The organism is Mesorhizobium shonense, assembly GCF_040545255.1.
Lineage (GTDB): Bacteria > Pseudomonadota > Alphaproteobacteria > Rhizobiales > Rhizobiaceae > Mesorhizobium > Mesorhizobium shonense.
Genome location: NZ_JBEPLM010000016.1, coordinates 1 through 57,017 on the forward strand (window position 1 = coordinate 1; position 57,017 = coordinate 57,017).

49 protein-coding genes and 1 tRNA gene (1 of these 50 running past the window's edge) are annotated in these 57,017 nt (G+C 64.6%); 21 read left to right on the forward strand and 29 right to left on the reverse strand.

What is annotated here, in order from left to right:
- Positions 1-606: 606 nt before the first annotated feature.
- Positions 607-682, reverse strand: a tRNA-Ala gene (locus tag ABID26_RS29480).
- Between the two features lie 141 nt (positions 683-823).
- On the opposite strand from ABID26_RS29480, the gene ABID26_RS29485 reads away from it, so the two are divergent.
- On the forward strand, positions 824-1,114 hold the full coding sequence (locus ABID26_RS29485; protein WP_126097239.1) for a YggT family protein: 291 nt from the start codon (positions 824-826) through the stop codon (positions 1,112-1,114).
- A gap of 15 nt (positions 1,115-1,129) precedes the next feature.
- A complete protein-coding gene (locus ABID26_RS29490; protein ID WP_126097240.1) occupies positions 1,130-1,444 on the forward strand; it encodes a DUF167 family protein in 315 nt (104 codons plus the stop codon).
- A gap of 270 nt (positions 1,445-1,714) precedes the next feature.
- On the opposite strand, the gene ABID26_RS29495 is transcribed toward ABID26_RS29490, so the two are convergent.
- The 3 genes from ABID26_RS29495 to ABID26_RS29505 are packed head-to-tail and all read right to left on the reverse strand — an operon-like array spanning position 1,715 to position 4,433.
- Complete coding sequence (locus tag ABID26_RS29495) at positions 1,715-2,596, reverse strand: MurR/RpiR family transcriptional regulator (RefSeq protein WP_126097241.1); 882 nt, start codon at positions 2,594-2,596, stop codon at positions 1,715-1,717.
- Positions 2,593-3,660, reverse strand: coding sequence for an ABC transporter ATP-binding protein (locus ABID26_RS29500; RefSeq protein ID WP_126097242.1), 1,068 nt, complete (start codon positions 3,658-3,660; stop codon positions 2,593-2,595). The genes ABID26_RS29495 and ABID26_RS29500 overlap by 4 nt, the downstream gene beginning before the upstream one ends.
- Before the next feature lie 2 nt (positions 3,661-3,662).
- Positions 3,663-4,433 carry an SDR family NAD(P)-dependent oxidoreductase gene (locus tag ABID26_RS29505; RefSeq protein ID WP_126097243.1) on the reverse strand — a complete coding sequence of 257 codons (771 nt, stop codon included), beginning with the start codon at positions 4,431-4,433 and terminating at the stop codon, positions 3,663-3,665.
- A gap of 173 nt (positions 4,434-4,606) precedes the next feature.
- Here ABID26_RS29505 and ABID26_RS29510 point away from each other — a divergent pair, with 173 nt between their 5' ends.
- From ABID26_RS29510 to ABID26_RS29525, 4 genes are all read left to right on the forward strand, one after another.
- The gene (locus ABID26_RS29510; protein WP_126097244.1) at positions 4,607-5,836 is read left to right on the forward strand and encodes an ABC transporter substrate-binding protein; all 1,230 of its coding nucleotides are present in this window, start codon (positions 4,607-4,609) and stop codon (positions 5,834-5,836) included.
- Between the two features lie 511 nt (positions 5,837-6,347).
- Positions 6,348-7,217: a carbohydrate ABC transporter permease gene (locus ABID26_RS29515; RefSeq protein WP_126097246.1), complete on the forward strand. Its 870-nt coding sequence runs from the start codon at positions 6,348-6,350 to the stop codon at positions 7,215-7,217.
- A complete protein-coding gene (locus tag ABID26_RS29520; RefSeq protein ID WP_126097247.1) occupies positions 7,214-8,041 on the forward strand; it encodes a carbohydrate ABC transporter permease in 828 nt (275 codons plus the stop codon). The genes ABID26_RS29515 and ABID26_RS29520 overlap by 4 nt, the downstream gene beginning before the upstream one ends.
- Before the next feature lie 78 nt (positions 8,042-8,119).
- A complete protein-coding gene (locus ABID26_RS29525; protein WP_126097248.1) occupies positions 8,120-9,595 on the forward strand; it encodes a M81 family metallopeptidase in 1,476 nt (491 codons plus the stop codon).
- A gap of 164 nt (positions 9,596-9,759) precedes the next feature.
- Here the strand turns inward: ABID26_RS29525 and ABID26_RS29530 are convergent, their stop codons facing one another.
- The 6 genes from ABID26_RS29530 to ABID26_RS29555 all read right to left on the reverse strand — a co-directional run bounded on the left by ABID26_RS29530 (position 9,760) and on the right by ABID26_RS29555 (position 15,371).
- Positions 9,760-11,814 carry a M3 family metallopeptidase gene (locus ABID26_RS29530; protein WP_126097249.1) on the reverse strand — a complete coding sequence of 685 codons (2,055 nt, stop codon included), beginning with the start codon at positions 11,812-11,814 and terminating at the stop codon, positions 9,760-9,762.
- A gap of 335 nt (positions 11,815-12,149) precedes the next feature.
- The gene (locus tag ABID26_RS29535) at positions 12,150-12,563 is read right to left on the reverse strand and encodes a nuclear transport factor 2 family protein (protein WP_126097250.1); all 414 of its coding nucleotides are present in this window, start codon (positions 12,561-12,563) and stop codon (positions 12,150-12,152) included.
- Between the two features lie 8 nt (positions 12,564-12,571).
- Positions 12,572-13,216 (reverse strand): carbonic anhydrase, encoded by a 645-nt coding sequence (locus tag ABID26_RS29540; RefSeq protein ID WP_126097251.1) that lies wholly within the window; start codon positions 13,214-13,216, stop codon positions 12,572-12,574.
- Between the two features lie 142 nt (positions 13,217-13,358).
- The gene (locus tag ABID26_RS29545; protein ID WP_126097252.1) at positions 13,359-14,135 is read right to left on the reverse strand and encodes a DUF429 domain-containing protein; all 777 of its coding nucleotides are present in this window, start codon (positions 14,133-14,135) and stop codon (positions 13,359-13,361) included.
- Between the two features lie 87 nt (positions 14,136-14,222).
- Complete coding sequence (gene pdxY / locus ABID26_RS29550; protein WP_292302968.1) at positions 14,223-15,107, reverse strand: pyridoxal kinase PdxY; 885 nt, start codon at positions 15,105-15,107, stop codon at positions 14,223-14,225.
- Positions 15,108-15,119: 12 nt separating this feature from the next.
- Positions 15,120-15,371, reverse strand: a complete 252-nt coding sequence (locus tag ABID26_RS29555) for a hypothetical protein (RefSeq protein WP_126097254.1) — start codon at positions 15,369-15,371, stop codon at positions 15,120-15,122.
- 154 nt (positions 15,372-15,525) lie between these two features.
- Here ABID26_RS29555 and ABID26_RS29560 point away from each other — a divergent pair, with 154 nt between their 5' ends.
- The 5 genes from ABID26_RS29560 (at position 15,526) to ppa (ending at position 19,152) form a co-directional block, all read left to right on the forward strand.
- Positions 15,526-16,170 carry a LemA family protein gene (locus tag ABID26_RS29560; protein WP_126097255.1) on the forward strand — a complete coding sequence of 215 codons (645 nt, stop codon included), beginning with the start codon at positions 15,526-15,528 and terminating at the stop codon, positions 16,168-16,170.
- A gap of 171 nt (positions 16,171-16,341) precedes the next feature.
- A complete protein-coding gene (locus tag ABID26_RS29565; RefSeq protein ID WP_126097257.1) occupies positions 16,342-17,190 on the forward strand; it encodes a TPM domain-containing protein in 849 nt (282 codons plus the stop codon).
- A gap of 5 nt (positions 17,191-17,195) precedes the next feature.
- Positions 17,196-17,834 (forward strand): TPM domain-containing protein, encoded by a 639-nt coding sequence (locus tag ABID26_RS29570; protein WP_126097258.1) that lies wholly within the window; start codon positions 17,196-17,198, stop codon positions 17,832-17,834.
- Between the two features lie 148 nt (positions 17,835-17,982).
- Positions 17,983-18,489, forward strand: coding sequence for a GNAT family N-acetyltransferase (locus tag ABID26_RS29575; RefSeq protein ID WP_126097259.1), 507 nt, complete (start codon positions 17,983-17,985; stop codon positions 18,487-18,489).
- 129 nt (positions 18,490-18,618) lie between these two features.
- Positions 18,619-19,152 (forward strand): inorganic diphosphatase, encoded by a 534-nt coding sequence (gene ppa / locus ABID26_RS29580; RefSeq protein ID WP_126097260.1) that lies wholly within the window; start codon positions 18,619-18,621, stop codon positions 19,150-19,152.
- Between the two features lie 266 nt (positions 19,153-19,418).
- On the opposite strand, the gene ABID26_RS29585 is transcribed toward ppa, so the two are convergent.
- Both ABID26_RS29585 and ABID26_RS29590 read right to left on the reverse strand, forming a co-directional pair.
- On the reverse strand, positions 19,419-20,009 hold the full coding sequence (locus ABID26_RS29585; protein WP_292302967.1) for a hypothetical protein: 591 nt from the start codon (positions 20,007-20,009) through the stop codon (positions 19,419-19,421).
- 325 nt (positions 20,010-20,334) lie between these two features.
- Positions 20,335-20,952, reverse strand: coding sequence for a TetR/AcrR family transcriptional regulator (locus ABID26_RS29590; protein WP_126097261.1), 618 nt, complete (start codon positions 20,950-20,952; stop codon positions 20,335-20,337).
- 78 nt (positions 20,953-21,030) lie between these two features.
- On the opposite strand from ABID26_RS29590, the gene ABID26_RS29595 reads away from it, so the two are divergent.
- Positions 21,031-22,314 carry an MFS transporter gene (locus tag ABID26_RS29595; RefSeq protein WP_126097262.1) on the forward strand — a complete coding sequence of 428 codons (1,284 nt, stop codon included), beginning with the start codon at positions 21,031-21,033 and terminating at the stop codon, positions 22,312-22,314.
- Between the two features lie 258 nt (positions 22,315-22,572).
- Positions 22,573-24,147 carry an alkaline phosphatase D family protein gene (locus ABID26_RS29600; protein WP_126097263.1) on the forward strand — a complete coding sequence of 525 codons (1,575 nt, stop codon included), beginning with the start codon at positions 22,573-22,575 and terminating at the stop codon, positions 24,145-24,147.
- Positions 24,148-24,365: 218 nt separating this feature from the next.
- Here the strand turns inward: ABID26_RS29600 and ABID26_RS29605 are convergent, their stop codons facing one another.
- Positions 24,366-24,653, reverse strand: coding sequence for a hypothetical protein (locus ABID26_RS29605; RefSeq protein ID WP_245460172.1), 288 nt, complete (start codon positions 24,651-24,653; stop codon positions 24,366-24,368).
- A 195-nt stretch (positions 24,654-24,848) separates the two neighbouring features.
- Between ABID26_RS29605 and typA the strand changes: the two genes are divergently transcribed.
- Entirely contained in the window at positions 24,849-26,678 is a 1,830-nt protein-coding gene (gene typA / locus ABID26_RS29610) for a translational GTPase TypA (protein ID WP_126097264.1), read from the forward strand.
- Positions 26,679-26,735: 57 nt separating this feature from the next.
- Here the strand turns inward: typA and ABID26_RS29615 are convergent, their stop codons facing one another.
- The 3 genes from ABID26_RS29615 to ABID26_RS29625 all read right to left on the reverse strand — a co-directional run bounded on the left by ABID26_RS29615 (position 26,736) and on the right by ABID26_RS29625 (position 29,081).
- Positions 26,736-27,362, reverse strand: coding sequence for a DUF1062 domain-containing protein (locus ABID26_RS29615; RefSeq protein ID WP_292344960.1), 627 nt, complete (start codon positions 27,360-27,362; stop codon positions 26,736-26,738).
- A gap of 646 nt (positions 27,363-28,008) precedes the next feature.
- A complete protein-coding gene (locus ABID26_RS29620; RefSeq protein WP_126097266.1) occupies positions 28,009-28,332 on the reverse strand; it encodes a YciI family protein in 324 nt (107 codons plus the stop codon).
- Between the two features lie 185 nt (positions 28,333-28,517).
- Entirely contained in the window at positions 28,518-29,081 is a 564-nt protein-coding gene (locus ABID26_RS29625; RefSeq protein ID WP_292304899.1) for a peroxidase-related enzyme, read from the reverse strand.
- A 133-nt stretch (positions 29,082-29,214) separates the two neighbouring features.
- Between ABID26_RS29625 and ABID26_RS29630 the strand changes: the two genes are divergently transcribed.
- The gene (locus ABID26_RS29630) at positions 29,215-33,987 is read left to right on the forward strand and encodes an NAD-glutamate dehydrogenase (protein ID WP_126097267.1); all 4,773 of its coding nucleotides are present in this window, start codon (positions 29,215-29,217) and stop codon (positions 33,985-33,987) included.
- A gap of 278 nt (positions 33,988-34,265) precedes the next feature.
- Entirely contained in the window at positions 34,266-35,642 is a 1,377-nt protein-coding gene (locus ABID26_RS29635; RefSeq protein WP_126097268.1) for an MFS transporter, read from the forward strand.
- 131 nt (positions 35,643-35,773) lie between these two features.
- Here ABID26_RS29635 and purH read toward each other — a convergent pair whose 3' ends face one another.
- From purH to htpX, 4 genes are all read right to left on the reverse strand, one after another.
- Entirely contained in the window at positions 35,774-37,390 is a 1,617-nt protein-coding gene (purH, locus tag ABID26_RS29640) for a bifunctional phosphoribosylaminoimidazolecarboxamide formyltransferase/IMP cyclohydrolase (protein WP_126097269.1), read from the reverse strand.
- Between the two features lie 385 nt (positions 37,391-37,775).
- A complete protein-coding gene (locus tag ABID26_RS29645; protein ID WP_126097270.1) occupies positions 37,776-39,500 on the reverse strand; it encodes a heparinase II/III family protein in 1,725 nt (574 codons plus the stop codon).
- 147 nt (positions 39,501-39,647) lie between these two features.
- The gene (locus ABID26_RS29650; RefSeq protein WP_189521422.1) at positions 39,648-41,033 is read right to left on the reverse strand and encodes an RsmB/NOP family class I SAM-dependent RNA methyltransferase; all 1,386 of its coding nucleotides are present in this window, start codon (positions 41,031-41,033) and stop codon (positions 39,648-39,650) included.
- Entirely contained in the window at positions 41,024-42,055 is a 1,032-nt protein-coding gene (gene htpX / locus ABID26_RS29655) for a zinc metalloprotease HtpX (protein ID WP_126097272.1), read from the reverse strand. The genes ABID26_RS29650 and htpX overlap by 10 nt, the downstream gene beginning before the upstream one ends.
- Before the next feature lie 133 nt (positions 42,056-42,188).
- Here htpX and ABID26_RS29660 point away from each other — a divergent pair, with 133 nt between their 5' ends.
- Complete coding sequence (locus tag ABID26_RS29660; protein WP_126097273.1) at positions 42,189-42,410, forward strand: DUF1674 domain-containing protein; 222 nt, start codon at positions 42,189-42,191, stop codon at positions 42,408-42,410.
- Positions 42,411-42,417: 7 nt separating this feature from the next.
- Here ABID26_RS29660 and ABID26_RS29665 read toward each other — a convergent pair whose 3' ends face one another.
- Positions 42,418-43,083 carry an HAD-IA family hydrolase gene (locus tag ABID26_RS29665; protein ID WP_126097274.1) on the reverse strand — a complete coding sequence of 222 codons (666 nt, stop codon included), beginning with the start codon at positions 43,081-43,083 and terminating at the stop codon, positions 42,418-42,420.
- Positions 43,084-43,497: 414 nt separating this feature from the next.
- On the opposite strand from ABID26_RS29665, the gene ABID26_RS29670 reads away from it, so the two are divergent.
- Both ABID26_RS29670 and ABID26_RS29675 read left to right on the forward strand, forming a co-directional pair.
- Entirely contained in the window at positions 43,498-44,991 is a 1,494-nt protein-coding gene (locus tag ABID26_RS29670) for a TadE/TadG family type IV pilus assembly protein (RefSeq protein ID WP_292373971.1), read from the forward strand.
- A gap of 400 nt (positions 44,992-45,391) precedes the next feature.
- Positions 45,392-46,660 (forward strand): SAM-dependent methyltransferase, encoded by a 1,269-nt coding sequence (locus ABID26_RS29675; protein ID WP_292373969.1) that lies wholly within the window; start codon positions 45,392-45,394, stop codon positions 46,658-46,660.
- A gap of 27 nt (positions 46,661-46,687) precedes the next feature.
- Here the strand turns inward: ABID26_RS29675 and ABID26_RS29680 are convergent, their stop codons facing one another.
- The 3 genes from ABID26_RS29680 to acs form a co-directional block, all read right to left on the reverse strand.
- Complete coding sequence (locus ABID26_RS29680) at positions 46,688-47,506, reverse strand: sugar phosphate isomerase/epimerase family protein (protein ID WP_126097276.1); 819 nt, start codon at positions 47,504-47,506, stop codon at positions 46,688-46,690.
- A 182-nt stretch (positions 47,507-47,688) separates the two neighbouring features.
- On the reverse strand, positions 47,689-48,438 hold the full coding sequence (locus tag ABID26_RS29685; protein ID WP_126097277.1) for an MOSC domain-containing protein: 750 nt from the start codon (positions 48,436-48,438) through the stop codon (positions 47,689-47,691).
- Entirely contained in the window at positions 48,438-50,393 is a 1,956-nt protein-coding gene (acs, locus tag ABID26_RS29690) for an acetate--CoA ligase (protein ID WP_126097278.1), read from the reverse strand. Before acs ends, ABID26_RS29685 begins: the two co-directional genes overlap by 1 nt.
- Before the next feature lie 305 nt (positions 50,394-50,698).
- On the opposite strand from acs, the gene ABID26_RS29695 reads away from it, so the two are divergent.
- Positions 50,699-50,971, forward strand: a complete 273-nt coding sequence (locus ABID26_RS29695) for an usg protein (RefSeq protein WP_126097279.1) — start codon at positions 50,699-50,701, stop codon at positions 50,969-50,971.
- Between the two features lie 290 nt (positions 50,972-51,261).
- Here ABID26_RS29695 and ABID26_RS29700 read toward each other — a convergent pair whose 3' ends face one another.
- Entirely contained in the window at positions 51,262-52,296 is a 1,035-nt protein-coding gene (locus tag ABID26_RS29700) for an aldo/keto reductase (protein WP_126097280.1), read from the reverse strand.
- 40 nt (positions 52,297-52,336) lie between these two features.
- Entirely contained in the window at positions 52,337-53,518 is a 1,182-nt protein-coding gene (locus tag ABID26_RS29705; protein WP_292373967.1) for an MFS transporter, read from the reverse strand.
- Positions 53,519-53,742: 224 nt separating this feature from the next.
- Here ABID26_RS29705 and ABID26_RS29710 point away from each other — a divergent pair, with 224 nt between their 5' ends.
- A complete protein-coding gene (locus tag ABID26_RS29710) occupies positions 53,743-54,648 on the forward strand; it encodes a LysR family transcriptional regulator (protein WP_292373965.1) in 906 nt (301 codons plus the stop codon).
- 55 nt (positions 54,649-54,703) lie between these two features.
- Here ABID26_RS29710 and ABID26_RS29715 read toward each other — a convergent pair whose 3' ends face one another.
- The 3 genes from ABID26_RS29715 to ABID26_RS29725 all read right to left on the reverse strand — a co-directional run.
- A complete protein-coding gene (locus ABID26_RS29715) occupies positions 54,704-55,753 on the reverse strand; it encodes an aldo/keto reductase (protein WP_292373962.1) in 1,050 nt (349 codons plus the stop codon).
- A 238-nt stretch (positions 55,754-55,991) separates the two neighbouring features.
- Positions 55,992-56,390, reverse strand: coding sequence for a hypothetical protein (locus ABID26_RS29720; RefSeq protein ID WP_126097284.1), 399 nt, complete (start codon positions 56,388-56,390; stop codon positions 55,992-55,994).
- Between the two features lie 120 nt (positions 56,391-56,510).
- On the reverse strand, positions 56,511-57,017 hold the 3' portion of the coding sequence (locus ABID26_RS29725) for a YggS family pyridoxal phosphate-dependent enzyme (protein WP_292368567.1). It continues 159 nt past the right edge of the window; 507 of the gene's 666 nt are visible here — the last part of the coding sequence; its start codon lies beyond the right edge, outside the window; its stop codon occupies positions 56,511-56,513.

Consider the following 57,017-nt stretch of genomic DNA (forward strand, 5'->3'; position numbering starts at 1 on the left):
CGATGCTGGCCTCCGATCCAGCCAGCATCTTGAATCACAAAATCAGCCTCTCCGGAATCCCTCTTCGATTCTGTCAAAAGCTGAACCGCTCTAGAAAACGGAAATGGCCGCTAGGATGATTCTGGATCGGAACATCGCCAGCAATGCGCCCGGAGCTATCACTATCACCGGTCCGGCTAGGCACATGCAGCCAATTGCAATGCTTCTCTTCGGTTCAGTGGTCGGCACCCATTCCATTCTAATGAAACCGTACAGCAGGTAGGCTAGGTAGGAATGCGCAGTAACGGCAATGCAGGCCGGGACAATGGTCAGCCACGGGCTATCTGACAACGGGACAATAGCGACGAGCCGGTTGAGCACTTCGTACATAAGACCAAGAACGACGCCCAGTAGTATGACGGACCACCATCGGCGAATGGGGTAGGCTCCCAACAGTGCTCGCTTGATCACTCAGTCAAGTGGCAAGCCTTCGCGCCAGGGGGTATCGAAAAAATAGAAAAGACGGTGACGGGAGACGGACAAATAGGCCGGAATGCGCATAGCAATGTCTCACTTCGTTGTCCCACCAACGAGAACCCATTGCCAAAGCCTTGATTTTAAATCCGCTGGTGGAGCTGAGGGGGATCGAACCCCTGACCTCATCATTGCGAACGATGCGCTCTCCCAGCTGAGCTACAGCCCCGTTCCAGCGGATGGGCTTGTATCGGTCGCGGCCGTTCGATGTCAAGGCGAAACGGCTCGATGGCGTCGATGCGCCGGGGCCGGCGGGCCTTGCCGGTTCCGCCAGCAATGGCTACATGTCGGCGACAATTTGGAGACCGGCATGATCGCCCTCATTCAAACCATCGTCATGGCGCTCGACCTCTATTGGTGGGTCATCATCGCCTCGGCGATCTTTTCCTGGCTTTATGCCTTCAACGTCGTCAACTCGCGCAACCAGTTCGTCGGCACCATCGGCAACATGCTGTATCGGCTGACCGAGCCGGCGCTGCGGCCGATCCGCCGTTTCATGCCCGATCTCGGCGGCATCGACATTTCGCCGATCATCCTGCTTTTGATCATCTTCTTCGTCCGGCAGTTCCTGCTCACGACCGTGCTGTCGCTGGTCGTCTGAGGGCTGGTCCGGTCGATGAGCGCGCCGTTTCGCCTGCACGGGGATGGCATCGACCTTTACGTGCGGCTGACGCCGAAGGCGGCGCTGGACCGGATCGAAGGTGTCGAGACGGCTGCCGACGGACGCAGCCATCTCAAGGCCCGGGTGCGCGCCGTACCGGAGAACGGGGCGGCCAACGCGGCGCTGGAGCGGATGGTGGCCAAGGCGGTCGGCGTGCCGGGGTCGACGGTTTCGGTGGTGGCCGGGGGCACTTCGCGGCTGAAGACGGTGCGCATACTGGGCGATACGGCTGCGTTGGTGAAAAGCGTCGGGGCACTGATCGGCACCTGAGACCGCATTACAAATATCGCCAGTTGGCGCTGCCCCTCATTGCCCTGCCGGGCATTTCTCCCCGTATAGTGACGGGGAGAAAGACGCTGTCGCGGATGCTTTCGCCAACCATCAACGTTGCAAAAAATAGCGCCGAGGTTGCGGCCAGCTTTCTTCTCCCCGTTCTACGGGGAGAAGGTGCCGGCAGGCGGATGAGGGGCAGCGCTACGGTTCGAGATTGAGCAGCTTATGGCCGGGCACTTTGCCCGCCGCAGACAAAGGAAGACGCGCTCAATCCCCCAGCGGCAGCTTTGGGTCGTCGACCTTCAGCGTGTTCACGCTCTGCTTGATGCGGCGCAGGTTCTCCAGCACTTTCGGCCCGCGCGATTCAGCCACCGCGGTGGCGATCATGTCGAGGATGGCAAGAAGCGCGTAACGCGACGAGGTCGGCTTGTAGATGTTGCCGTCCTCGAAAGGCTGCAGAAGGATCACCGTGTCGGCGACCTTGGCCAGTGACGAATCCGGCGCGGTGACGGCGACGGTGGCGGCGCCATATTGCTGGGCGACCTCGACGGCCTCGATCACCGAACGCGCGAAGCCGGAGACCGAGAAGGCGACCAGCGTCGTTTCCGGCGTCGCGACGGCGGCATACATGCGCTGGAGCTGGCCGTCGGTCTGGGCGAGCGCCGACAGGCCGAGCCGGAACAGCCGGTTCTGCATCTCGGTCGCCATCATCGAGGAAATGCCGCCGGAGCCGATGCAAAGCACATTGCCGGAGCCGGCGATGCGGGCGGCGACGTCCATCAACGTCGTCATATCGAGATTCTCGCTGGCGCGCTGGATGGCGGCGATCGCCGCTTCGGTGATGGCCGAAGCAATGCGCTGCTCGCGCGCGTCGCGGCTCAGCGGCTCCGGCGACAGATACTGACCGCCGATGGCGATCGCCTGCGCCAGATAGAACTTGAAGTCGCGCAGGCCCTCGCAGCCGAGATTGCGGCAGAAGCGGGTCACCGTCGGCTCGCTGACGCCGACCCTCGCGGCAATCTCCGAGATCGCCGCCTTGGAGGCGAAATCGAGATCGGAAAGCACGAGGCCGGCCAGCCGACGGTCCGACTTGGTGCCGTCCTGCGACATCAGTTGCAGGCGGGTGATGATGTCGGCCGGCGTCTTCATAGGGGGAGGCCGGTCGCCTTGTCGAAGAGATGGATGTTGCGCGGGTCGACGCTCACCGGCAGCCGGTCGCCCGGCTTCACCTGCAGCCGGTCGCGGAACACGGCGCGCACACTCTCACCGCCGACCGAGCCGTAGACATGGGTTTCGGAGCCGGTCGGTTCGACGACATCGACGTCGATCGCGATCGCGTCGTCGGCGGCGCCGATGACGAAATGCTCGGGGCGGATGCCGGCTTCGACCGTGTCGGCGCCTGACGCGGCCTTGGTCGTTAGCGCCAGGCGGCCGCCGCCGCTGGTCTCGAACCAGGACTTGGCCCCGACGGTCTTCAGCGCGCCGGAGACAAAACTCATCGACGGCGAGCCGATGAAGCCGGCGACGAATTTGTTGGCCGGCCGGTCATAGAGCTCCAGCGGCCGTCCAACCTGCTGGATGCGGCCGCGATCCATCACCACGATGCGGTCGGCCATGGTCATGGCCTCGATCTGGTCGTGGGTGACGTAGACGATGGTCGATCTCAGCCGCTGATGCAGGGCCTTGATCTCGGTGCGCATCTGCACGCGCAGCTGCGCGTCGAGGTTGGAGAGCGGCTCGTCGAACAGGAAGACGGAAGGCTCGCGCACGATGGCGCGGCCCATGGCGACGCGCTGGCGCTGGCCCCCTGACAATTGCCGTGGATAGCGGTCGAGGTAGGAGAAGAGGTTCAGCACGCCGGAAGCCTTCTTCACCTTGTCGTCGATCGCCGCGCGGCTTTCACCCCGGATTTTCGGACCGAAGCCGATATTGTCGGCGGCTTTCAGATGCGGGAACAGCGCGTAGGATTGGAAGACCATGGCGATGTTGCGCTTCTGCGGCGGCAGGTCGTTGGCTCTCAAGCCGCCGATCACGAGGTCGCCGGAGGTGATCGTCTCCAGCCCGGCCAGCATACGCAGCAAGGTCGACTTGCCGCAGCCGGACGGGCCGACCAGCACGACGAACTCGCCGCTCTTGATCTCGAGGTTGATGTCCTCGAGGATTTTGTGCTGGCCGAAGGATTTCGACAGGTTGCGAAACAGGACATCGGTCATGGTCACGCTCCCAAGATGTCGTCGATGAAAGGCAGGTAGCCGGCCGTCAGTCCGGCGTCCACCGGCACCACCGCGCCTGTTATGCCGGACGCCCGGTCGGAGGCAAGGAAGGCGACCGCTTCCGCCACTTCCGAAGCATTGACGATGCGTCCCAGTGGGTAGAGCCGCTTCAATCGGCCGAGGATTTCCGGGTCCTTGGCCAGGCGATGGTCCCAGGCGGCGGTGCGGATCGAGCCCGGACAGACGACATTGGCGCGCACGCCGCTGCGGCCGAGCTCGACGGCGATCGACTTGGCGTAGGCGTTGATGCCGGCCTTGGCGGCGGCATAGGCCGGGTTGCCGAAATGCGCGATGGCGTTGACCGAGGAGATGAAGACGACGCTGCCCGCGCCGCGCCCCGCCATCGCCTTGATCAGCGGGTCGGCGAAAGTCATCACCCCGGTGAGATTGAGGTCGAGCTCCTGCTCGATCCTGTCCGCCGTCAGCGCATCAAGCGTCTCCGCGCGCGTCCAGCCGGCATTGTTGATCAGAATGTCGGGGACGCCGTCCTTGTCGAGCAGGGCAGGGATCGCCGCTTCGATCGAAGCCCGGTCGAGCAGGTCGAAGACGTGGCGCGAGGCGATCAAGGGGCTCTCCAGCGCCTCGGCCGACTGGTCGCAGCCGACGATGCGCGCACCACGTTCGGCCATAAGCGCCACGATCGCCGAGCCGAGACCACCGCCGGCGCCGGTGACGACAATTGTCTTGCCCCCGAAATCGGCCTTTGACACCACGATGCGCGCTCCTCCGCCACGTCAGATAGCGACAGAACGCTACTCAACGAAATGTAATTAAGCAACATGATAAACTGCTTGCATCGCGGAAAACCCTCGATAATGTAGGAAAGTCACATAAATCCTGCGCCTACAAGGGCCAGGCGCGAATGCGCATCATGGGAGGAAATCAGATGAGCCTTGCGAAATGGACTGTCGGCCTGTTGGCCGGGATGAGCATGCTGGCGCTGGCAGCGCCCGCCGATGCGGGCGAGGTGCGCGTCACCGTCGCCGAGTACAGCGCCAAGACCGGCCCCTATTTCGAAGCGGTGAAGAAGGAATTCGAGGCGGCGAACCCAGGCATCACGATCAAGTACGAGGTCGTGCCTTGGGACGTGCTCTTGCAGAAGCTCACCACCGACATCACCGCCGGCACCAATGCGGACCTTTCGATTATCGGCACGCGCTGGCTGATCGACTTCGTGCAGCAGGACGTCGCCGAGCCGCTCGACAGCTACATCACGCCCGAATTCAAGGACCGCTTCATCGACACCTTCCTGCAGCCCTCGATCATGGGCGGCCACACCTACGGCCTGCCGATCGCCGCCTCGGCGCGCGCCATGTACTACAACAAGGAGCTGTTCGAGAAAGCCGGCATCGCCAAGCCGCCGGCCACCTGGACCGAGCTGCAGGAGGACGCGCGCAAGATCAAGGGGGTCGGCGCCTTCGGCTTCGGCCTGCAGGGCAAGGAGATCGAGACCGACGTCTATTACTACTATGCGATGTGGTCGCAGGGCACCGAGATCCTCAACAAGGACGGCACATCTGGCCTCAGCACGCCGGGCGCGCTCGAGGCGGCCAAGCTTTACAAGTCGATGATCGACGAGGGCCTGACGGAGCCGGGCGTGACCTCCAACAACCGCGAGGACGTGCAGAACCTGTTCAAGCAGGGCAAGGTCGGCATGATGATCACCGCGCCCTTCCTGTCCAACCAGATCAAGGAAGAAGCGCCGAAGCTGAAATACGGCGTCGCCGCGATTCCCGCCGGACCGACCGGCGCGCGCGGCACCTATGGCGTGACCGACTCCATCATCATGTTCAAGAACTCCAAGAACAAGGACGAGGCCTGGAAGCTGCTCGATTTCCTGTTCACCAAGGAGCAGCGCGCCAAGTTCACGCAGGGCGAAGGCTTCCTGCCGGTGAACAAGGAAGAGGCGAAGATGGACTATTACGTCAACAATGCCGACCTCGCCGCCTTCACCGCTCTGCTGCCTGACGCCCGCTTCGCGCCGGTCATCCCGGGCTGGGAGGAAATCGCCCAGATCACCTCGGACGCCATGCAGAAGATCTACCTCGGCAGCGCCGAGCCGGAAGCCGCCTTGAAGGAGGCGGCAGACAAGGCCAATGGCGTGCTGAAGAAATAGGGCGTATCTCCCTGCGCCCGTGGCGCGCCTCACCCGTCGGGGCGCGCCACATCTTTTCTCGGTCTTCAGCAGAAAGACAGAATCGTCGATGTCAGCGCCGCCCCAGTCAGCCTCCTTCCTCTCCCTCCGGAGGGGGGAGAGGTGGCTCGGCGAAGCCGAGACGGAGTGGGGGAACCACCTGGCAACCGCTGCGAACGGACGTACGAAGGGCACTAGGCGCAAGCATCGCCTCGCCTTGCGCCCAAGGGGTCGACCCCCACTCCGTCGAGCTTCGCTCGACACCTCTCCCCCGATCGACGGGGGAGAGAAAGGGCCCTCTTCCGCAGCTGCTGTGGAGGACGGGCAGGCAGGTGAGGGGCGGCGCAGACGCCAGTGAGGAATGCAAAAACCTGAAGCAATCGCCTAGGAAGAACGAGAGCCAAGCTAGCAAGCCAGCGAAATGCGGGGACGTGCCTTGAGCACCAATGCCACTGCCACTGCTATCTACCCGCAACACGGTGCAAGTCAGCCGATGCAAAGCCGTATCCTGCCCTATCTGCTGACTTTGCCCAGCCTGCTGCTCGCGGCGGTGGTGATCTTCTGGCCGGTCTGGGATCTCGTGCAGATCTCGACGCATGACGTCAATCGCTTTGGCCAGCTGCGCGACTTCAGCGGCCTGGCTAATTTCTGGGCGCTCGCCGCCGATCCTGACTTTGTCGCCGCGCTCTGGCGTACCGGCCTATGGACCGTGCTTGTGGTCGGCGGCGCGCTGCTCTTGTCGATCCCCGTGGCAATCATCCTCAATACCGACTTCCACGGCCGCGGCCTTGCCCGCGTCATCATCATGCTGCCCTGGGCGGTGTCGCTCACCATGACCGCGGTGGTCTGGCGCTGGGCGCTCAACGGCGAGAGCGGCATGCTGAACTCGGCGCTGATGAAGCTCGGGCTGATCAGCCAGAACATCCAGTGGCTGGCGAGCGCCGAGACCGCGTTCCCGATGCAGGTGCTGATCGGCATACTGGTGACGGTGCCGTTCACCACCACGATCTTCCTCGGCGGCCTGTCCTCGATCCCCGACGACCTCTACGAGGCGGCCGCGCTTGAGGGCGCAACGCCGTTCCAGCAGTTCCGCGAGATCACCTTTCCGTTGCTGAAACCCTTCATCAACATCGCGATCGTGCTCAACACCATCTATGTGTTCAACTCCTTCCCGATCATCTGGGTGATGACGCAAGGCGGGCCGGCGAACTCAACCGACATATTGGTGACGCATCTCTACAAGCTCGCCTTCCGCATCGGCAAACTCGGCGAGGCCTCGGCCGTGTCGCTGGTGATGTTCGTCATCCTGCTCGTCTTCACCATGATCTATGTGCGGCTCGCCATGCGGGAGCAGCGCGCATGAGGAACGGCAAGCTCAAACGCACGATCATCGCCTGGCTGCTGCTCGCGCCATTGATCGTGGTGACGATCTTCCCCTTCGCGGTGATGTTCCTGACAGCGGTCAAGCCGCGGCCGGAAGTGCTGACACCCACCTGGTGGCCGAGCGAGTTCCGCTGGTCGAATTTCGCCGACATGTGGGTGGCGACAGGCTTCGGCCAGGCGCTTCTCAACTCGCTCTACGTCTCGGCGCTGGCGACAATCGGCGCCATCCTGATCTCGGTGCCGGCGGCCTACGCGATGTCGCGCTTTCGTTTTGCCGGCTACGGCGCCTTCCGCCAATTCCTTTTGATCTCGCAGATGATCTCGCCGATCGTGCTGGTGCTCGGCCTGTTCAGGTTGATGGCCGCCTGGGGCCTGGTCGAGAGCACGACGGCGCTCGGCTTCATCTACATGGCCTTCAACGTCGCGTTCACCGTCTGGATGCTGCAGAGCTATTTCGACACCATCCCGCGCGATCTCGAGGAGGCGGCTTGGATGGAAGGCGCCGGCCGCTGGCTGACCTTGCGCAAGGTGTTCCTGCCGCTCTGTCTGCCGGCGATCGCGGTGACGGCGATCTTCACCTTCATCAATGCCTGGAACGAGTTCGTGGTGGCGCTGACCATGCTGCGCAGCCAGGAAAGCTACACGCTGCCGATCCAGGTTTTCTCGCTGGTCGCCGGCCGCTATACGATCGAATGGCACCATGTCATGGCGGCGACGCTGCTCGCTACCCTGCCGGTAGCCATCCTCTTCATCTGGCTGCAGCGCTATCTCGTCCGGGGCCTGGCGCTCGGGGCCGTCAAATAGCAATTCCAGCAATTCCAGGAAAAGTGTGCAGCGGTTTTCCGCCCGGAATTGCGAAAAACAGAAGTCCACGGAGTTTTGATGCGCATCTTCACCGCCTCGCTGGCGACGGAAACCAACACCTTCTCGCCGGTGCCGACCGACCGGGCTTCGTTCGAGATGGCCTTCTATGCCGGGCCGGGCAAGCATCCGGAGACGCCGACGCTGTGCTCTTCGCCGATCGTGGCGCTGCGCCGGCGCGCGGCAGAGGAGGGCCTGACCGTCATCGAAGGCACCGCGACCTGGGCGGAGCCCGGCGGCCTCGTTCAAAGGCAGACTTACGAGGCGCTGCGTGACGAGATCCTCGGCCAGCTGAAGGAGGCCTTGCCTGTCGATGCCGTCATCCTCGGCCTGCATGGCGCGATGGTGGCGCAAGGCTATGACGATTGCGAAGGCGATCTGCTGGAGCGTGTGCGCGCAATCGTCGGGCCGAAAGTGGTGATCGCCTCGGAGTTCGATCCGCACAGCCATCTGACGCCGAAGCGCGTGGCTGCATCCGACATCATGGCCTATTTCCTCGAATTCCCTCACACCGATTTCTACGAACGCGGCGAGCATGTGGTCGAGCTCGGCCTTGCCGCGGCGCGCGGCGAGATCAAGCCGGTCATCTCGACCTTCGACTGCCGCATGATCCAGGTGCTGCCGACCAGCCGCGAGCCGATGCGTTCCTTCGTCGACAAAATAAAGGCGCTGCACGGCAAGGACGGCGTGCTGTCGGTCTCGATCATCCACGGCTTCATGGCCGCCGACGTGCCGGAGATGGGCACGCGCATCCTGGTCATCACCGACAATGACAAGGAAAAGGGCGACAAGCTCGCCGAGACGCTGGGACGTGAGCTCTACGCCTTGCGCGAAAAGACGGCGATGACGATGCTTTCCGCCTCTGCCGGCATAGAGCGGGCGCTTGCCGTGCGCGCCGAGCACAAGGACAAGCCGGCGGTGATCGCCGACATCTGGGACAATCCGGGCGGCGGCGTGCCGGGCGACGGCACCATCGTGCTGCGCGAGCTTTTGGCGCGCGGCATCAAGAGCGTCGGCGTGGCGACGATCTGGGATCCGATCGCGGTGACGTTTTGTCAGGCTGCCGGCGAGGGCGCCGTCATCGACCTGCGCTTCGGCGGCAAGGCCGGGCCCCAGGCCGGCGAGCCGATCGACGCACGCGTCACCGTGCTGAAGGCGGTCAGCGAGGGCTGGCAAAGTTTCGGACCGAGCCGCGTGACGCTCGGGCCGTCGGCGGTGGTTCGCATCGAAGGCACGGAGGTCGACGTCATCTTGAACACCAACCGCACGCAGACCTTCGAGCCGGACATTTTTTCCAACATCGGCATCGATCCGCTGGCGAAGGACATCCTGCTGGTCAAATCGACCAACCATTTCTACGCCGGCTTCGCGCCGATCGCCGCCGAGATCGTCTATGTCGCGGCGCCGAGTTCTTATCCGAGCAATCCGGCGGTCACGGATTACAGGAAGTTGAAGCGGCCGATATGGCCGAGGGTGAAGGATCCGTGGCGCTTATAATCTCCCCCCTTGAGGGGGAGATGTCGCCGAAGGCGACAGAGGGGGTCGCCTCAACTGCCGCGACGCCCTAATGGTGGCGAAGGAGAACGTCGGCGCTTCACGCGCAACGACCCCCTCTGGCCGCTACGCGGCCATCTCCCCCTCGAGGGGGGAGATTACCGGCGCTACACCAACCCTCTTTTCACCATCATCGCCTCGGGCGAGGGCATCTTCCCGCGGAACGCCGTATAAAGCTCTTCCGGATCCTTCGAGCCGCCGGCGGCGTAGATGTTCTTCCGCAGCCGCTCCGCCAGTTCCGGATTGAAAGGGTCGCCGGTCTCCTCGAAAGCAGAGAAGGCGTCGGCGTCCAGCACCTCCGACCACATGTAGGAATAGTAGCCGGCCGAATAGCCGTCGCCGGCAAAGACATGGCCGAAATGCGGGGTCCGATGGCGCATTGCGATGGTGTCGGGCATTTGCAGCATTTCGAGCGTTTCGGTCTCGAAACGAAGCGGTTCGACCGGCGCGTCCGGACGCGCGTGGTAGGCCATGTCGATCAGAGCGGAGGCGGTGAACTCGACTGTGGCGAAGCCGGCGCCGAAGGTGCGGGCGGCGAGCATCTTGTCGAGCAGGTCTTTAGGCATCGGCTTGCCGGTCTTGACGTGCAGCGCATGCTTTTCAAGCACCGCCGGCACCGTTAGCCAGTGCTCGTAGAGCTGCGAGGGCAGTTCAACGAAGTCGCGGCTGACCGAGGTGCCGGAGACCGACGGCCAGGTGACGTCGGTCAGCATGCCGTGCAGCGCATGGCCGAATTCGTGGAACAGGGTCTTTGCTTCGTCGACCGACAGCAGCGCCGCCTCGCCGGCCGGCGGCTTGGCGAAGTTCATGATGTTGTAGATGACCGGCTTGGCGCCGTCGCCGAGTTTATAGCCGGACTTCAGCGCGCTCATCCAGGCGCCGGAGCGCTTTGACGGCCGCGCGAAATAGTCGGCAAGGAACAGGCCGCGCTCGCTGCCGTCGGCGTTCTTGATCACGAACGCGCGGGCGTCTGGATGCCAAACCGTGATGCCCTTCTTCTCCTCGAAGGTGATGCCGAACAGTTTTGTGGCGACGTCGAAGCAGGCCTCGATGACGCGTTCCAATTGCAGGTAAGGCTTCAGCTCCGCCTCGTCGAAGGCGAATTTCTCGGCGCGCAGCTTCTCCTGGTAGAAGCGCCAGTCCCAGGCTGCGAACGTCTCGTTGCTGCCGGCCTCGTTCGCCAGTCGTTCCAGGTCCTTCCGGTCGGCGGCCGCCTTCTCAAGCGCCTTTTCCCAGACCGGGTCGAGCAAATCATGCACGGCCTTTGGCGTCTTCGCCATGGTGTCGTCGAGCTTCAGCGCCGCGAAGGATGCGTAGCCGAGCAGCTTCGCCTTCTCGGCGCGCAGTTTCAGCATGTCGCGCACGACATCGGTGTTGTCGCTGGCGCCGCCGTTCTGGCCACGCATGATGAAGGCGCGGAAAGCGGTCTCGCGCAGGTCGCGGCGCTCGGAGAAGGTCGAGAACGGCTCGTAGATCGAGCGCGACAGCGTCACGGCATAGCGGCCCTTCTGGCCACGCATCTCGGCGGCTTCGGCCATCGCGCTCTTCAAAAAGTCCGGCAGGCCGGCAAGGTCGGCCCCGTCGAGGAACAGAGCCCAATCGCGCTCGTCGGCGAGAACGTTCTGGCCGAATTTGGTGCCGAGCGAGGAGAGTTCCTCATTGATGGCCGCGAGCCGCTTCTTGCCGTCAGCGTCGAGCTTGGCGCCCGAACGCACAAAACCCTTCCAGGTCTTTTCCAGAACACGCAGCGTTTCGGGATCGAGATTCAGGCTGTCGCGGCGCTGGTAGAGGTCGTCGATGCGGGCAAACAGCTTCTCGTTCATCGAGATCGCCGAGAAATGCCGCGACATCTTTGGCGATATGTCGCGCTCCATCGCCTGGATGGTGTCGTTGGTGTGGGCGCCGGCGCGGCACCAGAAGATCGACGAGACATGGTCGAGCGGCTCGCCGGCAAGCTCGAGCGCGGCCAGCGTATTTTCAACGGTCGTCGCTTCGCTGTTGCCGGCGATGGCGTCGATCTCGGTCTGATGCGCCTCCAGCGCCGCGTCGAAGACCGGGCCGAAATCATTATCGCCGATGCGCGAGAAATCCGGCAAGCCGAGCGGGCCTTGCCAAAGGGTCAGCGGATGGGCGGCGAGGTCGACGGTTTTCGAAGATGACATGAGCGATTCCGGTGGGCTGGATGAGGTGGGGTGCCTCGGATGTAGGGCGATGCCGCGCACCGCGCAACACGGGTAGCCCCAGGATTCGCCTTAGAGCACTCAAGGGGTAAAGCGATTAGCTGTTTTCCGTGAAACGATGAAACGCGCTGGTTCATCGCAAACGCTGGAGATTGGCTGAAGCCTTCCGAACCTCGTCGTCCTCGGGTCTGCGCTGCGTCGCTTCGCTCCTTGCTCCGCCCGTGGATGACGAAGAGACGGGCGTTTCGGCCAATCTCCTGGGCATGCGACCCACCAACGCAAACATAGCCGACCGGCGAAAATCTCTGTGCTGGGAACTAATAACCGCTGCAGTCCTGCGCGATCGCGGTCTGGGTGCTTGCAGTGATGCGTCCGCCGACGACGGTGAAGGTCTCGCGCATCAGCGTGTCGTTTTCGGGGAAGTCGTAGCAGGCGAGCACCGTGGTCTCGCCGTGCTCGCTCTTCTCGATGCGGTGGCGGATCGCGGCGCCGGCGACGGCGTCTTGCCACTGGTCGATCGAGTCGATGAATTCCTGCTTGTTCTGGACGACGCCAAGGTCCTCGAGCGTCATGCGCGCGTCGTCGGCAAGCAAGGCCGATAATTCGGTGCGGTCGGCCGCCAGCAGCGCCGAATACCAGCGATCGATGATCACGCTGTCGTCGGCGCGAGCGGCAAGGAGCGAGAACAGCAGCGCGACGGCGGCAAGGACGGAGCGAAAATGACGATGCATCCCCCGCCTCACTCCATTTCCAGCCGCTCGAAATCGCCGGTTTCCTTATTCATCACCCAGAGCTCGCCGGTCGAGATGTCGAACCAGGCGCCGTGCAGGGTGAGCCTGCCCTTGCCTTCCAGGATCGAGACGCAGGGAAAGGTCCGGAGATTGGCCATCGAATAGCGGATCGAGATGCGCTCCAGCGCGGTCTGGCGCTCTGTCGCCGTCATGAAAGTGCTGGCCGCCACCGTCTCGGCGGCGGGCGCGATCAGGCTCATCCATTTGCCGATGAAGTCGCCGGGCGAGAGCGGCGCCGAATTGGTGTCGAGCGCGGCGCGGATGCCGCCGCAGCGGCCGTGGCCCATCACCACGATGTTCTTGACCTTCAGGCTCTGCACGGCAAATTCCAGTGCAGCCGAGGTCGAGTGGTACTCGCCGTCCGGCTCGTAAGGCGGCACCAGATTGCCGACATTGCGCAGCACGAAGAGCTCGCCGGGGCCGGCATCGAAGATCGCTTCCGGCGCCGAGCGCGAATCGCAGCAGGCGACGATCATCGTCTCGGGTGATTGGCCGTCGCGGGCCAGCGAGCGATAGCGTCCGCTTTCGGCGGGATAGCGGCCGCTCATGAAGTTGCGGTAGCCGGTCAGCAGATGCTCGGGGAGGTGAGGCATGGGCGGCGTCTTGACCCTTTCCGGGTTGGATGCGGCTGCACGTTCTATTGCGAGAAAGGCTCTAGCGGCAAAAGCCGGTCGCGAGCAATGCCGAATTGCGGATGGCTCCGTCGCATTCGCGATGCGTCAGGCCCCCGTTCGACTACGCCCAGATCGCAACCTGAATGCCGAAACGGTCGGCCATGGGCGGATCGGGTGATGGCCGCGCCTCGCCGCTGGCGATGCGCCCGGCAATCAGCATCATCGCGGCCGCGTCGAGGAAGTCGTCGCTGGCGGCGCCCCTCGGCGGCGGCTGGTCGAGGAAGAATTTCTCATAGCCATGCCGGCAGAGCAGCGCTTTGCGCTCCTCCATGCCGGCCGGATTGACGGCGCCCTTGATCTTCTTCGGCAGAGTCATCGCCACGCCGGCGTTCAGCCGGCAGAAGGCGACTTCCGGGTGCGATTCGAAGACGCGGCAGCGCGATTCGGGCCGCGCGATCAGAAGTGCGTCGATCTCGCGGATCTTGGCAAAGATGCCGAAGGCCTGGATGGAAACGCCGCGCGGCGGATCGGAGGTCGTCATCGCCACCTCGCTCGCCCGGCGATGCGCGGCATACCAGGCCTCGATCGTGGTGAAGTCGCTGGTGTCGGCATAAAGCGCCGCGCGCGAGGGGATGGCAAAGACGCTCGATTGTCTCGCCCCAAGCAACGGCCGCACCACCGCTTCCGGCCCGCGGCCGCCCCGGCTGGAAAAATCCGGCAGGCCGATCGGCATGTCGACGGCGATCGTGGCATCGGGCAGCGTGTCGAGCAGCGCCTGGAAGCTTGGGAAGACCGAGACCGATGGCGCGGCGCCGGTTTCGCGATGCACGGCGATCCAGCCGGCCTTGCAGCCGTCGACGCCCACCAGGGCGGAATGCAGGTTAGTGGAAGTCTGCATCCCGCTCTGTCTGTTTGTTTAGCCGCATTTCTGCGACGCCAAGTGATTCCACTTGGCTGCAAAATGCTTTAGCGCCGCCACCCGGCGTCACGCCCGCTTGTCCCGCCCGGGGTGAAGCAGATGACGAAGCTGAACCATCGCCATCGGATGCGACAGGCTTTGCGCATCGGTCTCGAGCTGCAGCTCGTCGCCGCCGCGTTTTGCCGTACGCGCCAGGATCTCGTAGACGGCGGTCGTGGTCGACTGCAGCGCCTTCGCCGGCGGCTGGCCGGACAGGATGCGGGCGAGGTAGACGGCGGCCGTCAGGTCGCCAAGCCCGTTCGGCGGCCTCTCGATCACCCGGTGCTCGGCAAGCAGCGCCTGGCTGCCGTCGAGCAGGAAATTGCCGGTGCCGCCCATCAGCATCGACGGCGCCGAGGTGACCAGCATGGTCGACGGGCCGGCGTGAAGGGCGGCCGCCGTCACCGCCTTGATGTCGGGCAGCGGCGCGCCGGCCATCCATTCGAGCTCATAGCGGTTGGGCGTGGCGATGTCGGCGATCGGCATCAGTCTGTCGCGCAGCGCCGCGGCCGTCGGCTCCGGCACGTAGAGCCCACCGGAATCGCCCATTACCGGGTCGCAGACATAAAGCGCATCCGGCGTCCTTGCCTTGACGGCGGCGACCAGCGAGGCGACGGCCTCGGCCTGGCCGGCCTCGCCGAGATAGCCCGAGAGCACCGCACGGACCTCGCCAAGCCACGGCGCGCGTTCGAGATCGGCCAACAGCGCCTTGAACTGGTCGAGCGCCGGCACGATGCGGGTGGCGCGGCTGTGGCCGGGGTGCCAGGGCAGGATGACGGTGGGCACCGCCCAGACCGGAAAGCCCAAAGTCTCCAGCGCGAATACCGCGGCGCGGTTGCCGACCGAGCCGCGGGCGACATGGCTGGAGATGACGATGACCGCGCGCGGCGCGTCGGTTTTTTCAGCATTCATGGAGTTTGATTCCTAGCCACCCCGCGTGGCGACATACACCAGCCAGGCCAACAGCCCAATGGCGACGATGAGGCCGAGCGTCCGGCCAATGCGGGTGCCCCAATATTCGATCGGATCGGAGCGGTCGGCGTCCGCGGCGATCACGCGGTCGCGCGTGTCCTTTGCAACACGGGCGATGAAGGAGGTGCCGCCCGGCGCCGTCTCGCGCGCCACGCGCTCGAGGATGCGGCGCGATTCGCTCTCGTCGTCCCGGCGCTCGGCCATGGCAAATGTCCTTTCCTGCCGGGAGCTTAGCCTGTTCGCGCAGGTATTCACAGAGGCGCCCGGCAGGCCCGGAGCGACATCATAGCGGGTTATTTTCTTGCGCGTGGATTGTGCTATTGCTTCGCATGCAACTTTGACCCGAGGGGAACCAATCATGTTTGCCGAGCGCCTTTCCCTGCCCTCCGCCTTCCGCAGTTTGCCGGCCTTGCTGATGATGGCTTTCGTGCTGCCGCTGCTTGCCGGCTGCGGCTACAACACCATCCCGACGGCCGAGGAAAACGCCCGGGCGGCCTGGAGCGAGGTGCTGAACCAGTACCAGCGCCGCTCGGACCTGATCCCGAACCTGGTCGAGACGGTCAAAGGCTATGCCTCGCATGAGAAGGACACGCTCGACGCCGTGGTCGAGGCGCGCGCCAAGGCGACGCAGATCACGGTCACGCCGGACACGTTGAAGGATCCGGAAGCTTTGAAGAAATTCCAGGATAGCCAGGCGGGGCTGACCAGCGCGCTGTCGCGGCTGATCGCGGTGTCGGAGAACTATCCCGACCTCAAGGCCAATCAGAATTTCCTGGCGCTGCAGGCGCAGCTCGAAGGCACCGAGAACCGCATCGCAGTGGCGCGTCGAGACTACATCCAGGCGGTCAGGGATTACAATCTGACGCTCAGGACCTTCCCGTCGGTGCTTTGGGCGACGCTCTGGTTCCGCGGCAATGAGCCGTTTGCGAACTTCACCGTCGAGGAAGACAAGATGCACGTGCCGAAGGTGGATTTCGGGACGAGCACGAAGCAGGGCGGGTGATCCCGTCGTCGGAATAATCCCGCGAGAAGACGGACCGCTGGCGTGTTGATACCCCCCTCTGTCCTGCCGGACATCTCCCCCTCAAGGGGGGAGATCAGCAGCTTTGCCGGTTTCGCCAATCTCCAACCTAGCAGAAGATTCACGGCGGGCGACGACAGCCAATCTCCCCCCTTGAGGGGGAGATGTCCGGCAGGACAGAGGGGGGCGCGACGGAACGCCAAGCTTAACATCCTTGGCGTTCTTCTCTGCCTCCTCCTCCCCCTCGCCGCTATCGCCGCCGACCTCCCGGCCCTCACCGGCCGCGTGGTCGACAATGCCGGCATCATCGATGCCGGCACACGCGCGGCGCTGACGCAGAAACTTGCCGACTTCGAGACGAAAGGCTCCGACCAGATCGTCGTCGCCACCATCCCCAGTCTCGGCGGCGAGGAGATCGAGCCTTACGCCAACCGCCTGTTCCGGTTCTGGAAGCTCGGCCAGGCCAAGGAAAACAACGGCGTGCTGCTGCTGGTCGCGCCCAACGACCGCAAGATGCGCATCGAGGTCGGCTATGGGCTGGAAGGCACGCTGACCGACCTGCACACCAAGCTGATCATCGAAAACGACATGGTGCCGGCATTCCGCGCCGGCGACTTCTCCGGCGGCATTACCAAGGCCGTCGACGACATGATCATGGTGCTGGAGGGCAATCCGGAGGAGCTGGAAGCGCGCGGCAAGCGCAACGAGCAGGCGCCGTTCAACTCCGACGACCTGTTCTTCGCCATCTTCATCACCATCTGGGCGCTGATCTTCTTCGGCAGCATCGCGCTGACGGTGCTGCCGCCGATCTTCGGCCAGAAGATCGGCCCCGGCCGCTATCGCTGGCTCGGCATGACGTTCGAGCCCGGCCGGCGATCCTCCGGGGGCGGCGGCGGTTGGTCGTCGGGCGGCGGAGGCTGGTCCTCGGGCGGCGGCGGTGGCGGCGGGTTTTCCGGCGGTGGCGGCTCGTCGGGCGGCGGCGGTTCTTCGGGAAGCTGGTGAGGACCATGGCGACGCGACCGATCAGCCCTGAGGACCATGACCGCATCGCCGACGCGATCCGCGCCGCGGAGGCAAAGACCGATGGCGAAATCTACTGCGTCGTCGCCCGTGCCAGCGACGGCTATTTCTTCCCGGCCGCGTTCGCGGCGGCTCTCGCAACACTCATCGTCAGCCTGGCGGTGGCTTATGGGCTCGAAGCCTGGTGGCTGACCATCCGTCTGCCGCATTTCGTGCTCGCCCAGCTGCTGGCGCTGGGCTGCATGCTTGCGCTTCTGTGGGCGCTGCCGGGCTGGCGCATCCATCTGGTGCCGAGGCGGCTGCGTTACCAGGCGGCGCACGCCAATGCGATGAGGCAGTTTCTCGCCCGCAACGTCCACCGCACGAGCGCGCGCACCGGCGTGTTGATCTTCGTTTCCATCGCCGAGCGCTATGCCGAAATTGTCGCCGACAGCGGCATCGACGCCAAGGTCGGCCAGCATGTCTGGGACGGCGTGGTGCGGGAGCTGACCCGGCACGCCGGCGACGACCGGCTCGCCGACGGTTTTGTCCGCGCGATCGAATCAGTCGGCGCGGTGCTCGCCGAGCATTTCCCGGTCACCGAAGGCGATACCAACGAGCTCGACGATCACCTCGTCGAAATCTGACCGGACCTGTCCGCAAATCCGCGTCGCTGGGGTCGTTTCGAGCGGTTTCCGCGCTTCCGGCGCCGGCAAGTTCGCCTGTGCGAAAGCGGCGGGCGCGACAGTGCGGACTCTTTGCAAGCGGGCGAAGCGGGTCTATGGTTAACAAATCATGAACACGCTGACGATCGACATCCGCAAAGCCGACCCTCGCGATGCAATCGCCATCGCCGAAGTGCATCAGGAAGCATGGCGCGGCGCCTATTCCGGCATCATCCCGCATCGCACGCTGACGGCCATGATCAATCGTCGCGGCCCCGATTGGTGGGCGAACGCGATTCGCCGCGCGGCCACCGTGCTGGTGGTCGAGATCGGCGGCACGATCGCCGGCTATGCCACGATCGGCAAGAACCGCGCCAAGGAGCTGAGGCAGCAGGGCGAGATCTACGAGCTTTACCTACGCCCGGAATATCAGGGCATTGGGCTCGGCAGCCGGCTGTTCAAAGCCGCGAAGACGCGCCTTGCCGACCACGGCCTGAGAGGCCTGGTGGTGTGGGCGCTGGAAGATAATTACAACGCTTTAGCCTTCTATGCCGGCAATGGCGGCCGCGACATCGCCGAGGGCGTCGAGGTCTTCGAGCAGAAGGCGTTGAAGAAGGTCGCCTTCGTCTGGGAATGAGGCGCCGCCCGCCTAGGTTACAATCCATCACAAACTGTGCGCTTCCATCAGCGTTCGGCACCATTCGCCGCATTGCACCATGACGCGTGTCCCGCTATCGGTCACACAAGATTGAGAGGGATTTGAGCCATGCGTATCGAAGCCGTGCCTACCGGGAAGAACCCGCCTGAGGACGTCAACGTCATCATCGAGGTGCCGATCGGCGGCGAACCGATCAAGTACGAGATGGACAAGGAGGCCGGCACGCTGTTCGTCGACCGCTTCCTGCACACCTCGATGCGCTATCCCGGCAATTACGGCTTCGTGCCGCATACGCTGTCGGGCGACGGCGACCCGATCGACGTTCTGGTCTGCAACACGCGCGCGCTGGTGCCGGGCTGCGTCATCAACGTGCGGCCGATCGGCGTGCTGATCATGGAAGACAATGCCGGCCAGGACGAGAAGGTGATCGCGGTTCCCTCGCCCAAGCTCACGCTGCGCTACGAGAACGTCACCGAATACACCCACCTGCCCGACATCACCCGCCAGCAGGTGCAGCATTTCTTCGAGCACTACAAGGATCTCGAGCCCGGCAAATGGGTCAAGATCGAGGGCTGGCACGATTCCAAATACGCCAAGAAGATGATCGTCGAAGCGATCGAGCGGGCGAAGGCGGCCAAGTAGGGCGAAGCGGTAGCCAATGCCGCAGCTACGGGGGCTTGGGCGAAGCCTTCAACGTCGTCATCCTAGGGCGTAGCAGGAGCGCAGCTCCGTCGCGGAGACCCTAGGATCCATTCCGTGACCTTGGTCGAAGGTCGCGGCGGAACAGAATTCCTGCACCGTAGCAACGCCTTGATGTAACGGCATGGATCCTTGGGTCTGCGCCGCGTCGCTTCGCTCCTTGCTCCGCCAAGGATGACGAAGCTGCGGACGCCTCGGCGAATCAAGCTCTAGTTATCCACCCGGCCGAAGTCCGGCACGTTGCCGATCACCTCGCGCTTGTCCTTGCCGCAGGCAAAACCCTTCGCCTTTTCGTCGGCGAGCTTGCGCGCCTGGTCGTTGGCCTGAGCATTGCCGGTGGCCAGCACCAGGCCGACGGTGCAGCCTTCATGCTCCTCCGGCTGCGCGACCTTGGCGACGACCAGCACCTCGGTCGGCTTGTTCTCGTCTTCGGGGTTGCTGATCTCGCGGCGGTGAATGACCGCGAAGGGCACGGCCTTGTCGCCATTGGTTTCGATCCGCCACTCGACCTTCGGACCCGCGGTGTTGAGCCCGGAAAAGCTTTCCCAGACCGCGGTCATGTCGTCGGAAGGAAAGCCGTAATAGACGGACTCGCGGGCATCGTCATAGCCGATCAGCACCGGATAGCCGCGATAGCCCGCGCAGGCGAGGCTCGCCCAGTCACCGTCGCCTTCTTGCGCCTGGGCGTAGGTCACGCAGTCCTTCTTCCAGTCGAGATCGGTATAGGCGCTGGAAATATCGCCGGCATGGGCCGAGCCGCCGAGGACAGCAAGAATAGTAACAGCAAGCAGGACACGCATTTTGCCAGGACCTCCGTTTTGCGCGGCAGCGTAGCGTCAAAACTCGCGGGGGCCTAGGGATGCCAGGTCGGCGCGGAGGGGGCAAATTGTCGAGGCCAGCGCTGCCCCTCACCTGCCTGCCGGCATCCTCTCCCCGTATAGTGACGGGGAGAGGGGCGCTCTCCTGGATGGTTTCGCCAACAGCCGGCGTTGCAGGAAAAGTGCCGAGGCAGCGGCCAGTTCCCTTCTCCCCGTCACTATACGGGGAGAAGGTGCCGGCAGGCGGATGAGGGGCAGCGCGGGCGCTGAGAATTGGCCGCAGTCAAACGGTTCGTCGGCGGAACCGCTATTTCTTCAAGCTCGCTTCAATCAGCAGATCGGCGTTGCGGGCGACCGACGCCGCCGGTCCGCCGAGGCCGAACAACTGGCCGCTGATATAGGCGCCCTCGATGAGGAGCAGCAGTCCGTCGCCGAGCGTGTCGGAATCGCCGGCGCCCATTGCCGCCGCCATGGCGCGCAGACGCCGGCGCAGTTCGACTTTGTTGTTCTCGCTCACCACCCGCGCGGGATGCCCGTGCTCGGGATATTCGACCGCCGCGTTGGTCATGCCGCAGCCGCGATAGTCCGGTTTCTGCGTGCGCTTGCCGACGCGGGTCAGGAAGGCGACGATCTGCGCGCGCGGATTGCCCGGATGCGCGTCGACGGCTTCGTCGAAACGCTCCCAGAATTCGAGGTCATACTTGCGCAGATAAGAGGCGGCGAGCTCGTCCTTCGACGGGAAGGTACGGTAGAGGCTGGGCTTGGTGACGCCGGCGCGCCTGACGATCTCGTCGACGCCGATCGCCCGGATGCCTTCGCGATAGAACAGGTCACGCGCCACGTCGAGTATCTTGTCGGCGGCCTTCGGTGCCGGCGCGGCGGGAACCTCGTTCATCGACGCTTCAATTTTATTGTCCGATGACATCCAACAAACTCGCTTGACAATGTTACTGACCGGTACGTATGTATGGCGTCATTCCATTGCAACGTACCGGTCAGTAACATGATAGCTCAGTCCCGCCCGTTTGGCCAGCGCTACGCCTTCGTCGTCGTTGCCGTCATCTTCGTCTGCCTGCTGATCGCCGCCGGGCTCCGCTCCGCGCCCTCCGTCATGATGCTGCCGCTGGAAGAAAGCTTTGGATGGCGGCGCGACGTCATCTCGATGGCCGCCGGCGTCGGCATCCTGCTCTATGGTCTCACCGGTCCGTTCGCGGCGGCGCTGATGGAGCGGATCGGGCTGCGCCGCACGCTGCTTGCCGCGCTGCTGATCATGTCGGGCTCGACGGCGCTCAGCCTGCTGATGACCGAGCCCTGGCATCTCTTCATCACCTGGGGCGTGTTTTCCGGCATCGGCTCGGGCGCGGTGGCGAGCGTGCTCGGCGCGACGATCGTCAATCGCTGGTTCAAGACCAATCGCGGTCTGGTGATGGGGCTGATGTCGGCCTCCAGCGCCACCGGCATGCTGGTGTTCCTGCCTTTGATCGCCTCGCTGGCCCAGGCCGGCGGCTGGAAGCCGGTGGCGATCGCCGTGGCGCTGGCAACGGCCGCGCTGATCCCGCTCGTCCTCCTGCTGGTGCCGGAGCGTCCGGCCTCGATCGGCCAGGTGCGCTTCGGCGCCGACGCGGACGACGTGCCGCCGGTTTCGCCGGCCTCGCAAGGCAATTTCCTGGCGCATACGCTCAACACGCTGCGCCGCGCGGCAGGTACCAGGGTGTTCTGGTATCTCTTCGCCACATTCTTCGTCTGCGGCTTCACCACCAACGGTCTCGTCGGCACGCATCTCATCGCCTTTTGCGGCGACATGGGCATCGGCGAGGTGCAGGCGGCCGGGCTCTTATCGATGATGGGCATCTTCGACCTGATCGGCACGACGCTGTCCGGCTGGCTCACCGACCGCTTCGATCCGCGCAAGCTGCTCGGTGTCTATTATGCCGTGCGCGGCCTGTCGCTGATCTATCTGCCCTATTCGGGCTTCTCGGCGGTCAGCCTGATCATCTTCGCCGTGCTCTATGGGCTCGACTGGATCGCCACGGTGCCGCCGACGCTGCGGCTCGCCAACGAAGCCTTCGGCGACCGCAGCGGCCCGATCGTCTTCGGCTGGATCGTCGCCGGCCACCAGGTGGGTGCGGCCGCGGCTGCTGCCTTCGGCGGCACGATGCGGGAATTGCAGGGCAACTACGAGCTTGCGTTCATGATCGCGGGTATGACGGGTATCGCGGCGGCCTGTATCTCGCTGTTGATCAATACCACCAAGCCGGCTTTCGAACCGGAGCCGCAAGCGGCTTGAGGTGGCTTAATCTCCCCCCTCGGGGGAGATGGCCGCGGAGCGGCCAGAGGGGGTCGGGCCGACCGGGCTCGGCCTACTGCTGCGAAGGGGGGTTGGCACTCCACGCGAGGCGACCCCCTCTGTCGCCTTCGGCGACATCTCCCCCTCGAGGGGGGAGATCACCTGTTCACTGTTATCAAAACTTCATGGTTCCGATATGCGCCTGAAACATTGAGGCGAGAGCTTGGCGGTCCCGTTCAACGCCATCCGGAGACAGCCATGAACAAGCTCTCGTTGACCCGCCGCGCTTTCGTCACCTCAGCCAGCGCCTTTGGCCTTGTCGGCGCCTCCGGTCTCGCGCTGCCCTACTATTCGCGCGCCAGCCAGCGCCCGGCCTTCACCCACGGTGTCCAGTCCGGCGACGTCGACGCCACCTCCGGCATGGTCTGGACCCGCACCGACCGCCCGGCGCGCGTCATGTACGAAGTGTCGACGACTGAGAGCTTTTCCGATGCGACGAGGCTTGCGCCGATCGATACCTCGCCGGCCAGCGACTATACGGTAAAGCGGCTGCTCACCGACCTCGCCTCCGACCAGGACATTTTTTACCGCATGGTCGCCGCCGACCTTTCCGACATCAACGCCGTCTCCGAGCCGATCGTCGGCCGTTTCCGCACCGCGCCGGCCTCCAAGCGCGACGTGCGCTTCGCCTGGTCGGGCGATACCGCCGGTCAGGGCTGGGGCATCGACGACATCGGCATGAAGACCTACTCCACCATCGCCAAGCACACGCCCGACTTCTTCCTGCATTCCGGCGATACGATCTATGCCGACGGCGCCATGAAGGACGAGGTCGATCTGCCCGGCGGCGGCAAGTGGAAAAACGTCGTCATGGTCGACGGCAAGCGCAAGGTCGCCGAGACGCTGGACGAATACCGCGACCAGTGGAAGTACAACATGATGGACAAGCACGTGTTGGGTCTCTCCGCCATCTGCCCGACCTTCTACCAGTGGGACGACCACGAGGTGCTGAACAACTGGTCGGATTCGAAGGATCTCACCGCGGACAACCGCTACAGCGAAAAATCCATCCATGTGCTGGCGGCCCGCGCGGCGCGCGCTTTCCATGAGATGACGACGATCCGCTACGAGCCGTCGGAGCCCGGTCGCGTCTACCGCAAGATCGCCCACGGGCCGTTGCTCGACGTCTTCTTCCTCGACATGCGCTCCTATCGCGGTCCCAACGGCCCCGGCATGGAAGAGACGCTGACGCCGAAGTCGCGCATGCTCGGCGAGCAGCAGACGCAGTGGCTGAAGCGCGAGCTGGCGAATTCCAAGGCGACCTGGAAGATCATCGCCGCCGACATGCCGCTCGGCCTCGTCGTCTGGAACGATGCCGCCAAGAAGGCCGGTGCCGAGGCGGTCAGCAACGGCGACAATGGCGCGCCGAAGGGCCGCGAGCTCGAATTCGCCGATCTGCTGCGCTACATCAAGAACGCCGGCATCACCAACACGGTGTGGCTCACCGCTGACGTCCACTATACGGCGGCGCATTACTACAACCCCGACAAGGCCCAGTTCCAGGATTTCAACCCGTTCTGGGAGTTCGTCTCCGGCCCGATCCACGCTGGCACGTTCGGCCCCAACGACCTCGACATGACGTTTGGTCCGGAGCTGAAGTTCATCAAGGCGCCGACCGCCGAGCAGGGCCAGAACCTGCCGCCGTCGGCCGGGCTGCAATTCTTCGGGCTGGTCGATATTTCCGGCGCCACCGAGCAGCTCACCGTGCGGCTGATGGATCGCGACGACAACGAGCTCTACAAGGTGACGCTCGACCCGGTGCGGTCGGCGTAGGTTGGATAGGTAGGCGCGAGGCACCCCCCTCTGTCCTGCCGGACATCTCCCCCGCAAGGGGGGAGATTGGCAGCTCCGCCGGCAGCGCTTTTTCTGCGAAGTCGGCGATTGGCGAAAGCCGGGACGACATCTGATCTCCCCCCTTGCGGAGGAGATGCCTGGCAGGGCAGAGGGGGGTGTGCCGGAGTGCTAGCCTTGCCAGCAAGCCGTCGCGAAGATCAATCCGGATAGCAGGTCGCTGGAACGTTCGGCCAGACGGCGCTGTCGCAGTTGGCCGCCTTCTGCCGCTGCTTGAAGGCGGCGCTGACCGGGCCGGTGACGATCGGGTCGACACCGTCAGGGGCGTCGGCGAACATCTGCTGCGCGGTCTTGGCGTCGGGCGGCGAGATCGGGTCGGCTTCCCTCAGCGCCGCCGCCGACTGCGCGGCGCCGGCCGCGACCAGCACGCCAAGCGCTGCCCACGCGAAAACCGGACGCAATCTGGACATCTGATCGGTCATGAACATCGAACTGTCCGGCCCCTCAAAGGTTCCGCCTTGGTTAACAGAATCATTTCACACCAAGACGTTTAAGAATCAGTGACCATGTATTTGGGGTGGGGCCTCCCCTTTCGCAATTGCGAAAAACCTTGTATGAGCCGCGCAACCGAAAAAGGCGGCGCTTTTGGGCCTGCTGCCTGCAACGCTCCCGAGACCAGACAAATGAACCTCCGCAATATCGCGATCATCGCGCATGTCGACCATGGGAAAACCACGCTCGTCGACCAGCTCCTGAAACAGTCCGGCGCCTTCCGCGACAACCAGCGCGTCGCCGAGCGCGCCATGGATTCCAACGACCTCGAGAAGGAACGCGGCATCACCATCCTCGCCAAGGCGACCTCGGTCGACTGGAAGGGCACCCGCATCAACATCGTCGATACGCCCGGACACGCCGACTTCGGCGGCGAGGTCGAGCGCATCCTGTCGATGGTGGATTCGGCGATCGTGCTCGTCGACGCCGCCGAAGGGCCGATGCCGCAGACCAAGTTCGTCGTCGGCAAGGCGCTCAAGGTGGGCTTGCGGCCGATCGTCGTCATCAACAAGATCGACCGCCCGGACGCCCGCCACATCGAAGTGGTCAACGAGGTGTTCGACCTGTTCGCCGCGCTCGACGCCACCGACGAGCAGCTCGATTTCCCGATCCTCTACGGTTCGGGCCGCGACGGCTGGGTGTCGGAAAACCCCGAAGGCCCGAAGGACCAGGGACTGGCGCCGCTGTTCGACCTCGTCGTCAAGCATGTGCCGGCGCCGACGGTCCATCCCGGTCCCTTCCGCATGATCGGCACCATCCTCGAGGCCAACCCATTCCTCGGCCGCATCATCACCGGTCGCATCGAGTCCGGCACGCTGAAGCCCAACCAGGCGGTCAAGGTGCTGCATCATGACGGCACCCAGATCGAGACCGGCCGCATCTCGAAAATCCTCGCCTTCCGCGGCCTCGAGCGCCAGCCGATCGAGGAAGCGCAAGCGGGCGACATCGTGGCGATCGCCGGCCTGTCGAAGGGCACCGTCGCCGACACCTTCTGCGATCCGACGGTGAGCGAGCCGCTGCATGCGCAGCCGATCGACCCACCGACGGTGACGATGTCCTTCCTGGTCAACGACAGCCCGCTTGCCGGCACCGAGGGCGACAAGGTGACCAGCCGCGTCATCCGCGACCGCCTGCTGCGCGAGGCGGAAGGCAATGTGGCGCTGAAGATCGAGGAATCGGCGGAGAAGGATTCCTTCTTCGTTTCTGGCCGCGGCGAATTGCAGCTTGCGGTGCTGATCGAGACGATGCGCCGCGAAGGTTTCGAGATCGCCGTGTCGCGGCCGCGCGTCGTCATGCAGAAAGGCGAGAACGGCGAATTGCTGGAACCCGTCGAGGAAGTCGTCATCGACGTCGACGAGGAGCATGCCGGCGTGGTCGTGCAGAAGATGTCGGAGCGCAAGGCCGAGATGGTGGAGCTGCGCCCCTCCGGCGGCAACCGCCAGCGCCTCGTTTTCCACGCGCCGACGCGCGGCCTGATCGGCTACCAGTCGGAACTGTTGACCGACACGCGCGGCACCGCCGTGATGAACCGGCTGTTTTACGCCTACGAGCCGTATAAGGGCGAGCTGCCCGGCCGCACCAACGGCGTGCTGATCTCCAACGAGCAGGGCGAGTCGGTCGCCTATGCGATGTGGAACCTGGAAGACCGCGGCCCGATGATCATCGATCCGGGCGTCAAGGTCTATCAGGGCATGATCATCGGCATCCATTCGCGCGACAACGACCTCGAGGTCAATGTCTTGAAGGGCAAGAAGCTCACCAACATCCGCGCGGCCGGCAAGGACGAGGCGGTGAAGCTGACGCCGCCGGTCCGCATGACGCTGGAACGGGCGCTGGCCTGGATCCAGGACGACGAGCTGGTCGAGGTGACGCCGAAGACCATTCGCCTGCGCAAGCTCTATCTCGACCCGAACGAGCGCAAGCGCTTCGAGAAGTCGGCCAGGGTGATGGGCGCGGCGTAGGTTTTTTTCGTAAGCAGTCATAAAGGGAGCGAGTTGTTGCTCCCTCCCCCTTTCATTTCATCCGCTTGCGGCCGAGAGGATGGCGTCGCGGTCGGCCTCGCCGGTAAGGTCGATGCGGACCGCCGTGCTGTTGCGCGCCGGCTTGCGCAAAGCTTTGGTGTTGCCCGGTTCGATGACGAGCCGCTTTTGCTCTTCCCAGCCCTGCAGCCTCGACCGGGAGACGCCCAGTTCGCCTGCAAGCAAGCGGTCGAGCCGCAGGGGCGTTGCGGCGTCGAGCCTAAGCTCAAGTCGAAGCGCGGTCGCGCTTTCCGGACTGCCATCCAGCAGCTCTTTTCGGATCGCGACGTCAGCAAATTCCTCGATCCGGCCAATCCGATTTCTGAGCGCCACGGCATCGAAGGCGTGGTTGTGGATAAGCGCCGGATCGTTGCCTTCGAGCGCCGCCAGCAGTGCCGGCTCGATGTCGTACCGATTTCGCCGTTCCAGAATGGTGAAATTCCAGGAGTTGTCGCACTCCGCGCAGCGGTAGATCAGCCAGGCGTCGATGCGCTTGCCGTTGGCGTTGACACGGAATTTGCTGCTGCACCGATAAGGTCTGACGCCGCCGCAGTGGTTGCAGTTGATGAGAGGTCGAGGCGCGATTGCGGGCGCGATCGCCCAGCGAATACGCAGATATTGAGACATGCCGGTAGGCCCTTCCCGTCGGGAAGTCCGTCAGGCCGGCAATGTCCGAGATGCCCGCGCGGGCACGGTGTGGCGAAAAGCTGTTTTGTTAGAAGTCAGGCGTCCGCACGCGGGTCGCGAGCGACGGCGGTCAGCAATGCCAAACCGGTCTCGAAACCGCCGCCTGAAGAACACATGAAAAATGATGCGGGCGCCGCCAATGCTGCGCCTGCGGTGCTTTCGGGGAGTAGACGAGACCGGCGGTTACTGAGGCAAAGTCAGGCTCGAAATGGATGAAGGGTGAGCTCTTTTAGCGGTGAGGTGGCGGAGGGGCAAGGACCGACAGGGCGACGGATCGGCTCAACTCATTCTCGAACGCCGGCGCTGCCCCTCATCCGCCTGCCGGCACCTTCTCCCCGTATAGTGACGGGGAGAAGGGGAGGACGCGGCTTTTGCGCCCTTCCTCGCGGCGCTGACGGTTGGCGAAATCAATGATGAGAGCGTCCCTCTCCCCGTCATTATACGGGGAGAGGATGCCGGCAGGCAGGTGAGGGGCGGCGCCGACGCTATTTCAGAGGGACAAAACAACCGCTGGTCGCAGGTGCCTCTTCGTTGGCTGCGGCTCACCCGGCACGTCGGCCGCGGCGATCGCCGACGCTCCTGAGTGTCACATCATCTCGATGATCGGCGCGATCTCGACACTGAAGGCCGGGTTCGTCAGGATCGGGCAATCCCTGGCCTTGGCGACGGCATCGTCGATGTCCTTCGCCTCGACGATCGTATAGCCGGCGGTCGGGTTGCTGCCGCCATTGTTCTCGACCGTGCCGCCGGACAGCACCGTTTTCGACATGCCGACAGGATTGCCGCCGTCGACGACCGCGGAGCCGAGCTTGTCGTACCAGCCGGTCCAGGCGTCCATCGCCGCTTTCCGCTCGGCTTCCTCGGTCGGCATTTTGCCGGAGCCATGATAGACATAGAGATATTTCGCCATGCTCTCCTCCATTTTTGGCGGCGTCGAACCGGCATGCGGCCACGCCGCCCGTCGATATGCGGCCATGCGCAATCGTTGATATGCGGCTATGGCCCCAACATGCGGCTATGCCGCGATCGTTGATCATCGGACCAAACGGCGGGGCGGGCAATGAAAAATTCGAAGTAGCTAATGTAATATCGGCTTCACCGCGCCATGGCGTGATATTCGGGGTTCGGCCGCATGTCGACCGCGGCCGCCACTCGGTTCGACATGTTGAAGAAGGCGGCGGTCGAGGCGATGTCCCAGATGTCTCGATCGGAGAAGCCGGCCTGCCGCAGGGCGGCGCGGTCGGCCTCGACGATTTTTGCCGGCTCCTCCGTCAGCTTGACCGCGAATTCGAGCATCGCGCGCTGGCGAGGGGGCAGGTCGGCGGCGCGGAAGTTCATCACCATCATCTCGCCGAGCGCAGGCTCGCCCGACAGTTGCCGCACCGCCGCGCCATGCGCGGTCAGGCAGTAGAAGCACTGATTGATCGAGGAGACGGCGACCGCGATCATTTCGCGCTCCAGCTTCGACAGGCCGGAATCGCCCAGCATCAGGTCGTTGTACATGTCGGTGAAGGCGCGCAGCTTCTTCTCGTCGAAGGCGTAGGCCAGAAGCACGTTGGGCACGAGGCCGAGCTTCTCCTCGCATTTGGCGAAATAGGCTTTCGTGGCCTCGCTGAGCTCCGCCTGGACCAGGTCGAGCGCGGTAATCCTGTCGGTCATGATCGTTCTCCTCGCGGGGGGCGGCGATGGCATCGGTTCGATTTTTTTAAAGCGTCGTCAAACCTTTGTCGCCAAACAGCGGTCATCTGGCTACCATAGTCGCAAAAGCATGCCACGGGAGGGAATTGGCGTCATGGCCAGCGTGAAATCCAAGCCGAAGAAGAAAGCTGCAGCCGCCGCAAGAGCCGAGGAGAAGCCAGCGAGGCTTGCCGACTATCTGCTTGCCCGCGCACCGGCGGAGGATGTCGCGGCCTATGACGTGGCCGACCTGGAGCGCGCGGGCGAACTCGCCAGCCGGGCCGTCGCCGGTCACAAAAAGGGTGAGAGCGTCGTGGCGGTCGAAGCCGATTCAGGCGTTTCCTGCGGCGGCAGGCCGGTCACGGTCATCACCGTTGTCAACGACAACATGCCGTTCCTGTTCGATTCCATCCTTGGCGAGATCGCCGAGACCAGTGGCGAGCCGACGCTTGTCACCCATCCGATCGTCACCGTGCGGCATGGCAAGAGCGGCGTCGCCGAGGTTCTGGGCGACGCCGGCAAGGACGAGGACGACCGGCTGAGCGTCGTTCATGTCCACATCCCGCGGCTGACCGCGGAACAGGCAACCGCGCTCACCGAGCGGCTGCGCAAGATACTCGGCCAGGTCCGCGCCGCCGTCACCGACTGGAAGCGGATGCTCGCTCGCCTCGACCAGGCGATTTCCGAATTCCGCTATTCGGCCGTGCCGCTCGACAAGAAGAGCGTCGCCGAGGCGATCGCCTTCCTCGAATGGTTGCGCGACGACAATTTCACCTTCCTCGGCATGCGCGAGTTCAAATATATCGGCGAGCAGGAGAGCGGCACCCTGGAGCGCTCCGACAAGCCCGGCCTCGGCATCCTGTCCGATCCGGACGTGCTGGTGTTGCGGCGCGGCACCGAGGCGGTGACGACGACGCCGGAAATCCGCGCCTTCCTGCACGGACCGGAGCCGCTGATCGTCACCAAGGCGAACGGCAAATCCCTCGTGCACCGCCGCATCTATCTCGATTACATCGGCATCAAGACCTATACGGCCAAGGGAGCGCTTGCCGGTGAGCTGCGCATCGTCGGGCTGTTCACCTCGACCGCCTACACGCGCTCGGTGATGAAGATCCCCTATCTGCGCTCGAAGGCCGAGACCGTGATTTCGAAATCCGGTTTCGACCCGCACGATCATTCGGGCAAGGCGCTGATCAACACCCTGGAAAGCTATCCGCGCGACGAGCTTTTCCAGGTTCCGGTGCCTGTCCTCAGAAAACATGCCAACGCCATTCTCGGGCTGATCGAGCGGCCGCGGATCAGGGCGCTGGTCCGCATCGACCAGTTCGACCGTTTCGTCTCCATCATCGTCTTCGTGCCGCGCGACCGTTACGACAGCGTCGTGCGCGAAAAGATCGGTACCTATCTCAAGACCGTGTTCGAGGGACGGCTCTCGGCTTACTATCCGGCCTTTCCGGAAGGCGGGCTGGCGCGCGTTCATTTCATCATCGGCCGCTCCGGCGGCAAAACGCCGAAGATCGAGCAGGCGGCGATAGAGGCGGCGATCCGCGACATCGTCCGCACCTGGGAGGATGCGCTCTCCGATGCCGCGGAAGCGGCCGGCAGCGACCCGACGCTGAAGGCAATCGCTGCGCGCTTCCCGGAAAGCTACCGCGATACCTTCAGTGCTGCCGTGGCGCTCGCCGATGCCGGGCGCATCGCCAGGATCGGGCCCGACAATGCGATCGCCATCGACTATTACCGCCATGCCGACCAGAAGCCGCACCAGGCGGCGCTGAAGATCTATCATTATGGCAGCCCGGTGGCGCTGTCGCGCCGTGTCCCGGTGCTGGAAAACATCGGCTTCCGCGTCATCAGCGAGCGCACCTTCGAGGTCGGCGACGAGGGCTCCGGCAAGGTCTTCATCCACGATATGGAGCTGGAGAACAGCTACGGCAAGGCGATCGACCTAACCGACGGCGGCGCGCTGTTCGAGGACGCCTTCCTGTCGGTCTGGCGCGGCGATGTCGACAATGACGGCTATAACGGGCTGGCGCAGACCGCGGGTCTCTGGTCGGGCGAGATCACCATCTTGCGCGCCTATGGCCGCTATTTGCAGCAGGCCGGCATTCCGCAGAGCCAGGATTTCCTCGCCGCCGCGCTCAACCGCTATCCCGAAATCGCGCGCGGCCTGCATCAATTGTTCGTCGCCCGCCTCGGGCCGACGGCCGAAACCGAAGGCGTGGTCGCCGCCAAACACCTCAAAGCGAAGATCAAGGACGCGCTGGAAGAGGTGCCCAACATCGATGACGACACCATCATCCGCCGCTACCTCAACCTGATCGAAGCCTCGCTGCGCACCAATCATTTCGTAGCCGATACGAAAGCGAAGGGGCAGTCGCTGGCGATCAAGCTCGACTCGCAGGCGGTCGAGGGCCTGCCGGCGCCGCGGCCATGGCGCGAGATCTTCGTCTACGGCTCGGCAGTCGAAGGCGTGCATCTGCGCTTCGGCCCGGTCGCGCGCGGCGGCCTGCGCTGGTCGGACCGCGCCCAGGACTACCGCACCGAAGTGCTGGGCCTGGTCAAGGCGCAGCAGGTCAAGAACGCGGTCATCGTGCCGGTCGGCGCCAAGGGCGGCTTCTATCCGAAGAAGCTGCCGATGAGCGCCGGCCGAGACGCGATCTTCGAGGCCGGCACCTCGGCCTATAAGAACTTCGTCTCCAGCCTGCTTTCGATCACCGACAATATCGGCATCGACGGCGTCATCCCGCCGGCCGGCGTGGTGCGGCGCGACCAGGACGATCCCTATTTCGTCGTCGCCGCCGACAAGGGCACGGCGACCTTCTCCGACACCGCCAATGCCATTTCCGAGAAGCACGGCTTCTGGCTGGACGACGCCTTCGCCAGCGGTGGCTCGGCGGGCTACGACCACAAGAAGATGGGCATTACGGCGAAGGGCGCCTGGGAGGCGGTGAAGCGGCATTTCCGTGAGATGAACCGCGACATTCAGGCTTCGTCCTTCAGCGTCGTCGGCGTCGGCGATATGTCGGGCGACGTGTTCGGCAACGGCATGCTGTTGTCGCCGGCGACCAGGCTGATCGCCGCCTTCGATCACCGCGACATCTTCATCGACCCCGCCCCCGATATGGTCGCCTCGATGGCCGAGCGCCAGCGCATGTTCGCGCTGCCGCGCTCGTCCTGGCAGGACTACGACAAGTCGAAGCTGTCGGAAGGCGGCGTCATCGTCTCGCGCAGCCAGAAGTCGATCACGCTGCCGGCGGCGGCGGCGGCCGCGATCGGGCTTGTCAAAACCACCGCGACACCGGTCGAGATCATGAACGCCATCCTCAAGGCGCCCGTCGATCTTTTGTGGTTCGGCGGCATCGGCACTTACGTCCGGGCTTCCGGCGAGAGCAATGCCGATGTCGGCGACCGCGCCAACGACGCCATCCGCGTCACCGCGCTCGACGTGCGCGCCAAGGTCATCGGCGAGGGCGCCAATCTCGGCGTCACGCAGCGGGCGCGCATCGAATTCGGCTTGAATGGCGGCCGCTGCAATTCCGATGCCATCGACAATTCGGGCGGCGTCAACTGCTCCGACGTCGAGGTCAACATCAAGATCGCCTTGGCGTCGGCCATGCGCAAAGGCTCGCTGGCGCGGCCAGCGCGCAACAAGCTGCTCGCCGAGATGACCGACGAGGTGGGCGCGCTGGTGCTCTCCAACAATTACCAGCAGACGCTGGCGCTTTCGCTGGCGCGCAAGCGCGGGCTGGCCGACATCGCGCACCAGGCGCGCTTCATGACGGCGCTCGAGGCGCGCGGCCTGCTCGACCGCGCCGTCGAGACGCTGCCCTCGCCGGCCGCCCTTGCCGAGCGCGAGGCGCGCGGCGAGCCGCTGACCCGGGCCGAGCTCGGCGTGCTGCTTGCCTATGCCAAGATCGTGCTGTTTTCCGACATCGTCGCCAGCGACGTGCCGGACGATGCGCATTTCGACCGCGACCTGATGGGCTATTTCCCCGAGCGCATGGCGAAGAAATTCGCCGGCGAGATCCGCGATCACCGGCTGCGGCGCGAGATCATCGCGCGCGTCGTCGCCAACGACCTCGTCAACCGGGGCGGGCCGTCCTTCGTCAACCGGCTGCAGGAGGCGACGGGCCGCACCACGGCCGCTGTCGTGCGCACGTTCGCGGTGGTGCGCGACGGTTTCGCGCTGCCCGCGCTCTATCAGGAGATCGACGCGCTCGACAACCAGATCGACGGCCAGATGCAGCTCGATCTCTACCAGGCGGTCAGCCGGCTCATCTTCGTGACCAGCGGCTGGTACCTGAAGAACGATGCGGGTTCGGCACCGCTCAGCCAGCGCATCGCCGAGCTGCAGGAGGCGCGCAAGGCGCTGGAGCCGAAGCTCGTCTCGCTGCTGCCCGCCTTCTCGCGCGAGCGGATCGAGGAGCGGCGGCATGGCCTGTTCAAGGGCGGCGCGCCGGAGAAGCTGGCCGAGAAGCTGGCGCTGGCCGAGGTGGGCGAACTGATCCCGGACATCGCGCTCACCGCGCGCACGGCCAATGCCGACATCGTCAGCGCGGCGAAGGCGTTCTTCGCCGTCAGCGATGCCTTCCGCATTCCGCGCGTCGAGGAAGCCGCCCGCTCGATCATGCCGCCGGACTATTACGACCAGCTGGCGCTGTCGCGCGCGACCGACACCATCGGCGCCGCAAGGCGCGGCATCGCGGTGGCGGCGCTCACCGGCCATGGCAAGGCAGCCGATCCTGTCGCGGCCTGGCTCGAGGCCGGCGGCGAGCGCGTCGGGCGCATCCGCGAGCGGCTGCAGGCGCTGACCGAAGGCGGCGACATCACCGTGTCGCGGCTGTCGGTGGCCTCGGGCCTGATGAGCGACCTGACGGGGATGTGAAGCATCGCTGGCAACGCTGGCGCGGCCCCTCATCCGGCTGCCGCCACCTTCTCCCCGTATAGTGACGGGGAGAAGGGAGCTTGCCGCGACGCCGCGCCCTTCCTGCGAGGTTTGCGATTGGCGAAATCATTCGATGAGAGTGTCTTTCTCCCCGTCACTATACGGGGAGAAATCCCCGGCAGGGCAATGAGGGGCAGCACTGACGTTGTTCGTTTGCAAGGAAACGGGAAACGTGCAGACATGGCGCCCGCGCTAAGACCAATGATGCGGGAGGGGACATGGCCGAAGTAGCAGTGCAGCGGGCGACGGGGCGCGGCATCTGGGGCTGGATGCTCTTCGACTGGGCGGCGCAGCCTTTCTTCACCGTCGTCACCACCTTTATCTTCGGGCCCTATTTCGTCTCGCGCATGGCGAGCGATCCGACCACCGGGCAGGCTGCCTGGGGTTACGGCATCGCCGCGGCGGGCCTCGTCATCGCCGTGCTTTCGCCGGTGCTCGGCTCGATCGCTGACCAGACCGGGCCGCGCAAGCCGTGGATCGCCTTCTTCGCGGCGATCAAGATCATCAGCCTGACGCTGTTGTGGCTTGCAGCACCCGGCTCCAGCCTTTTCCTGATCGTGCTCTTGTTCTCGCTGGCATCGGTAGCGGCGGAATTTTCGACCGTCTTCAACGACTCGATGATGCCGCGGCTGGTGCCGAAGGAGGAGATCGGCAAGATCTCCAACATCGCCTGGGGGCTCGGCTATCTCGGCGGCATGATCGCCTTGATTTTCGTCGTGCTGTTCCTGGCCGGATCGCTGGAAACCGGCAAGACGATCATCGGCCTCGATCCGCTTTTCGGGCTCGATCCAAAGCTCGGCGAGGACGCGCGTTTCACCGGGCCGATGTCGGCCGGCTGGTATTTCCTTTTCATCCTGCCGATGTTCTTCTTTACCCCGGACGCCACCAAGGGGCTGCCGATCGGACCGGCGGTGCGCGAAGGCCTGTCGGAGTTGAAATCCACCCTGTTTGAAGTTCGCAAGCGTGTCGGCATCTTCCGTTTCCTCATCGCTCGCATGATCTACCAGGACGGCGTCAACGCGGTGCTGGCGCTGGGCGGCACGTTCGCGGCCGGCATGTTCCACTGGTCGATCACCGAGATCGGGATGTTCGGCATCATCCTCAACGTCGTCGCCATCTTCGGCTGCTGGATCGCCGCCCGCCTCGACACGGCACTCGGCTCCAAGGCGGTGGTGATCATCGCGCTCATCATGCTGTCCGTTGCCACGATCGGCATCGTGTCGACCGGGCCGGGTTTCACGCTGCTCGGCCTGATCCAGCTTTCGACCGCCGATTCCGGCGGCCTGTTCGGCACCGCCGCCGAAAAGGCCTACATCCTTTACGGCCTGCTCGTCGGCCTCGCCTTCGGGCCGGTGCAGGCCTCGTCGCGTTCCTACATGGCGCGCAGCGTCACCGCGGCCGAGTCCGGCCGCTATTTCGGCATCTATGCGTTGGCCGGACGGGCGACGAGCTTCCTGGCGCCGTTCCTGGTGTCGACGATCACGCTCGCCAGCGGCTCGGCACGGCTCGGCATGGCGGTGATCGTGCTGTTCCTCGGCATCGGCATGGCGATCCTGGTCAGGACGCCATACCCGGCGGACAAGCCTGTAGGGTGAACCTACCCTCCCCCTTGTGGGGAGGGTCGATCCGCGAAGCGGAGCGGGGTGGGGGTCAGCGCCATCACCCCGCCCCGGTGCGCTCGCAAGCGAGCGCACCGACCCTCCCCATCGAGGGGAGGGTAAAGGCGCTAATGCCTGAAGTGCCTGACTCCCGTGAACACCATGGCGATGCCGTGCTCGTCGGCCGCGGCGATGACTTCGTCGTCGCGCATCGAGCCGCCGGGCTGGATCACCGCCGTGGCGCCGGCTTCTATCGCCGACAGCAGGCCGTCGGCGAAGGGGAAGAAGGCATCTGAAGCGACGACGGAGCCCTTGGTTAGGGGTTCTGCCAGCCCGGCAGCTTCCGCCGCGTCGAGCGCCTTGCGGGCGGCGATGCGCGAGGAATCGACGCGGCTCATCTGGCCGGCGCCGATGCCGACGGTGGCACCGTCCTTCGCATAGACGATGGCGTTCGACTTGACGTGCTTGGCGACGCGGAAGGCGAATCTCAGGTCGGCCATCTCGGCCGGCGTCGGCGCGCGCTTCGTCACCACCTTGAGCTCGAGATCGTCGACCACCGCGTTGTCGCGGCTTTGCACCAGGAGCCCGCCGGCGACCGACTTCGCAACCGTGCCGGCGGCGCGCGGGTCGGGCAGGCCGCCGGTGGTGAGCAGGCGCAGGTTCTTCTTGGCGGCGACGATCGCGGCCGCCTCGTCGGTGGCGTCGGGCGCGATGATCACTTCGGTGAAGGTTTTCACGATCTCCTCGGCCGCTTCCGCATCGAGGATGCGGTTCATGGCGACGATGCCGCCATAGGCCGAGACCGGGTCGCAAGCGAGCGCCTTGGCGTAGGCCGCCTTCAGCGTAGCGCCCTCGGCGACGCCACACGGATTGGCGTGCTTAATGATGGCGATCGCCGCCGAGCGGGCCGGATCGAACTCGCCGACCAGCTCGAAGGCGGCGTCGGTGTCGTTGATGTTGTTGTAGGAGAGCTGCTTGCCCTGCAACTGCCTTGCCGTCGCCACGCCCGGCCGCTTGTCGCCGGACAGATAGAAGCCGGCGCCCTGGTGCGGGTTCTCGCCATAACGCATCACCTGGTCGAGACGGCCGCCGAAGGCGCGCCAGGTCGGGTGCTCGATCTCGAGCGCCTCGGCGAACCAGCCGGAGATTGCCGCGTCATAGGTTGCGGTGCGGGCAAAGGCCTTGGCCGCCAGCTTCTTGCGGAAATCGAGCGACAGCGAGCCGAGGTTCATCTCCAGCGCGTTGAGCACCGAGGCATAGTCGGTGGGGTCGGTGACGATGGCGACATAGGCATGGTTCTTGGCCGAGGCGCGGATCATCGCCGGGCCGCCGATGTCGATATTCTCGACGATCGAGGCGTAGCCGGCGCCGGAATGGCGGACTTCCTCGAACGGATAGAGGTTGGAGACGACGAGGTCGATCGGCTGGATGTGGTGGTCGTGCATCGCCTTCGCGTGCTCGGGATCGTCGCGCACGCCGAGCAGGGCGCCGTGCACCGACGGATGCAAGGTCTTGACCCGGCCGTCCATGATCTCGGGAAAACCGGTCAGGTCCGAAACGTCGCGGACCGCCATGCCGGCCTTGGCGATCTCCTTCGCCGTGCCGCCGGTGGAGACCAGCTCGATGCCGGCGGCGGCCAGCGCCTTGGCAAAGTCGATCAGGCCCGTCTTGTCGAAGACGGAAAGCAGCGCGCGGCGGACCGGAACGAGGTCGGGCGCGGGAATGTTCTTGGCGGGGACGGCCATGGGCTTGCGGCCTTTCAAGGCTGGTTGGGAAACGTTCGCGGGCCGTAGCATATGAGGCCCGGAAATCAAGCGCCGCGCACTTTTCGCTGGGCTGTTGCCTTGGGGTTTTGCATCCGTTTCAGGCGTCAGCGCTGCCCCTCACCTGCCTGCCGGCATCCTCTCCCCGTATAGTGACGGGGAGAGGGGCGCTCCCATCAGCGGTTTCGCCAATCTCCAGCACTGCAAGAATGGCGCCGGGGCTGCGGCCAGTTCCCTTCTCCCCGTCCTATACGGGGAGAAGGTGCCGGCAGGCGGATGAGGGGCAGCGTCGACCTCGACAATTGGCCCGCTCCAGCACGGTGGAAGCGATCCTCATCCGGGCCAATCGACCGGCACGCCGACCCGCTCAGTTGTTTTCGGGGTAGCCGGCGATGTGGTTGCGCGTCAGCTGCCAGTGCACCTCGGCAGTCTCCGAGGCCTTGAAGCCAAGCACGATCTGCCGGCTGCGGCGCGGCCCGCCGAGCCCGGCGAAATAGATCGATTCCTCGACCTCCGGCGCCACTTCCGTGCAGGTGAACACCCAGGTGTCGCCCTGGGAGGCCGTTAGGGTCAGGCGATCCTGCTCGTCCTGCAGCAGGCCGATGTCGGGATGGACGTGGAAGCGCACCGTGACGAAGTCGCGGCCATTGTTGCGGATCGCGCCTCCTCCGGGGCGCAGGAAACGGTCGCGGCCGGTCAGCACATTGCCGTTAGCCGCCAGCTTCAGCTCGCGCTCATGCAGGAAGCCGAAGCGTGCCGCATAGCCGTCGTGGCGGGCGACAAAACCGTGCACGCCCTTCTGGTCGATGCGCCTGCAGGGCACGTGCTGCGGCCCGCCGATCAGCGGCGAGCCGAGCAGGTCGCTGACCCGCAGCGAATGGCTGAAGCGCGCCGAGGACGTATCGTTGACGGTGGCGGTCGAGTGCGCGGCGGTGGCACGCGCCAGCGGCCGGAATTCGGCGGCGCCGTAGGTGTCGATGCCGGCATTGACGATAAAGTGCTGGCGTCCGGAAGAAAGCTCGAAGGCGAGGCACCCGGCATGCGCGGCGTTGGCGACGTCGATGGGTGGCGGCGTCCCGGTGTCGGCGATGACCGTCACGCCGCCCATCGACAGGCGCTCATAGCCGGAATGCGGCGCGTGCAGCAGCGGCGCGCCGACCGTGTCGTCGTGGCGCAGGATGGTGGCGATGCGATCGTGGATCGTGGCGCCCATGCCATTGAAGCGGGCAAGGCTGCCGTCCTGGTGGCGGAAGAAACGCAGCGCCGGCAACATGCGGTCGACGGCGTTGATCAAGGCCGACGGCGGCGCCTCGGCCTGGTTGGCATAGGTCTGGCGCAGCGGCAAAAGGTCGGCCAGCAATTCCAGCACCGTCATCGGGTTTCGCGAAATATGGCCGCCGTCAGGCAGGATCTGACGGTCGAGCTCCTCGGCCAGGTTGCGGGTCGCACCGCGCAGCGCCGAGGCCGGCGCCGGCAGCGACAGGGCGGCAAAGGCAAGCGCGATGCGGGCGCGCAGCCTGTCCTTGCCGTCCGGCATCTCGCGCGCCATCGACCGCAGATAACGGATCTGCATGGCGAGCGATTTGAGGAAGGCGCGGTAGAAGGCAAACTCGGCGCCCTGCAGCACGACGGAGGAATGCTGCAGCCAGGCGATCACCCGCTTGGCCGTCGTGCCCGGTTCCCAGGCGACGCCCGATATCTGGTTGCCGTGCATGGCGATCCAGTCCGAAACCAGGGCGCGAGCGTTGGCGGCAGCGAGCTCGGTGCCGGCGGCGCGCATGTGGCGCAGCCAGCGGAAGCCGTGCAGCGATTTTCGCCAGCCGCGGTTGGGGACGTTGATCTGGAAGGGCGATTTGCCGCCGGTCTCGACGAGATGGCCGGACAGCGGATAGCGGCCATAATAGATTTCAAGCGCGATCTGCGGATCGGCGAGCCTCAGATCCGGCGGCGCGATGAGGACGCGCTCCGGCGTGCGGCCGGAATAGCGCCAGCGATAGATGGGGCCGGCGCGAAGGCGCCGGCGCGTCTTGCGCCAGAACTCCCTCGCGACAAGCGTCCAAAGACGCGTCGTGCTGCCGGCAACAAGTGCCAAATCCCCTCCTGATCGTCCGCTACCCCAAGCACAAGCTTATATGATTCAAGAACTTATGCGAAGGCGGATTTCGCCGAAGTGAAAGAGTTCACGCGGCTCCGCCAGGGTCGTCCCTAAAAAAGTCGGCAAGTTTTATACAATAACGATCTAAGCCGCTCTTTGCATCCGCGCGGCAAAGAAGCCGTCCAGGCCGGAAATGCCGGGCGGTCCCAGCACCAAGTCGGCGGGCGTCGTGCGCAGGGTGCCCTCCGGCGTCAGGAACGGATCGAGGCCGGCGAATTCGCCCGGCTGGACCGGATCAGCGATCACGCCTGGGACCTCCGCGAGGAAAGCGCGATAAAGCTCCTCGCCTTCGATCGGGTCGAGCGAACAGTTGGAAAACACAATCCGCCCGCCGGGTTTGACGAGACCGACTGCATGAGCGAGCAGACGACGCTGGAGCGCGGCGAGCTTCTCGACATCGGCCATCGCCTTCGTCCACGGCACGTCGGGATGCCTGCGCACGGTGCCCGTCGACGAGCAGGGGGCGTCGAGCAGCACGGCGTCGAACAACTCGTCCGGCCGGTACTCGAGCAGGTCCGTCTGCGCCAGTTCGGCCGACAGGCCGAGGCGCTCGAGGTTCTGCGCCAGCCGCGCCAGCCGGTTCTTCGAGGTGTCGACGGCTGTGACGTTAGCGCCGGCAAGGATGAGCTGCGCCGTCTTGCCGCCGGGAGCGGCGCAAAGGTCGGCGACGCGTAGGCCCTTGATGTCGCCGAACAGGCGCGCGGGCAGGCTCGCGGCCGCATCCTGCACCCACCAGGCGCCCTCTGCGAAGCCGGGAAGGTCGGTGACCGAGGCCTGCAGCCTCTCGACACGTACGGTGCCGGTCGGCAGCACGATGCCGCCCAGCTTCTCTGCCCAGAGCACCGGGTCGGATTTGGCTGTGAAGTCGACCGGCGCCTCATGACGATGGGCGGCAAGGATGGCGCGTGCCTTATCGGCGCCGTAGGCGGCGATCAGCCGTTCGGAAAACCATTGCGGCGCTTCGTTCGTGGCGGCAAGCGCGGGCGCAAGCTCGGCCTCCTTGGCGCGCGCCAGCGAGCGCAGCACGCCGTTAACGAGTCCGGAGAAACGCAGCGTGCGCGGGTCGGACTTGGCGTGGGTGACGGCGAGGTCGACCGCGGCGCTGTCCGGGATGCCGAGGAACAGGATCTGCGCCGCGGCCACGTGCAGGATGTGGGAGAGCGCAGTGGCATTGGCCGGCAGCGGCCTCTCCAGCCGCTTGGCCAGCAGCCCGGCAATGGGCATGCGGTGGCGCAGCGCCGTGACCAGGATGGCGCGGACCAATGCGCGGTCTCGCGCATCGAGCGCCTTGTATTGCGGATGGCCGTGCTCGTTGTCGGTCAGGCCGTCGAGCGGGGTGCGGGCATCGATGACGGCGGCGAGCAGGCGCGCGGCGGCCTTGCGCACGACAAGGCCGGCGATCTGCTCGCCCGCATTGCCGTCACGCCTGCCTGGGTTCTGCGGTCGGCGCTTGGCTCCGCTCACGACCACGGACCCTTGGGCCCTGCGCCGCGAGGTCCGGTCGGGTTGCGGCCCCACGGATTGGGCTTGGCCCGCTTCGGCCCGGCCGGCGGCGCGGACTCGGGCGGCTTGCCCCACGGTCCGGCCTGCGCCTCGTCCGGGCGGCTTGGCGCCGGCGCCTCGCGCGGCGCGGCCGGCGCGGCGCCGCCCATCTGACGGGCCATCTGCTGCAGCGCGGTAATGCGGTTCTCGGTGCTCGGATGGGTCGAGAACAGATTGTCCATGCGCTCGCCGGAGAGCGGGTTGATGATGAAGAGATGGGCCATCGCCGGATTGCGCTCGGCGTCCGGGTTGGGGATGCGTTCGGCGCCGCGCGCGATCTTGTCGAGCGCGGAGGCCAGCCATAGCGGCTGGCCGCAGATCTCGGCGCCGCGGCGGTCGGCCTCGTATTCGCGGGTGCGGCTCACCGCCATCTGCACGATCATGGCGGCGAAGGGCGCGACCAGCATGGCGACAAGCACGCCGACGAAGCCGAACGGGTTGTTGTTGTCGCGGCTGCCGCCGAAGAAGAAGGCGAAATTGCCCAGCATCGAGATGGCGCCGGCAAGCGTCGCGACGATCGTCATGGTAAGCGTGTCGCGATGCTGCACATGGGCAAGCTCGTGCGCCATCACGGCCGCGACCTCCTCGTGGCTGAGCCGCTCCAAGAGCCCGGTCGAGGCGGCCACGGCCGCGTTCTCCGGATTGCGGCCGGTGGCGAATGCGTTGGGCTGCGGGCTATCGATCAGATAGGTCTTCGGCATCGGCAGGCCGGCCTGCTTGGCCAGCGCCTGGACGATCGCATAATATTCAGGCGCATTCTTCTCGTCGACCTCGACGGCGCGGTTCATCGACAGCACCATCTTGTCGGCATTCCAGTAGCTGAACAGGTTCATGCCGGCGGCGAAAAGCAGAGCAATGATCATGCCGCCCGAGCCGCCGATCAGAAAGCCGACGCCCATGAACAGCGCGGTCATCGCGGCAAGAAGCATGGCGGTGCGAAGCGTGTTCATCGTCTCTTCCGTTGGTGGCGAATAGGGGTCGATCCGTCTTGCATCATGGCTATATGATGGGAAAGACCGGCTCCCGTTTCAATCGACGCCCTGTTTTAATCGGCCGCCTGTTTCAATCCGCAAGGCATATCGCATGACCGAACAACGTAGCAGAACCGAAACCGCTCCCGCAGCCGACAAGCCGCAAAAGACGCTGACGCCGGCTGCCGAGCGGGCGCTGGCGGAGGCCGAGGCAAGGCGACAGGCATACCGCAAGACCGAGGCTCAACTGCCGAAGGAGATCGGCGGCCGCGGCGGCAAGGAACCGGGCCGCTACGGCGACTGGGAAGTGAAGGGGCTGGCGAGCGACTTTTAGCGGGGAACTAGGCCGCGTCGCGCTGCGGCTCGATGACGATCCAGCCATTGTCGTCCGTGGCGATACCGAGCGCGTCATAGGAAGCGATGCTGGCGTGCGATGTCTGCATCGCATGGACATGCGTGGCGCTGATCACCATCACCGCGGCGCCGGACGCTTCGCCCGCCGCGATTCCCGCCGGCGCATCCTCGAAGACCAGGCAATCGCGCGCTTCGACGCCGAGACGCTTCGCGGCCAAAAGGAAGCAGTCGGGCGCCGGCTTGCCGCGGGTGACGTCCTCGGCCGAGACCATCATGGCCGGAACCGGAATGCCTGCCGCTTGCAAGCGCAGCAGCGCCAGTTCGCGCGGCGCCGAGGTGACGATCGCCCAGCGCTCAAGCGGCAGCGACTTGAGAAAGGCAGCGGCGCCGGGGATCGGCACGATGCCCTCGAGGTCGGCGGCCTCGGCCTTGAGCAACGCTTCGGCCTCCACGATCGGATCGACGCCGGGGAGCTTCAGCGCGGCGATCGTCTCTCTTGCGCGCCTGCCATGGATCGTCGGCAGGAAGCTCGCGACGTCGAGGCCGTGGCGATAGGCCCACGTCGTCCACACCCGTTCCGCCGCGGCGATCGAGTTGAGGACCGTGCCGTCCATATCGAAAAGGAAGGCGGCGAACTTTCTGCCTGCGAACATTTGATTTCCTGGAGAATCGTTTTCGGGGAGGGCGAAACGCAACCATAGTCTAAACCGCCCAACGCCGCGTGAGAAGGCCGCTGGCGGTTCAACGCCGCCACATCGTAGCCCAGGCGGCTGTATCACTACGGCTTCAGCACCGCTGTTGACCAAGTTCGGCACAGGCCCCGCTGTGCCGAACCGGGATCGGCCGCAATCGCTCCGAAGATCATGGTAAGCGCTTCATGAACGGCGTTTTCGTGGCAGCTTTTTCGTTTACCGGCCATTCACCCTCTTGCCTGCCGAAATCAAGCAAAAACAATGAGTTAACCTGCGATTGAGCATCTTTCCGCCGGTCGGCGGCCGCGTCTGGCCGAAATCCTGCAACGCCTCCGCCGAGCGGCGTCGATGCCGCGGACAGGCGGGGGTGGAAAGATGCGGCAGTTCAAAGATCTCGTTCGCGGGGGTCTCGTTCGTGGGGTGGACGGCTTTGCCCGGGATCGCGGAGGCAATTTCGCGGTTCTGTTCGGGGCTGCCGCATCGGTCCTGGCGCTGGGGGTGGGATTCGCGGTCAATATCTCGCAGCTCTACAATGCGAGATCGAGCTTGCAGAGCGTCGTCGACGCCGCTGTGACATCGACGGCGCGCGATCTCACCCTCGGCGTCATCAAGGAAGCCGACGCCAATGCGTCGGTACAGGCATTTCTCGACGCCAACAGCAAGACCGGCATCCTGCAGGCGAACCAGATCGTGCTCGACAAGCTCACGATCAACAGAACGGAGAAGACCGTGCAGGCGGATGTGCATGCCGATATCGGCCTTTACTTTCCCCTGTTCAACATTGGCGACATGCAGCGCGTCGGCACCTCAACCACGGCGCTCTATTCCGACAAGAAGGTCGAGGTGGCGATGATGCTCGACATCACCGGCTCGATGGCGAAAAGGGGCAACGTCGATAAGATCGGCGATCTGAAAGCAGCGGCGAAAAACGCCGTCCGGACGATGCTTCAGAACCAGGATCCGAAGAACCCCCGCGTGCGCGTCGCGCTTGTACCCTATGCATCCGCCGTGAACGCCGGCAAGCTGGCGGAAAATGTCTATGCCGAGAAGCAGGGGAGCTCTGACCAGCCGCCCGTCGCCGGCAGCTCGCTTCTCGTCGCCAAGACGGGCAACAAGCTGCTGCCGTCCTTCGGCGACTACATCTCCATTGTCGGCGCGGCGACGCCTCGTTCCGATGATTGCGCCACGGAGCGCAAGGACAAGAACGGCGATCCGGATTTTAGCGCCGACGGCCCCGACACGGTTCGCACGGACAGCAACGGCAAGAAATATTACGCCCTGGTCAACCGGGATGACCATCTGGGCGGCGGAGGAATGAACAAGTGCCCTGATGCGGCAATGATCCCGCTGACCGCCGATTCCGGCGCATTGCTTGATTCGATCGACGACTTCGAGGCCGGTGGCTATACGGCCGGCGCGATCGCCATTCAGTGGACCTACTATATGCTGTCGCCGCAATGGCGCGCGGCGATCAAGAGTGCCGGTCTCGGCAGCGGCCCCTCGGATATCAATGCGAAGAAGATTGCCAAGGTCGCGATCCTGATGACCGATGGCCAGTTCAATACCGCCTTCGCCGGCGCCGGGGGCAGCTACAACAACCAGGGCAACCTTGCGCGCGGCAACGCCGAGACGCTATGCGGCAACATGAAAAGCGACGGCATCGAGATTTTCACCATCGGCTTCGATCTCAACGACAAGGACATGTCGGCAACCGAGCGGGACCAGGCGAAGGCGGTGCTGAAGGATTGTTCGTCGAAGGACGTCTCCGCCGCCAACAAACATTATTTCGAGGTGTCCACCGGAGTGGAATTGGACGACGCCTTTCAGGAAATCATCCGCAACACCGAAAAGGTTACGCTGACGCAGTAATCCGCAAACGGAAAAGGCCGCCGCTTCTTGACGAAGCAGGCGGCCTTCCGTGTTTCCGTCCATGACGCGGCTCATGGCGGCGACCCCTTCGGGTCACCTGCCGCGCGTCTCGCGCCTTAACGGGAAGACTGCTTCCCGGAAGTGCAATCCGCTGAGCTCACGTTCTGGAAAACGAAATCACTCGACATCGGATCACCTCCTTTCGGTTTGTTGAACACAGCCAAATGATGGGGTGCGTCGCGGCAAAAGACAAGATGACGCAACGGAATGGCCATTCCTCGGGCGGGAAATCCTTCTCCGCCGGTGTTTTTGCGCAACAGGTCGGGATTGCGATCCACAGGCTGGTGGACGACAGTGGCGCTCGGGGAATGGGGTGGGTGCGACGCATCGGGAGGTGGGAATGGATGCCGCCGACAGAGCCGCGCGGATCGTGCGCAGGGTCGTCGAGACACTGAAGCTGGGTTTTGCGGTCAGGCTGTGGACCGGCGAGCGGATCGGGCCCGCCGACGGTCCGGTGCTCGCCATCAACGACCAGGACATCGTCTGGCAACTGGTGCGCCGGCCGGCTTTCTCGACACTGGTCGAGATGTGGATTTCCAAGACCGTCGACATCGAAGACGGCACGCTGTTCGATTTCTACGCCCTGCCGTCGCAAGGCAAGCTCAAGACGAAGCTCAGATCACTGCCGAAGCTGGCGATCCTGCGCGACCTGCCGATGGTGTTGTTTTCGCGAAAACAGATGACGGCGCGCAGCGATCTTTCCGGCCGCAAGCCTTTCGTCAGCGGATCGAACAAGGAGGCGATCCAGCACCATTACGACATCTCGAATGCCTTCTACCGGCTCTTCCTTGACGAGCGCATGGTCTACAGCTGCGGCTATTTCAGGGATTTCGCCAACGGCATCGACCAGGCGCAGATCGACAAGCTCGACCACATCTGCCGCAAGCTCAGGCTGAGACCCGGCGACAGGCTGCTCGACATCGGCTGCGGCTGGGGCGCGATGCTCATCCATGCGGCGAAGCATTACGGCGTCGTCGGGCACGGCGTCTCGCTGTCGGAGGCGCAGACGGAGCTTGCCCGCGAACGCATCCGCGCCGAGGGGCTGGAGGATCGCATCACCATCGAGATAAAATCCTATGCCGAGCTCTCCGGCACCTTCGACAAGATCTCGTCGATCGGCATGTTCGAGCATCTCGGGCTTGCCAACCACGCTGCCTATTTCTCGGCCGTCCACCGCCTGCTGAAGCCAGGCGGCATCTATCTCCACCACGCCATCACCAGGCGCAGCAAGGGCGACATCAGGAAGACGCTGCGCAAGGGGCCGGAATACAAGGCGCTGATCAAATACATCTTCCCCGGCGGCGAGCTCGACACGATCGGCATGACGCTCGGCAATCTCGAAGCGCATGGCTTCCTGGTCCACGACGTCGAGAACTTGCGCGAGCACTACGCGCGTACCTGCCGCCTGTGGGCGGAGCGTCTGCATGCGCATTTCGACGAGGCGATCGCCGAGGTCGGCGAGGCGAAGGCGCGGCTCTGGCTGCTCTATCTCACCGGCTGCTCGATCGCCTTCGAGCGCGCCTCGGCGCAGATTTTCCAGACCGTCGCCACCAAGCGCGCGCGTGGCCCGAGCGGCCTGCCGCCGACGCGGGCGGATTTGTACCGGTAACGCGGCAGGCTCTCGTTTCCGCCATCCTCACTCCGCGATACCGAGCGAGGCAAGATAGGCCGCGGAAGCCGGTATCTTGGCCTTGTCCTTGATCTCGATGATCAGGCGCGGATTGCTTTCGAGTTTGGCAAGCGCGGCAAAGACCGCTCTCCACCGGATCGTGCCCTCACCCAGGCTCCAGTGGCGATCGGCGTAGCCGTCACCATCCTGCAAGTGGACGTGCTGCAGACGATTGCCCGCGGCGTGCACATAGTAATCAACCGGTGGAGCGCCGGTCGAGCCGTGGGCATAATAGGCATGGCCGGTGTCGATCGAGACGGCAACGGCAGCGGAACCGAAGCTGTCGGCCAGCCCCACGCGGATATACGGATCCTTGTCCTCGATATTCTCGATGACCATGGTGCAGCCGATGTCCTCGGCCCGCTTGACGGCATCGCGCAGCGTCAGATGGCAGCACTCGATTATTTTTTCGCGGTCGCTGGGGTTGTTGTCGAGATTGTTGTAGGACCAGGTCGTATAGGGGCTGTGGACAACCATCTGCGTCGCGCCGATGGCGGCGCAGACCTCGATTCCCTGTACGTGACGTCTGCTCACGACATCGCGGACATCAGGGTCCCTCGACGCAATGGTCAAGCCCCAGAAAGGTCCGTGAATCCCAAGCCGTCCACGGTGTCCGTCGAGAAGCTTTCTGGCGCGGGCGGCGAGCGGTGTCCAATCGCCATTGAGAACTCTCGCATCGACGAAGCTCTGCAGCTCCAGATCGCGCTGCCTTTCGAATAGCCAGTCGCGGTGGATTTCGACGTCGTCCAGTGTCATGGCGGCGCCAAGAACGGGCAAGGAAGTCATAGGGGCTCCGGTAGGTGAGATTTGAAACTATTGGACAACAAGGCAGACCGTGCGGTTATGTGACGCCGTTTTCTGTCATGCGTATTACACGCAGCGCCAAGCCCGCGGCGTCAAGATCACACCGTCACACGGCATAACGGGACGGGTATAAATCTGTTGACGCAATTCCGGCGGAAAACCGTTCAGGCAAAGCGCGTCGGCGCGCCGGTCTCGACGCGCGCCGGCCTGTCCACGGTGCAGTAGACGCCGATATTGTGGGCGTTGTAGCGGACCAGGTTGCGCAGGATGCCGGGATCGTTGTCGAAGCCATCCTGGGCGATGATGGTGAAGCCGCAGCGGCGGCAAGGCTCCGAGACGGTGAGCAGGAGATCGCCGACCGCGAGCTTGCGGCCGATCCATTCCGTCTCCGGGAAGGAGCCTTCGACGGGGTCCATGTCGACGACGATGTTGGGACGGAAGCGGCGCGGATCGGGCACGCCCTCCGGATGCAGCGCCTTCAACCGCGCCAGCGAGGCTGTGGTGAGCAGGTGGATCGGCGCCTTGCGGTAGCGCGCCTGTGTCAGCGGACCGACATAGGCCGGCGGTGCGTTCTCCTGGCCGAACGGCCGGATCGAGGCAGTAAAGCCGAGATAGGCAGACACGGCACGATCGCATTCGGCGCCAGGCGCGCTCAGCCAGTCGCCGCCGGGAACGGCCACCTCTAGGTCGCGATCGCTGCTCAGCCTGGTTCGGATGCGCGGCACCTTATGCCATTTCGCATCGCGATCGGGCCTTGCGATCTCATTGTCGCCGGCATCGACGAGGCCGAACATACGGTCACCGTCGATGGTTTCGCGGCCAACCGAGATCGCGTCCAGCCGCTCGCCGGCGAGCGAGCTCGCCGGATAGCGCCAGAGCTGGCTGACGGTGCCGAGTGCGGTCTGGACGGTCATCAGGCCCTTTTGTTCTGCCGGTTGGCGACAAGGTCGTCGACGACGGCCGGGTCTGCAAGCGTCGAGGTGTCGCCGAGCGCGCCGTAATCGTCCTCGGCGATCTTGCGCAGGATGCGGCGCATGATCTTTCCCGAGCGGGTCTTGGGCAGGCCCGGCGCGAACTGGATCTTGTCGGGCGTGGCGATGGCGCCGATCTCCTTGCGGACGTGGTCGATCAGCTCCTTGCGCAATCCATCGCCCGATGCCTCGCCGGCCATCAGGGTGACGTAGCAGTAGATTCCCTGGCCCTTGATGTCGTGCGGATAGCCTACGACGGCAGCCTCCGAGACCTTGTCGTGGCTGACCAGCGCCGACTCCACTTCCGCTGTGCCCATGCGATGACCGGAGACGTTGATGACGTCATCGACGCGACCGGTGATCCAGTAATAGCCGTCGGCGTCGCGGCGGCAGCCGTCGCCGGTGAAGTACTTGCCCTTGTAGGTGGAGAAATAGGTCTGCACGAAGCGGTCGTGATCGCCATAGACCGTGCGCATCATGCCGGGCCACGCATCGATGATGCAAAGATTGCCGTCGGCCGCCCCCTCCAGCACCTTGCCCTCGCCGTCGACCAGTTGCGGCTGGACGCCGAAGAAGGGCCGCGTCGCGGAGCCCGCCTTGAGGTCGGTGGCGCCGGGCAGCGGCGTGATCAGTATGCCGCCGGTCTCGGTCTGCCACCAGGTGTCGACGATCGGCACCTTGGCGTTGCCGACGACGTTGAAATACCACTCCCAGGCTTCCGGGTTGATGGGCTCGCCGACCGTGCCCAGCACGCGCAGCGACTTGCGTGAGGTCTTCTTCACATGGCTGTCGCCAGCGCCCATCAGCGCGCGCAACGCGGTCGGCGCGGTGTAGAAGATATTGACCTTGTGCTTGTCGATGACGTCCCAGAAGCGCGACTGCGACGGATAGTTCGGCACGCCCTCGAACATCAGCGTGGTGGCGCCGTTGGCCAAAGGCCCGTAGACGATGTAGCTGTGGCCCGTGACCCAGCCGACATCGGCGGTGCACCAGTAGATGTCGCCGTCATGATAGTCGAAGACATATTGGTGCGTCATCGAGACATAGACGAGATAGCCGGCGGTGGTGTGCAGCACGCCCTTCGGCTTGCCGGTCGAGCCCGAAGTGTAGAGGATGAACAGCGGGTCTTCCGCCTTCATCTTCTCCGGTTTGCAGTCGGCCTTAACGGTCGCGGCTTCGTCGTGGTACCAGACGTCGCGCCCCGGCACCCAGCCGGTCTTGCCGCCGGTGCGGCGCACGACCACCACCTTCTCGACCTTGGTGCCGGCCTTGGCCGCGATCTCGATCGCCTTGTCGGCATTGTCCTTCAGCGGGATCGGCTTGCCGCCGCGCAGGCCCTCGTCGGCGGTGACGACGATGGTCGACTTGCAGTCGTCGATGCGCCCGGCGAGCGCATCGGGCGAGAAGCCGCCGAAGACGACCGAATGGATGGCGCCGATGCGCGTGCAGGCCAGCATCGCATAGGCCGTCTCCGGGATCATCGGCATGTAGATGGTGACGCGGTCGCCCTTCTTGACGCCGTGCTTCTTCAGCACATTGGCGAAGCGGCAGACATGCGCGTAAAGCTGGTTATAGGTGATCTTCCTGTCATCGTAGGGGTTGTCGCCTTCCCAGATGATGGCGGTCTGGTCGCCGCGCTTCTTCAAGTGCCGGTCGATGCAGTTGTAGGAAACATTGGTCTGGCCGTCCTCGAACCATTTGATCGAGACCTTGCCGTCGAAGGAGGTGTTCTTGACTTTGGTGAAGGGCTTGAACCAGTCGATGCGCTTGCCGTGCTTGCCCCAGAACTTGTCCGGATTTTTCACGCTGTCGGCATACCATTTGAGATAGGTGTCGTTGTCGATCAGCGCGTTCTTCTTCCACGCCGGCTGGACGCGGTGGACATGGGCATCGGACATTTTTCAGCTTTCCTCCGGAACCGTTCCGCCAGCTTGAAGTGCCGGCGGCATCGCGGCAAGGCAGCCGCGAATTCGCGCGCATTATTAACAGTTCCGCCGTGACGGCAATATTAGACGTTGGATTCGCGCGGCGGGATGACGCAGGGGCAACCGCGAAACGCTGTCAGCACTCCCGCTTCATCGCTGCTAACCAACTGTTTTAGCGATGGAAAACTCGACTCAGAGCTGCTAGAATCAATAGACAGTTAAGTAACTGAGCGCAGAATCGGAATTGGGAGGAAAGGAGATCGACCTAGGGGGCTGCGATGCGTGACCATTCCGAAATGGACCTGATGCTCAGGGGCTATGGGCTGACGACGGCGAAGATCCTCTATCACTTCCCCGACCACCCGCATTTGCTGCAAAGCTATATCTGGCAGGACTACGACATTGCGCCGAAGTTTCCGGTGCTGATCCGCTTCATCGAGTTCTGGAAGACCAGGCTCGACGGGCCATTGCATTCGGTGACCTACACGCACCAGACGTTGATCGCGCCGAACGAGTGGCGGAAGGTGGACGGGGAGTTCGTGTTGCATTGAGAACGGTAGCGCGATCGCGGGTGATTGGCGGAACCGCCCATCGCTTCGTCATCCACGGGCGGAGCAAGGAGCGAAGCGACGCGGCGCAGACCCGAGGATCCATTCCGTGACTTCGAAGCGTTGCGGCGATCCAGAATTTCTGCTCCGCCGCGCTCTACGATCGAGGTAACGGAATGGATCCTCGGGTCTTCGCGACGCCGCTTCGCGGCTGCTCCGCCCGTGGATGACGAAGCGGAGGCTGCGGCTAATCCCAAATGTCACGATCGCCCTGATAGGGACGTTCGCGACAATCACACCGCCGGCGGGTTCAGCCGGGCGAAGCCTTCCTGGCGACGATAGGGGAAGTACGGATAGGGCGCGGTCACCGCGCTTGCTTCGTCGAGCGTCTTCATCTGCTCCGGCGTCAATGCCCAGCCGACGGCGCCGAGGTTCTGGCGCAACTGCTCCTCGTCGCGCGCGCCGATGATCACTGACGACACGGTCGGCCGCTGCAAGAGCCAGTTGATGGCGACCTGCGGCACGGTCCTGCCGGTTTCGGCGGCGACGGCCTCGAGCGCGTCGACAACCCGATAGAGATGCTCGTCCTCGACCGGAGGACCGAAGCTCGCCGTGTCGTGCAGCCGACTCTTTTGCGGCAGCGGCTGGCCGCGGCGGATCTTGCCGGTCAGCCGGCCCCAGCCGAGCGGGCTCCACACCAGCGCGCCGACGCCCTGGTCGAGGCCGAGCGGCATCAGTTCCCATTCATAGTCACGTCCGACCAGCGAATAATAGACCTGATGCGCGACATAGCGCGGGTAGCCATGCTTGTCCGCAAGCCCGAGCGACTTCATCACTTGCCAGCCGGAGAAGTTGGAGACGCCGACATAGCGCAGCTTGCCCGAGCGCACGAGACCGTCGAGCGTCGACAGCACCTCCTCGATCGGTGTCGCGGCGTCGAAAGCGTGGAGCTGCAGCAGGTCGATATAGTCGGTGCCGAGACGCCTCAGCGCGTCGTCGACCGACTTGATAAGGCGGGAGCGCGACGAGCCGTAGTCGGCCGGCCCGTCGCCCATAGGCAGCGACATCTTGGTCGAGATCTGCACCGCGTCGCGGCGGCCCTTGATCGCCTCGCCAAGCACTTCCTCCGAGGCGCCGTTCGAATAGACGTCGGCCGTGTCGAAGAGATTGACGCCGGCCTCCAGGCAGATATCGACCAGCCGGCGCGCCTCCTTGGCGTCGCTGTTGCCCCAGGCGCCGAACAGCGGGCCCGAGCCGCCGAAGGTTCCGGCGCCGAAGGAAAGCGCCGGCACTTTCAGGCCGGATGCGCCGAGACGTCGATACTCCATGATTTTTCTCCTTGGGATGTCGAAGACGGAATTGGTCTGATCAACACTGTGCCAGCGCCGGCGAGCCGATCGCGCGGCGCTCGAGGCGCTGCGCCAGAAGGACCACGGCCAGCGCCGCGAGCGGCACCAGGCCGGCGACGAGGGTGACGGCGCCCAAGCCCGGTCCGTGGTCGATGACGAAGCCGCCGAGCCAGGCGCCGATCGCATTGCCGAGATTGAAGGCTGCGATGTTGAAGGACGAAGCGAGGCCCTGGCCGGCGCCCTCCGCTTTCTCCAGCACCCACATCTGCAGCGGCGCGACGGTGGCGAAAGCGGCGGCGCCCAGCAGGCCGACGGCAATGATTGCCGCTATCGGCTGGTGGATGGCGACGGTCATGAGGAATAGCACGGCCGACAACGCGATCAGGGTAGCGACGACCGTCGGCACCAGATTGCGGTCGGCGAGGCGTCCGCCAAGCAGGTTGCCGGCGACCAGCCCGCCGCCGAAGACAAGCAGGATCGGCGACACGGCGGCTTCGGAAAAACCGCTGATGCGGGTCAGGATCGGCGCCAGATAGGTGAAGGCGGCAAAGACGCCGACCCAGCTCAGCACCGTGGTCAGCAGGCCGAGCAGCACCGGCCGGCGGCCAAGCACGGCAAGCGCGCCTTCGGAGCTCTCGTCGTCGGCCGCGGCCGGCTCGTCGCGCGGCACCAGCAGCGCGATCACGGCGAAGGCGACGACGCCGACCAGTGTGACGGCCAGGAAGGTGGAGCGCCAGCCATAGGCTTGGCCGAGCCAGGTGCCGAACGGCACGCCGAGGATGTTGGCGACGGTGAGGCCGGTGAACATCAGCGCGATGGCCGACGCCTTCCGGTTAGGCGCGACAAGGCTGGTGGCGACGACCGAGCCGACGCCGAAGAACGAGGCATGGGCGAAAGCGGTGAGCACGCGCGCCGCCATCAGCGTCCAGTAGCCGGGCGCCAGCGCGCAGGCGAGGTTGCCGATGGTGAAGACCACCATCAGGGCAAGCAGAAGCGTCTTCTTCGCCAGGCGGCCAGTGAGCGCGCCAAGCAGCGGCGCGCCGACGACGACGCCCAGCGCGTAGCCGGAAATGAGCAGGCCCGCGGCCGAGATCGAGACGCCGAGATCGGCGCTGACATCGAGCAGCAGGCCCATGATGACGAATTCGGTGACGCCGATGCCGAAGGCGCCAGCGGTGAGAGCATACAGGGCAAGAGGCATGGCGATGGTCCAATTGGTCAGGAAGAGGACGCTCAGTCCCGCGCCCCCAGATCAGGACGACGCTTCGCTGAAGCGCCGTCCTGATCTGATTCTTTGTTGGAGCATGATCTTCTCCGAAAACCGGTTCCCACTTTTCGGGATCATGCATTGAGCGGAAGATCGTGATCCGCCAAGCTGTGAACCAGCCTTGCATCAGGCATATTTTCTGTGAAATAGATTCATGAATGGCGAGGCCCGAAATCAACCGCTCCGGCGAGATCGAGGTATTCGTCCGCGTCGTCGAGGCCGGCAGCTTTTCTGCCGCGGCGCGGGCGCTGCGCATGACGCCGTCGGCGGTGAGCAAGCTGATCGCGCGCTTGGAGGCGCGGCTGGGCGCGCGCCTCGTCAGCCGTTCTACGCGCCGGCTGCAATTGACGCCGGAAGGCGTCGCTTTCCACGACAGCAGCATCCGCATTCTCGCCGACCTCGACGCGGCCGAGCGCGAAGCGGCGGCGGGTGCCGCGCCTCGCGGCAGGCTCAGGGTCAACAGCTATGTGCCCTTCGGCCAGCACCGGCTGATGGAATTGTTGCCGCGCTTCCTGGAACGTTACCCGGAGATCAGCGTCGAGGCGGTGCTGACCGACAATGTCATCGACCTTCTGGAGGAGCGAGCCGACATCGCCATACGCGCCGGGCCACTGCGCGAATCGCGGCTGGTGGCGCGCAAGCTCGGCCAGAGCCGGATGGTGCTGGTCGCGTCCCCTGCCTACCTCGAAGCCCGCGGCACGCCGCAGACACTGTCCGACCTGGGGCGCCACAATATGCTGGCCTTCGGCTTCGCCAGGCATATCGAAGGATGGCCTTTCGTCGATGCGGCAGGCAAATCGATCATCCTTCCGATCGTTGGAAACATGACGCTGACCGACGGCGAGGCGATGCGGCGGACGGCGCTGGCGGGAGCCGGCATCGCCCGGCTGGCGCGCTGGCATGTTCAGCCGGACATCGACACCGGGCGGCTCGTGCCGCTGCTGGAGGAATTCAATCCCGGCGACGAGGAGCCGACGCACGCCGTCTATGTTGGCCAGGGCAAGCATTTGCCGGCCAGGGTGCGGGCCTTTCTCGATTTTCTCGTGGAGGCGGTCCAAATCTAAAAAAGCCGCGCGCCCGAGGACGCGCGGCTGCTCAGTCATTGTCGAGGGTGGGGACCTACGCCTTCGGCACGAAAGGCGCCGGACGACGGCCGGCGCCTTGCCGCTCCAGCATCCAGCCGGGATATTCTGAAGGCAGCGCACTGACCTCGTCGAGCTTGGCAAGATCGCCGGCATCGAGCTTCAGTCCGGTGGCGGCGAGGTTCTGCTCGAGCTGGTCCATGCGGCTGGCGCCGATGAGGACGCTCATCACGAAAGGCTTGGCCAGCACATAGCCCAGCGCCACCGTGGCGACGCTGACGTCATGCTTCCTGGCGATCTCGCGCATGACGGCGACCGCAGCCCAGGCACGATCCTCGTTGACCGGCGGGAAGTTGAAGCTGGCGCGGCGGCCTTCGCCATTGCCCGGCGCGCCGGGGCCGTATTTGCCCGAGAGCAGCCCGCCGGCCATCGGCGACCAGACCATCAGGCCGAGCTTCTCCTCGTTGATCAAAGGCACGATATCGCGTTCGAGATCGCGGCCGGCGATCGAGTAATAGGACTGCACCGTCTCGAAGCGGGCATAGTCCTTGCGCTCGGCGATGCCCAGCGCCTTGGCGATGCGCCAGGCCTGCCAGTTGGAGACGCCGACGTAACGCACCTTGCCGCTGGCCACGAGGTCGTCGAGCGCCCGCAGCGTCTCGTCGATCGGCGTCACAGTGTCGGTGCCGTGCAGCTGGTAAAGATCGATGTGGTCGGTCTGCAGCCGCTCCAGGCTGCCGTCGACCGAATCCATGATGTGGCCGCGCGAGGAGCCGCGCTGGTTGGGGCCTTCGCCCATGACACCATGCACCTTGGTGGCGATGATGACGTCCGAGCGCTTCACGCCTAGATCCTTGAGCGATTGGCCGAGCAGCCGCTCGGACTGGCCGAAGGAATAGACGTCGGCGGTGTCGAAGAAATTGACGCCTGCGGCAATCGAGCGGCCGACGATCTCGTTGACGCCTTTCTGATCGAGGCTGGCGATGAGGCCCCATTGGGCGTTCTCGCCGGCGGCGCCGAAGGTCATGGTGCCGAGGCAGAGTTCGGAGACGAACAGGCCGGTGTTGCCGAGTTGGTTGTAGCGCATGATGAATTTCCCCGAGAAAAGGATTGGGTGACATGGTTGAATGACATGTTTGTCTGACTGACATGGCTTTGTCTGACCGACACGGGGGAAATAGGAACGGACCGTTTCGTTTCAAGCGCCGGCGCAACGCTATCGTCCGGTTGGAGGGGCCGGTAACGCGATCGTGACGAAGAGGTCGGCACCGGCTCGCCTACCCAGGTCCCGACAGAAAATCGCTGCGCGCTTTTCCGCGGATCGCTCAGCTTTCGATCAGGGCGAGGATCGCGAATGCCGTCATGCCGAGGGCGACGGCGGCAAGCGGCAGCAGAATTTCGATCGTCGCGGTGCTGGCTTTCACGGGATGCTCGCCGGTGTCGAACTCACCTTCGATCCAAGCGGCGAAAGGCTTGACCTTGCCGGGACGGCCGATCCGGTGATGGCGCCAAACGTGGCCGGCTATAGCCGGCAGCGCTACCGCCATCACGATGAACCCGGTGACGACGAAAAGCAGATATTCGTCATAACCGCCGGCGAAACCGATCCAGGCCGACAGCGCATAACAGGCCGCGAGCCCCACCATGGCGAAATAGACCCACCGGTGCAGCCCACGGGAAACCTGCTGGTCGTGTCTGATTTCATGGTCGTGGCGTGTAGTCATCGGAGCCTCCTTTGACTTGAAAGGAGCCACGCGCGCGTTCCCTCACCCGCACCTAGTGGGGTGATCCCGTGCGACAATGCGGTGGTATGACGCGCCTGCTGCAGCTTTTCTGAAAACGCGCTACGCCCGGCTGCCGAAGATCGCCGAGCCGACCCTGACGCTGGTCGCGCCGAAGGCGATCGCGGTCTCGTAATCGCCGGACATGCCCATCGAGAGTTTTGCGACGCCTGCCTCGCGGGCGATCTTTTCCAAAAGCGCGAAATGCGGACCGGGGTTTTCGTCCGCCGGCGGTATGCACATCAGGCCTTCGACGGCGAGGCCATGAACGTCACGGCAGCGCTTGACGAAACGAACCGCCTCGCGCGGCTCGATGCCGGCCTTCTGCGGCTCGGAGCCGGTGTTGACCTGGACGTAGAGTTTTGGCGAACGGCCTCGCCTGGCGATCTCCTTGGCAAGCTCGGCGGCGATCTTCTCGCGGTCGACCGTCTCGATGACGTCGAAAAGCGCCACCGCTTCCTTGGTCTTGTTGGACTGCAGCGGGCCGATCAGGTGCAGCTCGATGTCGGGAAATGCTTGCTTCAGCTCCGGCCACTTGCCTTGCGCTTCCTGGACGCGGTTCTCGCCGAA

Bases quoted from the DNA above. Each gene is read 5' to 3' on its own strand.
- ABID26_RS29485 (WP_126097239.1), top strand. From the start codon at position 824: ATGATCGCCCTCATTCAAACCATCGTCATGGCGCTCGACCTCTATTGG.
- ABID26_RS29490 (WP_126097240.1), top strand. From the start codon at position 1,130: ATGAGCGCGCCGTTTCGCCTGCACGGGGATGGCATCGACCTTTACGTG.
- ABID26_RS29495 (WP_126097241.1), bottom strand. From the start codon at position 2,596: ATGAAGACGCCGGCCGACATCATCACCCGCCTGCAACTGATGTCGCAG.
- ABID26_RS29500 (WP_126097242.1), bottom strand. From the start codon at position 3,660: ATGACCGATGTCCTGTTTCGCAACCTGTCGAAATCCTTCGGCCAGCAC.
- ABID26_RS29510 (WP_126097244.1), top strand. From the start codon at position 4,607: ATGAGCCTTGCGAAATGGACTGTCGGCCTGTTGGCCGGGATGAGCATG.
- ABID26_RS29515 (WP_126097246.1), top strand. From the start codon at position 6,348: ATGCAAAGCCGTATCCTGCCCTATCTGCTGACTTTGCCCAGCCTGCTG.
- ABID26_RS29520 (WP_126097247.1), top strand. From the start codon at position 7,214: ATGAGGAACGGCAAGCTCAAACGCACGATCATCGCCTGGCTGCTGCTC.
- ABID26_RS29525 (WP_126097248.1), top strand. From the start codon at position 8,120: ATGCGCATCTTCACCGCCTCGCTGGCGACGGAAACCAACACCTTCTCG.
- ABID26_RS29530 (WP_126097249.1), bottom strand. From the start codon at position 11,814: ATGTCATCTTCGAAAACCGTCGACCTCGCCGCCCATCCGCTGACCCTT.
- ABID26_RS29535 (WP_126097250.1), bottom strand. From the start codon at position 12,563: ATGCATCGTCATTTTCGCTCCGTCCTTGCCGCCGTCGCGCTGCTGTTC.
- ABID26_RS29540 (WP_126097251.1), bottom strand. From the start codon at position 13,216: ATGCCTCACCTCCCCGAGCATCTGCTGACCGGCTACCGCAACTTCATG.
- ABID26_RS29545 (WP_126097252.1), bottom strand. From the start codon at position 14,135: ATGCAGACTTCCACTAACCTGCATTCCGCCCTGGTGGGCGTCGACGGC.
- pdxY (WP_292302968.1), bottom strand. From the start codon at position 15,107: ATGAATGCTGAAAAAACCGACGCGCCGCGCGCGGTCATCGTCATCTCC.
- ABID26_RS29555 (WP_126097254.1), bottom strand. From the start codon at position 15,371: ATGGCCGAGCGCCGGGACGACGAGAGCGAATCGCGCCGCATCCTCGAG.
- ABID26_RS29560 (WP_126097255.1), top strand. From the start codon at position 15,526: ATGTTTGCCGAGCGCCTTTCCCTGCCCTCCGCCTTCCGCAGTTTGCCG.
- ABID26_RS29570 (WP_126097258.1), top strand. From the start codon at position 17,196: ATGGCGACGCGACCGATCAGCCCTGAGGACCATGACCGCATCGCCGAC.
- ABID26_RS29575 (WP_126097259.1), top strand. From the start codon at position 17,983: ATGAACACGCTGACGATCGACATCCGCAAAGCCGACCCTCGCGATGCA.
- ppa (WP_126097260.1), top strand. From the start codon at position 18,619: ATGCGTATCGAAGCCGTGCCTACCGGGAAGAACCCGCCTGAGGACGTC.
- ABID26_RS29585 (WP_292302967.1), bottom strand. From the start codon at position 20,009: ATGCGTGTCCTGCTTGCTGTTACTATTCTTGCTGTCCTCGGCGGCTCG.
- ABID26_RS29590 (WP_126097261.1), bottom strand. From the start codon at position 20,952: ATGTCATCGGACAATAAAATTGAAGCGTCGATGAACGAGGTTCCCGCC.
- ABID26_RS29595 (WP_126097262.1), top strand. From the start codon at position 21,031: ATGATAGCTCAGTCCCGCCCGTTTGGCCAGCGCTACGCCTTCGTCGTC.
- ABID26_RS29600 (WP_126097263.1), top strand. From the start codon at position 22,573: ATGAACAAGCTCTCGTTGACCCGCCGCGCTTTCGTCACCTCAGCCAGC.
- ABID26_RS29605 (WP_245460172.1), bottom strand. From the start codon at position 24,653: ATGTTCATGACCGATCAGATGTCCAGATTGCGTCCGGTTTTCGCGTGG.
- typA (WP_126097264.1), top strand. From the start codon at position 24,849: ATGAACCTCCGCAATATCGCGATCATCGCGCATGTCGACCATGGGAAA.
- ABID26_RS29615 (WP_292344960.1), bottom strand. From the start codon at position 27,362: ATGTCTCAATATCTGCGTATTCGCTGGGCGATCGCGCCCGCAATCGCG.
- ABID26_RS29620 (WP_126097266.1), bottom strand. From the start codon at position 28,332: ATGGCGAAATATCTCTATGTCTATCATGGCTCCGGCAAAATGCCGACC.
- ABID26_RS29625 (WP_292304899.1), bottom strand. From the start codon at position 29,081: ATGACCGACAGGATTACCGCGCTCGACCTGGTCCAGGCGGAGCTCAGC.
- ABID26_RS29630 (WP_126097267.1), top strand. From the start codon at position 29,215: ATGGCCAGCGTGAAATCCAAGCCGAAGAAGAAAGCTGCAGCCGCCGCA.
- ABID26_RS29635 (WP_126097268.1), top strand. From the start codon at position 34,266: ATGGCCGAAGTAGCAGTGCAGCGGGCGACGGGGCGCGGCATCTGGGGC.
- purH (WP_126097269.1), bottom strand. From the start codon at position 37,390: ATGGCCGTCCCCGCCAAGAACATTCCCGCGCCCGACCTCGTTCCGGTC.
- htpX (WP_126097272.1), bottom strand. From the start codon at position 42,055: ATGAACACGCTTCGCACCGCCATGCTTCTTGCCGCGATGACCGCGCTG.
- ABID26_RS29660 (WP_126097273.1), top strand. From the start codon at position 42,189: ATGACCGAACAACGTAGCAGAACCGAAACCGCTCCCGCAGCCGACAAG.
- ABID26_RS29665 (WP_126097274.1), bottom strand. From the start codon at position 43,083: ATGTTCGCAGGCAGAAAGTTCGCCGCCTTCCTTTTCGATATGGACGGC.
- ABID26_RS29670 (WP_292373971.1), top strand. From the start codon at position 43,498: ATGCGGCAGTTCAAAGATCTCGTTCGCGGGGGTCTCGTTCGTGGGGTG.
- ABID26_RS29675 (WP_292373969.1), top strand. From the start codon at position 45,392: ATGGATGCCGCCGACAGAGCCGCGCGGATCGTGCGCAGGGTCGTCGAG.
- ABID26_RS29680 (WP_126097276.1), bottom strand. From the start codon at position 47,506: ATGACTTCCTTGCCCGTTCTTGGCGCCGCCATGACACTGGACGACGTC.
- ABID26_RS29685 (WP_126097277.1), bottom strand. From the start codon at position 48,438: ATGACCGTCCAGACCGCACTCGGCACCGTCAGCCAGCTCTGGCGCTAT.
- acs (WP_126097278.1), bottom strand. From the start codon at position 50,393: ATGTCCGATGCCCATGTCCACCGCGTCCAGCCGGCGTGGAAGAAGAAC.
- ABID26_RS29695 (WP_126097279.1), top strand. From the start codon at position 50,699: ATGCGTGACCATTCCGAAATGGACCTGATGCTCAGGGGCTATGGGCTG.
- ABID26_RS29700 (WP_126097280.1), bottom strand. From the start codon at position 52,296: ATGGAGTATCGACGTCTCGGCGCATCCGGCCTGAAAGTGCCGGCGCTT.
- ABID26_RS29705 (WP_292373967.1), bottom strand. From the start codon at position 53,518: ATGCCTCTTGCCCTGTATGCTCTCACCGCTGGCGCCTTCGGCATCGGC.
- ABID26_RS29710 (WP_292373965.1), top strand. From the start codon at position 53,743: ATGGCGAGGCCCGAAATCAACCGCTCCGGCGAGATCGAGGTATTCGTC.
- ABID26_RS29715 (WP_292373962.1), bottom strand. From the start codon at position 55,753: ATGCGCTACAACCAACTCGGCAACACCGGCCTGTTCGTCTCCGAACTC.
- ABID26_RS29720 (WP_126097284.1), bottom strand. From the start codon at position 56,390: ATGACTACACGCCACGACCATGAAATCAGACACGACCAGCAGGTTTCC.